Source organism: Streptomyces sp. Y2F8-2 (genome assembly GCF_014905555.1).
GTDB classification, from domain to species: Bacteria; Actinomycetota; Actinomycetes; order Streptomycetales; family Streptomycetaceae; genus Streptomyces; species Streptomyces cynarae.
The window spans coordinates 1-56,288 of sequence record NZ_BNGS01000008.1 but is presented as its reverse complement, the minus strand read 5'-3'; the positions used below and the strand labels follow the sequence as shown (position 1 = coordinate 56,288).

The window sequence follows — 56,288 nt, the reverse complement described above, 5'->3', positions numbered from 1 at the left end:
CGGGGTCGCCACCCGTGTCAGGCCGTGTCGCGCAGAAGCTCGCGCAGACGCCGGCGGGGCCCGGGATGGGCCGTGTTGTCGTTGTGGGCGCCGGGCAGTTCGAGCAGCCCGGTGCCGAGCAGCGCACGGCCGCCCCCGTCATGCGAAGGTCGTCGCGCATCGCGACGGCTAGGATCAGGGCCATGGCCCTGACCATGAGCGACGTGGACCGGTTCGAGGCCTCCAGGTCCCGCCTGGAGGCCATCGCCTACCGCCTCCTCGGCTCCGCGAGCGAGGCCGAGGACGCCGTGCAGGAGACGTTCCTGCGCTGGCAGGCCTCCGACGTCGACCGCATCGAGGTCCCCGAGGCCTGGCTGACGAAGGTCCTCACCAACCTGTGCCTCAACCAGCTCACCTCGGCCCGCGCCCGGCGCGAGACCTACGTGGGCCAGTGGCTCCCCGAGCCGCTGCTCGCCGGGGATCCGATGCTCGGCCCGGCGGACACGGCCGAACAGCGCGAATCGGTCTCGTACGCGGTGCTCGCCCTGCTGGAGCGTCTCTCCCCGAACGAGCGGGCGGTGTACGTGCTGCGGGAGGCCTTCGACTACCCGCACCGGGAGATCGCCGAGATCCTCGACATCACCGAGGCCGCCAGCCAGCAGATCTTCCACCGCGCGAAGAAGCACGTCGCGGACGGCAGGGCCCGCAGCGAGATCGACGAGGCCGCCGCCCGGCGGATCGTCCATGAGTTCCTCGCGGCCGCCACCAGCGGCCGGACGGAGCCGCTCGTGCGGCTGCTCACCCAGGACGCCGTCTCGATCGGCGACGGCGGCGGGAAGGTCCCGGCCCGCGCCAAGGCGTTCGAAGGCGCCCTGGCGGTCGCGAAGTTCATGCGCGGCCTGTTCAAACCGAGCAAGGCCAAGCAGGCCCTGGTCGGCGGCTCACCCGAGGTGTACGCCACGACCGCCAACGGCGACCCCGCCCTCGTGGCGGTCGTCGACGGCCGGGTCGTCGGCGTCATGTGCCTGGAGATCACCGCCGAGGGCATCGCCGCCTTCCGCAACCAGGTCAACCCCGACAAGCTCGAACGCGCGACCCGGCGATGGGCGGCCGCCGACCACGGCGAACCCCTGCTCAGCGCCTTCTGACTCTTCCGACCCCGATGTGAGGTGCTTCACATCGCGTTCCTGTCAGGAAACGGCGGGCCGCCCGGTTCAAGGGGCGAACCCGCCACGACAGCAGCGCTCGAGACAGGAGCAAGGAAGATGCAGCACCGCATCGTCGTCCTCGGAGCCGGATACGCCGGAGCCATCGCCGCCGGGCGCCTCGCCAAGCGGCTGCGCCGTGAAGACGTCGCCATCACCCTCGTCAACGCCGAGCCCGACTTCGTCGAGCGCGTCCGGATGCACCAGCTCGCGGTCGGCCAGGACCTCGAACGCCGGGCGCTCCGCGAGATCTTCGCGGGCACCGGCGTCGAACTGAAGCTCGCGAAGGTCACCGGCGTCGACGTCGACCGCAGGACCGTGACCGTCGTCGACGCGAACGGCACCGAGGGGCGGATGGAGGAGCTGGCGTACGACACCCTCGTGTACGCCCTCGGCAGCGGCTGGAACGACCAGGGCGTCCCCGGCACCGCCGAGCACGCCCACGAGATCGCCAGTCGTCCCGGAGCGCTCCGGCTGCGCGAGCGCCTGGCCCGCCTGGACGCCGGACAGCCCGTGGTCGTGGTCGGCGGCGGACTCACCGGCCTGGAGGCCGCGGCCGAGATCGCCGAGGCCCGCCCGGACCTCGATGTCGCCCTCGCCGCCCGCGGCGGCCTCGGCGACTGGCTCTCGCCCAAGGGCCGCCGGCACCTGCGGCAGGTCTTCGGCAAGCTCGGCGTCACCGTGCACGAACACGCCGACGTCACCGCCGTCGAGGCCGACCGCGTCACCACCGCCGACGGCACGTCCGTCCCCGCCGCGGTCACCGTGTGGACCACCGGCTTCGCCGTCCACCCGATCGCGAAGGCCACCACCCTGGAAGTCACCGACACGGGCCGGATCGTGGTCGACCGAACCATGCGCTCGGTCTCGCACCCCGACGTGTACGCCGTCGGCGACGCGGCCATGGCGATGGGCCCCGGCGACAAGCCGCTGCGGATGTCGTGCGCCTCGGGCACCCCCATGGCGTGGCAGGCCGCCGACGCCATCGCCGCGCGCCTGACCGGCGGGAAGCTCCCGAACGCACCGCTGCGCTACTTCAACCAGTGCATCTCGCTGGGCCGCAGGGAAGGCCTGATCCAGTACGTCACCGCCGACGACCGCGCCGTCCGGGCGGCCCTGACAGGACGGCTCGCCGCCCTCTACAAGGAGCTGGTCTGCAAGGGCGCGGCCTGGAGCATCGCCAACCCGACGCTCGGGGTACCGACCCGGACCCGCCGCGTAGTGCAGGAGCCTGCCCGGACGGGCCCGGCGGTCGGGACCCCGGCCTGACGCGCCCCGCGGAGCGGGCGTCCTCGAGGCGAGGGCGCCCGCTCCGTCGCCCTGGACGACGCGTTCGAGGGTGATCTCCGCCCGCCCGCTATCGGCAGCTGATCTTTCCGTGCTAGGTTGCGCCCCTTGATCGTGAAGGTTGTGTGGGGGCCTTTCATGAAGCTGGCGCGATTCTCGCCGCCAACCGCCGCAGCTCTGCTCCTCGGACTGACGACCGTCCTCGGTCCCGGCACGGTCGACTCGTACGCGGCCTCGGACGTACCGCTGCCGATTGCGCACTTCGCGCACATGGTGGTGGACGCCCCGCACGGACACCTGTTCATCAGCGGCGGCTCCGGCACCGACGGCATTCTCGTCACCGACCTCGACGGTGGGAACCCGACGATGATCGGCGGTGAGCCGGGCGCCACCGGTCTCGCCCTCTCCGACGACGGATCCGCACTGTACGCGGCTCTGCCCGACCAGGACGTGATCGCGGCGATCAGCACGGAGAGCCTGACCGAGTCCGCTAGGTACGGCACGGGCGCGGGCACCCGTCCGGACTCGCTGGCCGTCGCCGGGGGCACCCTCTGGTTCGGGTACGGCACGGCGGGCGCCGGCGGCATCGGATCCGTCGACGGGGCCGGAACCGTCACGGTGCGGCAGGATTCCGGCAGTTGGCCGGCAGCGCCGATGCTGACGACGACCCCGACGCCCTCCGGCGTCCTCGCGGCCGCCGCGCAGACGGGCGACACCTCCGCCGTCGTCACGTACCGGGCCGAGGGCGGTGCGCTGACCCGGCAGGCCGCGAAGGCGCTGCCCGTCCCCGACCTGAGCGACTTCGCGGTCACGGCGGACGGGCAGCATCTGGCGGTCTCGTCCTGGCTGCGCGCGAGCAGCAACCGGTACCGGGTCTCGGACCTGGCGGTCGACGGGCAGTTCGCCACGCCGGTGGCCGCCGACGCCGTCGCCGTGGCCCCGGACGGCACTCTGGCCGGCTGCGGCTGCAATGGCGCCTTCGAGGCATTTCCGGAAACAGGCGCGGGCTACTACCGCGAGTACTACTTCGACGACCCGCTGCGCCTGGCCCCGGACGGCCTCGCCTGGGCACCGGACGGGAGCCGGCTCTACGCCGTGGGCGTGGACGCCGCCGGAGGCACCCCGACGCTCCGGACAGCCCGTGACCCCGAAACCGCCTGGGTCCGTCTCTACGGCAGCTCGACCACCACCCCGCTCGCCCCCGGCGAGGCCTACACGTTCCGGACGGACTTCGACTCGCCGCTCAGCCTCAGTGCCGGGGAGTCCATGATTCCGGGCACCGTACGGATGACCCGCTACGACGACGCCGATCCGGACGGCCTGCTCATCCCGGACCCGACAAGCACCCCGGCACACATACCGGTCGACTTCTTCGGCTCCTACTCCGTCGCCGGCACCGCTCCTGCCACCGGCTCCCTGAGCTTCCGCGTCGACTACTCGGGAGGCGGCCACTACGCCCCGGCGAGCCGGACCTTCGACATCCCGGTGGCGAAGTACGCGCCCACCATGGCGCTGACCGCTCCCTCCGCTGCGAACCGTGCCGCAGCGATGAGCGTCACCGGTCGGCTCACCTGGCCGCACGCGCATGTGACGACCGGCGCGGTCCACGTCGTCAAGACCGACCAGGCGCACCCCTCCGGCTATGCGGTGGGCACCGTGCCCGTCGCCGCTGACGGCGGTTTCGTCTTCCACGACACCCCGCAGGTCGGCGGCGCGAACACCTACGCCTTCACCTACGACGGCGGCACGTCCTACCTCCCGGTCGCGGCGTCGGCGAAGGTGCAGGTGTCTCGGGCCACTCCGGGCCTGAGTGTGGCGACCGACGCGAAGTCGTACCACTCCGGCGCGACCGTCAAGGTGACCGCGCACCTGGGGACGACGTACAACTCCCGTGTCGTGACGCTGTACGCCCAGCCCGCGGGCGCGTCGCGGACGCAGCTCAAGAGCGGCAAGGTCGACGCATACGGCAACCTCGTGGCGTACTACAGGATCAGCCGCAACACCGTCTTCAGCGCGGCCTTCGCGGGCGACTACCGCTATGCGCCGCGCACGGTGACGACCGGTACGACCGTCACGCCGACGGTCCGGACGCAGATGCAGTGGCCGACCGGGACCACCCGCATCGGAACCACCACCTACCAGGTCTTCTACAAGTCCGAAGTCAACATGGGCTTCAACCTCCTGGTCACTCCCCGCCAGTCGGGCGGTCACATGACGGTGTACCTCGAGCACTACTACTCGGGGGCCTGGCATCAGGTCACCGCGCAGGACTGCGGGGGCGTGTACGCCGACGGCTGGTACGGCTACGTCCGGGCTCTGAAGCTCTTCACGAGCAACGACCACTACCGCATCCGCGGCCACTACACGCCACCGGCCAAGGGCGCACAGACCGGCAGCGTGTGGAGCCAGTGGACGTACCTCACGGTCCACCCCGGGTGAGCCCGAAGCGCTCGGGGCCGCCCGGCGCCCGCAGTTGAGCCGAGGCCGCGCGACACGCTCGGCCGGGAAACCCCGGCCGAGCGCGGGTTCGAGCGGAGCCCGTGGCGCGAGGCGGACGGGACTCAGTCAGAGGTGATGTCGACCGTGACCGTGCCATAGGCACTGGTGTGCCGCGCGTCGCCTCCGTACTGCACGGTGTACTGGACGTCGCCCTTGGCCCTCGGCCGGTCCGTGTAGCTGAACGTGCCGTCCGCGGCGACGGTCGCGGACCCGATCAGCGTGCCCTCGCCCGCGGTGGGGTCGTCGAGCCGCCAGATGTCCACGGTGGTCCCCGCGCCGAATCCCACGGGCGCCTGGAGCTTTCCGGTGAGGGTGAGGTTCTGGTTCCGGGGTGAGGAGGCGGGTGCCTGCACGGTGACGGTGGTGGCGACCTGCGGGAAGTCCAGGACCTGCAGCGTCAGGGACGAGGAGCCGCTGTCCTCGGTGACCGCGAACACCCTGCTGCCGTCCGGAGCCCAGGCCAGACCGGCGGACTGAAGGGTGTTGGTGGCGTACGGGGACGACGCAGGGAAGTCCCAGGTCTTGAAGGCCGTGGAGTCGTCCTGCGCGAACAGGTGGACGTCGGGCGAGGAGGCGCCGTCGATGCCCGCCGCGATGGTGCCGTCGGGGGCGACGGCAACGGCGTTGGGGTAGTGGCTGGTGGTGTAGCGGCCGTCGTCCGCCAGGTTGGCCGTGCGGAACGCCTGGTGGTAGTAGGGCGAGGCGCAGGCGACGACCACCCGCGCGCCGTCCGGCGTCAAGGCGAGGTCCTGCAGGCTCGTGCACCCGTCCGTTCCCGGGTCGACACGCTTGGCCTGTACGTCGGCCTGGCCGGTGCTCACGTCGTACACCGCCAGGGTGGCGGCGTTGCCGTCGGATTCGGCGGCGACGAGGGTGTCCGGGTCCTGCGGCGTGGCAGCCAGGCGCGGCGAGCCGCGGAACGTGTCGAGGCCCTGGCCCCGTGCGACGACCGGCTGTGCACCGCTCAGGTCCAGGGAACCGAGGGCGCCGTTCCAGGTGTCGGTGCTGTAGCCGAACCAGATCTTTCCTCCGGCCGGCGCGAGGGAGGTCGGGCCAGCGTAGGCGCCCGCGCCGGTTCCGGTGTCGTACCGGGCGGTCTCCTGCAAGGTGGCGGTGTCGATCGCGGCGATCGCGCCGGCGTCGCGGAGTGCCACGTACAGCGTTCGGGAGTCGCTGGAAAGCGCCATGCCCCAGGCACCGGCCTCACCGCCGATCTGCTTCACGACCTGGCCCGAGTAGTCCGTCACCAGAACGCTGCCACCGAACGGATCACTGAGAAAGACCTGCTGATGAGCCGCGTCGACAGCCATGTCCCGATACGAGCTGATCGGCAGTGGGGCGCTGGTGTCCGCGGCGGCGGCGGTCGTTCCGAGGCCGAGGAGCGAGAGGCTCATGGCAGCGGAGAGCGCTGCTCTTTCTGCGAACTGTCTTATGCGCATGTGGTCGGTCGCTTCCTTCGGTAGGACGTCGGCAAGTGAGCTCGCGGAAGGCGCGACGAGCGGAGCGGTCCGGCGCTCCGCTCGTCACCGCCCCTGTCAAGATCGACAGGCGGCCACTCATCAAGCGCAAAGGCCCGGCCGGACGTCACACACGGTGGACCACGCCATGACCGGCCGCCCGCCGTAGGCGAAGACCGCCAGGCCCGCCCGACGGTCTGGAGCCGCCCTACGTCCCTTTGGACCTCGCCGGCACGCACCGCCACGCGAGCCCTGCGGCGGTCAGGTAGGCGAGCGCGCCGATGGCCGTGCTGGTGCGCAGCCCGGTGCCGTAGCCGGTGGCTGTGGCGAGCAGGCTGCCGCCGAGCGCGACGCCGGTGGCGCTGCCGATCTGGCGGGCGGTGTTGAACAGGGCGGAGGCGGCCCCTGAGTACGCCGGGGGTGCGGCACCCATCACGGTGGCGGTGGAGCCGGTGAGGGCGAAGGAGGTACCGAACCCCGCGGCCATCATCGGGGTCACCAGCAGCGGGTAGGCGGGGTCGTCTCCGGCAGCGGCCCAGCCGGCGAGCCCCAGGGCGGCCAGGAGCATGCCGGAGATCACCAGCGGACGATCGCCGGTGCGGCGGGTCAGCCGCCCGGACAGGACGGAGGCGAACATGGTCATCGCCACCGCCGGGAACAGCGCCAGCCCGGTGCCGAGCGCGCTGAAGCCGCGCCGGTGCTGGAATTCCAGGCTGGCGGTGAACACCATGCCGTAGAAGCCGAAGTTGAACAGCAGGCCGATGGCGGCTCCGCCGCTCATCGCACGAGAGCGCAGCAGGCTCGGCGGCAGGGCAGGGGACCGGGCCAGCCGCTCCCGCACCGCGAACGCCACGACGGCCGACACGGCCAGGCCCACCCCGGCCAGAACAGCCGGATCGGACCAGCCCCGTCGTCCCGCCTCGTTGAGCGCCGCGGTCAGCAGCGCCACCGCCGCCACGACCGCGCACTGCGCCGGCCAGTCCAGCGCCCGGGCGGTACGCCGGGACGAGCGCGCCACGTACCGCAGCGTCAGCACGAGGCAGACCACACCGACGGGCAGGTTGATGAGGAACACCCAGCGCCAACCCACCGTGGAGACGAGCAGCCCGCCCAGCAGCGGCCCGGCAGAGGCCGCGATGCCGGCCATCGAACCCCACAGCCCGAAGGCCCGCGAGCGTGCGGCGGGCGCCGGGTAGGCCTGCTGGAGCAGGGCCAGGGAACCGGGCACGATCAGCGCCGCGCCGAGCCCCTCCACCAGCCGCGACGCGACCAGGAAAGGGGCGCTCGGCGCGAGCGCGCACGCGGCCGAGGACACGGTGAACACCGCCACGCCCCAGCAGAAGACCCGGCGGTTGCCCAGCCGGTCGCCCAGCGCGCCACCGGTCAGCAGGAAACCGGCGAAGACCAGCGTGTATCCATCGGTGATCCACTGGATGCCGGTGAGCGAGGCCGCCAGCTCCCGGCCGATCACCGGCACGGCGACGTTGATGACCGTCACGTCCAGGATCACCATGAAATACCCGGCGCACACCGCCAGCAGCGGTGCCCAAGCCCGTCGTTCGGGCTCAGGGGCGGACTCGGGGGAGGGCACGGACCCACCGCCGCCGGCCGACTCCGCGAACGCCACGGCCCCAACTCCATCCCGTCCGCAGAGCACTGCGCCAAAAGTCACAGTAAGGGACATATGCTCCACATCGCCATAGCCGGGCTGCTCACATCGCCTCCGGCGACATCAGAGGTGAACCAGTGGCGGCTGACGGTGTGGAGCACGGGCCGAGCACTGTCCACCCACCGTCAAGGGCGCCGTCGCCCGGGCCGACGACGTCTGGGTGCACGACCCCGATGCCGCCCGTGCCCTGACACGGCGGGAAGGTCCTGCACACCGGAAGGCCCCGGCTCCGCGCAGAAGAAGCACAAGCACGGCGAGAACCGAACTCACACTCTCGCGCCTCGAGGGGCGAGGGTTAGGCTCGTGCTGATCATTTTTACTCGTGAGGGGGTTCCGAGGTATGAGCGGAAGAGTGACGGCGGTCAGCAGTAACGGCGAGTATTCGTTCACCAAGCCGAATCGGGACAGCATCAGACTGCTCGCCGGGCTCGGTGTGGAAGGGGACGTGCACGCCGGTGTGACGGTCAAGCACCGCTCGCGCGTCGCGCAGGATCCCACGCAGCCGAATCTGCGCCAGGTCCACCTCATGCACGAGGAGCTCTTCGCCGAGGTCGGTGAAGAAGGCTTCGAGCTGGGGCCGGGCGAACTCGGCGAGAACATCACCACGCGCGGCATCGATCTGCTCGGTCTGCCGGTCGGCACATTGCTGCGCATCGGTGACTCCGCGGTCCTGGAGGTCACCGGCCTTCGCAATCCCTGCCTGCAGATCGACACCTTCCAGGACGGGCTGCTGAAGCAGGTCGTCGGCCGCGACGAGGCGGGGAACATCGTGCGCAAGGCCGGAATCATGAGCATCGTGAGGGAGGGTGGCGTGGTGCGCCCCGGTGACACGATCGAAGCGGAACTTCCCAGCGGTCCGCACCGGCCCCTGGACCGGGTCTGACCGGCCTGCCGGGCGAGCCGGACATGCCGCCGAGAGGGGCGCGGCCTCCGGGCCCCGGACCACGCCCCCACCGTGGCCTGGTCCCGTGCGCTCCGGTTTCCGGAGACACCTCTCCGCGACGACTTGCCGGACCGTCGAGCGCAGGACCGACCGTCCTTCGAACCACCCGTGGCCGGCCCGCACCGCTCCGATAGTATGTTCGAAACTCGCGACGAATACCCACTGTTCGTCCGTCGCCGAAAGACCATGCCGTCCAGCAGCATGAACAATCTCATGTGACCGACATCTAGCAAACGGCTGACTGATTGAGACCTATAAAAGCGCGGCTGCTTTCGCGAATAGACGACAGAACCGCCTTCTCCGTGTGGCGTCAACCACGGGCGATGCTCTGGGCCACAGCGGGTGTGGCGACCCTCGGACTGCTCGTCACGCTGGAGATCGTCGCCCGTCGCTACGGCCTGCCGGGGCCGATGGCCAGCCAGGTGCGAGAGCTGATATATCCGCCCAAATCAGGCTTCTTGTTGTACGCCAGTATGGCGTTGATGATGGTGGTGCTCACTTGGCGGCAACGGTTCATCGCGGCCGGTGCCGCGATCGGCATCGACGCCGCCTTCTTGCTGGTGCGGTGGGCGGTCGGTGCCAGGATGACCGGCGGACACCCCTTCGGCAACGGCGCCTTGTGGGTCATGTCGGGCTGTGCGGTCATCGCTGTCACGCGCCGCACCGGCCGGGAACGTGTCCTGATGCTGAAGGGCGTCGGGCTGGGCCTGCTGCTGGTGGCAGGCCGCAAGACCGGCGATACCTGGCTGCTCATCACGTCGAAGTCCCGCCCGGCGGTGTTCGACCAGTACGTGGCCACCGCCGATCACGCGTTGGGTAATCCGTCCTGGCTGGTAGGCCGGATGGTCACGGCCACCGGCCCCATCGGCGCCCATGTTCTCAATTACGTCTACGCTCAACTCGCGGTCGCCGCGGTCGTCGTCGCGCTGTACCAGCTGCGTCATGTGGCGGTCGAGCGCCGCTTCCCGAGCCACCACCTGGTGCGCACTTTTCTGGTGATCGGCCTCCTCGGGCCCGCCATCTACATGATCTTCCCGGTCGTCGGACCGCTCTATGCCTACGGCACCGGCAACGAGCACTGGGCGTGGGCCGACCTGTGGCCGGCGACGCCGCCCACCGTGCACTGGGCGGTGGCCGATGTGTGGCCGGACACGCCGCCGCCGATCAGCACCCCGCACCAGATGCCGTTCGACCAGATCACGCCACGCAACTGCATGCCCAGCCTGCACACGGCGTGGGCCACCGCGATCTTCGTTCACTCCCGGAAGGGCCCACGGATTCTGCGTTTCGCGGGCACGTTCTGGCTGATCGCCACGCTCGGCGCGACGCTCGGGTTCGGCTTCCACTATGGTGCGGATCTTGTTGCGGGCGTGGTGTTCGCGCTCACGATCGAGGCGGCTCTGCGCTCGGTCGACCACGGCTGGGACCGGTCAGCGATCCAGTTGGTCGCTCACGGTGCAGCGGTCTTCGCCGCACTCCTGCTGTCGTACCGCTATCTGCCGGTGGAGATGGCCGAACATCCATGGGTGTTCGGACCCCTTCTCATTCTGGCGATGACCTCAGTGGTCTACGGCTACGTACGGACCACCACCCTGTGGAAACCGAAGGCCGTACCGCCGCGGCAACCGGAACCGCAGCCCGAAGCGGTCTGAGTCATGGTGCTTCAGGCCGTGGGCCGAGTGCTCCCCGAGCGGGACCGGCTGCGGGTGTGGGGGCGGACACACCGAATGCGACGCCCGCCGCACGAGACGGCGACGCGCGAGACGGAGTGATCGCGCGGGCAAGGTATCTTCCTCCCGCGGCACGTCGAGCTTCTCTCCGTGCCGCGTCAGGGAGGGAATGAATGCGCGTATCACTGCGCCGGCGCCTGGCCACGCTGGCCACGACGCTGGGGCTCACCTCGCTCGGGCTCCTCGGTGCGGCCACGACGCCCGCACAGGCCGCGATCAGCGACTGCCCGGCGGGCTATTTCTGCGCCTGGAAGACCGACGACGGCACGGGCGCCATGTTCAAGACGAACACGGACAAGGCGACGCTGGGAACCTGGGACAACACGTTCCAGTCCGTGGTGAACCGAACGTCCAAGTACGCGTGCCTGCACGACGATCCGAACTACGGCAAGACCGGCGGCGTCACCTCGTGGGCCCCCGACCCCGCGGGGACCGAGTGGGGGGGCTCGCAACGTACCGTCAGCTCGGTGAGCTTCGTCGCCACCGAGCGGGAGTGCTGGTTGCCGGCCTACCCGGAGTGGTACGCGTCGACCACGCCCCAGGCGGCGGGCTTCGGTGATCTGAACGCCGACCGCAAGGCCGACGTCCTCGTCCGGGACAAGGCGGGCCGACTGTGGTTCCTGCGCGGCGACGGCACCGGGCAGCCGGTCGGCAACGGCGGCTGGAACGCCATGAACGCCCTCGCCCGGCACGGCGACTTCAGCGGTGACGGCCGAGAGGACGTGATCGCCCGCGAGGCGTCCACCGGGAAGCTGTGGCTGTACCCGGGCGCCGGCACCGGCAGCCTCGGTGCGCGCAAGCTCATGGGCAACGGCGGCTGGAACGCCATGAGCCGGATCGTCGCGTACGGCGACCTCTCCGGCGACGGCCGCTCGGACGTGCTGGCCGTCGAGAAGGACACGGGCAAGCTGTGGCTGTACCCCGGCACCGGCAGCGGCACCCTCGGTGCGCGCAAGCTCATCGGCAACGGCGGCTGGAACGCCATGAACGCCCTGGTCGGGGCGGGTGACATGAGCGGTGACGGCCGTGCGGACCTGATCGCCCGCCAGGCGTCCACCGGGCAGCTGTGGCTGTACCCGGGCAGGGCCGGGGCCCTCGGGTCCCGTGTGCTGATCGGCAGCGGCGGCTGGAACGTCATGGACACGTTCCTGGGCCTGGGCGATGTCTCCAGCGACGGCCGCGCCGACCTCGTCACCACCACCAAGAGCAGCTATGTCGGCGAGAGCTGCCGAGGGGTCGGCTGCCAGCTCGTGTACCAGGGCCGCGGCAACGGCATGCTGGACTCGCGCGCCGAGACGGCGAACGACTGGTTCGGCCTGAACGGCTTCTTCTGACCGAGGGAAAGGGCCTCCGCTCCCGGACGGAGGCCCTTTCGCCTGCCCAGGACCGGGCAGCGCCGGCCCGACCTCAGCTGCATGCGCCTGCGACGAGCTGATCAGCCGCAACCTGTGCCGGACCGGACCACGGGAGCCGGCGAGGAGTCCGCCGCCGAGCGAAGGATCGCCACCGGCGGTTTCGAAGGACTGTCGTGGCCGGTGGCGATGCCGCGCCATTGCTTGAGGCCGTTGAAGCAGCGTTCCACGACGGTGCGGTGTCCGTGGACCTTCATGGTGAAGGCCAGGGGTCGTCCGCTGCGGTGTCGCAGCGGAGACGGTTGCGGGTCTGGTCGGCCCGCTCGGCGATGGTGTCCCCGCGGCAGAGCCTTGGCCAGTGGCGCTCCCCGGGCATCGGCGCGCCTGTAGTGCGCCGATGCCCGGGTCGCCGCCGGAGATCTGTTTACGAGTTGGCCTTCACGAACTTTCGGGTACCGAGGGTGAGCGAGCCCGTGACCAGCACGACGGCGACGATGGCACTGCCCAGCACCGAGCCGGTCGTATAGCGGCCGAGGAAGAGGTCGCGCATACCGTCGACGATGTACCGGAATGGGCTGAGGTGGGAGAGCACGGAGAGCCAGTCCGGCGCAAACGTCATCGGCAGCAGGATGCCGGAGAGCAGCATCAGTGGCAGGACCACGGTATTGATCACCGGAGCGAAGAGGTACTCCGTCGGCAGACTCAGTGCCAGCAGGTACGACAGCGACGCCAGACTGATCGCCAGGGCCAGGACGAGCAGGAACCCGGCCACCACACCCAGCACGGGGGCCCGCAGCCCGAACGCCACGGAGACCAGGGTCAGCAGTAATGCCTGGAAGAGCATCACCACCGCGTCCCGCATGACCCTGCCGAGCAGCAGCGCCAGCCGGCTGACCGGTGTCACCCGCATGCGCTCGATCACCCCGGCGCGCATGTCCGGGATCAGGTTGAATCCGGCGTACCCGGCTCCGAACAGGCCGAGCTGGACGAGCAGTCCCGGCACGTACTCCTGCCATGCGTTGTGCCCGGGCGTGTCGGGCAGCGCCTTCTCCAGCATCGGGCCGAACAGCAGCAGGTACAGCACCGGCTGAACCATGCCGATGACGACGCTCATCTTGCTCTTCAGCGTGGTGTCCATGTTCCGCCGGAAGATGAGCAGCGAGTCGTTGATGATCTGCACGACGGGTCCTCTCAGGCGTTCAGGGGCTGCGGGGCGGCCGCGTCCAGCGAACGGCCGGTGATGGACAGGAAGACGTCGTCCAGCGTGGGGCGGACCACCTGGACGGACGTCGGCTCGACGCCGGCGCGGTCGAGCGTGCGCAGGAACTCCAGCAGCACGCGGTCGTTGTTCTCCACGGTCAACCGAACGGTCTCGCCGTCGACCCGGACGTCCCGGACGGCGGGGTGCTCGGCGAGCGCGGCACCGGCCCGGTCCGCTCCGGAGGCGACCTCCACGGTGACGACGTCGTGAGCCAGTTGCCGCTTGAGGTTGGCCGGGCTGTCCTCGGCGACGATCTGGCCACGGTCGATGATCAGCACCCGGTCGCAGAGCGCGTCGGCCTCGTCCAGGTAATGCGTGCTCAGGAACACGGTCGTTCCGTGGGTGTCCCGCACGTCGCGGACGTGTTCCCACAGCATGCTCCGGCTCTGTGGATCGAGCGCGGCACTGGGCTCGTCGAGGAAGAGCACCTCGGGCCTGTGGACCAGGCCGAGGGCGATGTCCAGCCGACGGCGCTGACCGCCGGAGAGCGTGATGGTGGGGCGTTCCGCCAGCTGTGACAGGTTCAGCTCCTCGAGCAGCTGGTTCGCGCGGCGTACCGCGTCGGCCTGGGACATGTGGTACAGCCGTCCCTGGAAGACCAGTTCGCTGCGCACTGAGGCCGCAGGCGAGGTGCCGCCGGACTGCGCGACGTAGCCGATCTTGCGGCGGACCCCCTGCGGATCGGCGAGCAGATCGCATCCGGCCACCCGAGCCCTGCCGGAGGTGGGCTGGAGCAGTGTGGTGAGCATCCGCAGCGTGGTGGTCTTACCAGCGCCGTTCTGCCCCAGGAAGCCGACGATCTCGCCGGGCGCCACATGGAAGCTCACCTCGGCGACGGCCTGTACGCCGCCTTTTTTGTTCTTGAACGTCTTGGACAGGCCATCCACTTGGATCATGTCCATGGTTACTCCTCCTCCGTCTGGTCTGCCTGCACGGCGCGCTCGGCGTCGGCGGCGGGTCCGGTCTCGGCGATGTCGGCCACGTCCTTCTCGAACTGCTCGAGCCAGCGCAGTTCGGCGTCCAGCTGCATCTCCCGGCGGCGGAACATCGCGGCGTCGAACGCGGTGATCACACCCTGCTCGGTCAGGCGCCGGCACTCGGCGGCCACGCCGTCCCGGCCGCGCGCGAGGGCTTCGCGGCGCTCGGCAAGCAGCGCCAGCATTCCCGCCCGGTCTCCGAGCCGGCCGAAGAGCAGGGCGACTCCGAGCGGGTCGGGGCCGAAGTGCAGCTGGGCGATCGCCTTCTCCCGGAGGGCATGCAGCTCGGTCCGCCCGTCCTCGGTGATCCGGTAGATGGTCCGGACCGGGCGGCGGCCGACCTGCTCGGTACGCACGGCCTCGACGAGGCCGTGCGTCTCCATCGTGCGCAGCTCGCGATGCAGGGCACCGATGCTGACGCCACCCCATGTCTGGACGTTGCTGCGCTCGGCCTGTCTGCGGATTTCGTGTCCGTGCTGCGGGCCGCGGCTCTCGAGCAGGCCCAGCACCACGAGGCGGGATAGATTCATGTTGCTAAGTGCACTACATTAGATTCATGTTGTCAATCGACTCCGCCTAGGAGGCTCACTCAGGAGGGTGTCCCGGTCGGCCGGGGGATGCGGCGTCGCGGAGGCCGAGGCGTCGGTCGACCCCGGTTCGAGGAGGCGTCGAGCCGCGGGTGCCACGCTGGGCGCGCCTGTCCGGGTACGGGGCGCCAGGCGCTTTCGGGAGCCGGCGGCCCGGCCAACCGCACTCAACCAGGGAAGTGAGAGATGGCGGCCACCGTTGATCCAGCACCCGAGGTCCCGCCCCTGATCTGGGCCGATTCCGAGCCGGATGAGGCTCATCTGGCGCCGCCACTGACCCGCGCCGAGATCACCGCGGCATTGCTGAGGATCGCCGACACCGAGGGGCTTGCCGCGGTGTCGGTCGAGCGCCTGGCGACGGAACTCGGCAGCGCCGGTCCCTCGCTGCGGCACCACGTCCGGCGCCACGGGGATCTGGACGACCTGCTGCTCGACGGCGTGTTCGCCGAGCTGATCCCCTCGCGGCACGGCCCCGAGGAGTGGCGGGCGGATCTGCGCGCGAGTGCCTACCAGTTGCGCGAGGCCATCCGGCGCCATCCGTGGTTCGCCCGGCTGACTTTCCGCCGCCCGCTGTTCGGCCCCCGGGCGCTGAGTTGGCTGGACCACACCATGGCGGTGCTGGAGCGGGCCGGGCTGGACATCACCGTCGCGTCGGCCTATGCCGCCATCGTCACCGGCCATGTGATGGGGACGGCGATGTGCGAGGCCGAGGAGGCGGAGATGGAGCGCGTGAGGGCCGGCACCAGGGGCACCCATGAGAGGCACTTCGACGTGGCGACTTTTCTGGAGGGCATCGTCGCGGGTGGCCGGTACCCCTCCTTCGCCCGGTTCCTACAGGCTGGGGCGCGCCATCTGACCGCGGACGAGAGCTTCGAGATCAGCCTCGACGCCCTGCTGGACGGGCTGGCTCTGCGGGTGGAGCGGGCCTGAGGGGCGAAGCCGAAGGACCCGGCCGCGCGGCGGCCGGGTCCTTCGGCTTCTGGCCGACCATTATCGGCCTGTTTCAATGCGAGTAAAAACGAGGTCAAGCATGTTTATTCGTCATGAGAGTTTCGAATGGGTAAGTGTCAATTCTGCTGGGTTGCCCTATCGGCAATGACGTTGCGGCGATTCATTGTTTCAGGTATCGCTTGAGTGCTCCTTGAGGGATGGTTGATTCTTATCATTTCATGAAGTCCTTGATCTCTGTCTGTGTCTGGTATAGCGTCTTTGGTGGACGGGGGAGTCTCCTTGCAGGCGAGCTGTGCTGCCTTTGGCTGATGCTCGGGCTGTACCCCAGTCAATAAGGACCGAAATCGTCAGAGATGGTCTCAGTTGATGGAGGGGCTTGGTATGTCCATGGAATCCGAGGGTGTGGCGGAGATCGCCATGTCCGTCCTTGGGCCGTTGAAGTTGAGCGTGAATGGCATCGATGTCACTCCTACCGCACCGAAGCAGATGCAGGTGCTTGCGCTTATGGCCCTCAATGAAGGGCAGGTCGTGACGGCGTCGAGTTTCGTCGATGAATTGTGGGCGGAACGGCCGCCGAGGAGTGCAAAAACGACTCTGCAGACCTATATCCTGCATCTCCGAAAGCTTATTTCGAAAGCGTTCAAAGATGAGTCGACGCCGGTGCGGGATATTCTCTTGACCCGGCAGGGCGGATATCTCCTGCAGTTACCGATGGATCCCTTCGACCTCCGCCAGTTCAATGAACTGTCGACCGAGGGGAGAATCGCTCTCTCGCAGGGAGACCCGCAGCGTGGTTCCCGCCTTCTGCGCAGGGCGTTGGAGTTCTGGCGAGGGCCCGCCCTCGTGGATGTGCCGATGGGCTCCATCCTGGAGCCGAAGGTGCGCGGGCTCCAGGCCCAGCAGCAGATCGTGCTGGAATGCAGGATCGAGGCCGATTTGCAGTTGGGCAGGTACGACGACGCCATCTGCGATTTGGTCACGCTGACCGCTCAGCAACCCCTGAACGAGAACATACATGAGCAGTTCATGCGGGCTCTTCACCTCGCAGGGCGCCGCTCGGAGGCTCTCGGCATATTCCATCGGCTCCGGAAGAACCTGATGGACGAGCTTGGGCTGGAGCCGACGCAGAAGGTGCAGCGGACCCAGCATCTGATCCTCAACTCCGCATCGTCACGTGAGGACGACGCCAGACAGGGCCGGCGGGGCACCTGGGCGCTGAACCCGCGACCGGGGGCCAGTGCCGCCTGACGGGCCGAGCCGTCGACCAGGCGGCGACCCGAGCTGAATCAGGCACCTGCCCCGGGGCCGCCCTCCGGGAAGCTGTTCCTGCGCTGCTGCGCGGACCTCATCGCAGTTCCGGCCGCTCTTGAGGCGCTGTCAAGAGCCCTTGGAGACGCTCGGATCCACTCGTGTTCCACGCAGGCGAGGAGGATCCCATGACCAGCGGACAGCCGGTGCGGCTCTACTGTTTCGCGCATGCCGGGGCGGGGGTCTCGGCCTTCCACGGCTGGGCGGCAAGTGTCGGGCCCGGCGTGGTGCCGATCCCGGTGCTGTTGCCCGGCCGCGACGGACGCCGCTGCGAACCCCGGGCCACCACCCGTGAGGCGCTGCTCGCCGATGTGATGCGCCTGTTCACCGGTGACCCGACGGCCCCGTTCGTCCTGTACGGGCACAGTCTCGGCGCTCTCGTCGCCTACACCGTCGCCCGGGCCCTGCACGAGGCCGGACGGCCCGGCCCGGCGTTGGTGGCGGTCGGCGCCTGCTCGCCCCCGCACACGCCGCCCGAACCGGCGTACGCCCTCGGCGTGCCGGATGCCGAACTGCTGCGCACGCTGGACCAGATGGGCGTCGTGCCGCTCGGAACCCCCGGCACCGAACCCGGCGGCATGTGGGACCGTGCGGTGAAGTCAGTGCTGCGGGACGATCTGGCGCTCGCCCGCGCACTGCGCGCCGCGGCGTGCACACCGTCGCCGGCCGGACCGCTTACCACGCCACTGCTCGTCGTCACTGCGGACGACGACCCGATGGTGCCACCGGCAGCCGCGGAGGGTTGGCGCGGCTGGAGCGAGGGACCCACGCGCCTGAGGACGGTCTCGGGTGGCCACTTCTTCGTGCGCGGCCAGGAGCTTCCCCGGCTGCTCGGGCAGGAGTGCCGCGCGGTGCGCCGGGAAGGGCGAGTGACTCACACCGGGCATTGAACGCGCGGAGGCCGGCGCGCGGCCGGACACACGGTTCGGGAGATCCGTTGGGCACGCGAGGGGTGCGGGAGCCGAGAGCTTGGCTCCGGCCGCGGTTCATTCGTTCTTCGAGCGTTCCTTGTCCGCACCGGTGCACGCTCCTTCCCGGACCCGGGCCCCTGGCCGGCCCGGTCGCCGAGCGTCACCGAATTTCCGGCCACCGACCGTCTGGAGTGACATGTCGCGCCATCTCTTCACCTCGGAATCCGTCACCGAGGGGCACCCCGACAAGATCGCCGACCGGATCAGCGACACCATCCTCGACGCCCTGCTGCACGAGGACCCCCTGTCCCGCGTCGCCGTGGAGACCCTGATCACGACCGGTCAGGTGCACATCGCCGGTGAGGTCACCACCAGCGCGTACGTGCCCATCGCCCAGCTCGTGCGGGACGCCGTGCTCGCCATCGGTTACGACTCCTCCGCCAAGGGCTTCGACGGCGCATCCTGCGGCATCTCCGTCTCCATCGGCGCGCAGTCCCCGGACATCGCCCGGGGCGTCGACACCGCCTACGAACAGCGGGTCGAGGGCGAGCGCCACGAACTCGACCGGCAGGGCGCGGGCGACCAGGGCTTGATGTTCGGCTACGCGACCGACGAGACCCCCAATCTGATGCCCCTGCCCATCGAGCTGGCCCACCGGCTCTCCCGCCGCCTGACCGATGTGCGCAAGGACGGTACCGTTCCGTACCTCCGGCCGGACGGCAAGACCCAGGTCACCATCGAGTACCGGGACGGCCGTCCGGTCCGCTTGGACACCGTCGTCGTCTCCGCCCAGCACGCGCCCGGTATCGATCTGGACGGTCTGCTCGTCCCCGACATCCACGAGCACGTGGTCGACAGCGTTCTGGGCCGGCTCGCCGAGGACGGCATCAAACTGGACACCGAGGGCCACCGCCTGCTGGTCAACCCGACCGGCCGCTTCGAGATCGGCGGCCCGATGGGCGACGCCGGCCTGACCGGCCGCAAGATCATCATCGACACCTACGGCGGCATGGCCCGCCACGGTGGCGGCGCCTTCTCCGGCAAGGACCCCTCCAAGGTGGACCGCTCGGCCGCCTACGCGATGCGCTGGGTCGCCAAGAACGTCGTCGCCGCGAGCCTCGCTTCCCGCTGCGAGGTCCAGGTCGCGTACGCGATCGGCAAGGCCGAGCCGGTCGGGTTGTTCGTCGAGACCTTCGGCACCGAGACGGTCCCGGTGAACCAGATCCAGCAGGCCATCACCGAGGTCTTCGACCTCCGCCCGGCCGCCGTCATCCGCGACCTGGACCTGCTCCGCCCGATCTACGCCCAGACCGCCGCCTACGGTCACTTCGGCCGCGAACTCCCCGACTTCACCTGGGAGCGCACCGACCGCGCCCAGCCCCTCAGGCACGCCGCAGGCGTCTGAGACCGCCGCTGAAACCGACGCACCGACAGGAGTGCGCATGCGCATAGCCGTGACAGGCTCCATCGCGACCGACCATCTGATGGTGTTCCCCGGCCGCTTCGCGGACCAGTTGCTCCCCGAGCAGCTGGCACACCTCTCGCTCTCCTTCCTCGTCGACCGGCTCGACGTGCGACGCGGCGGAGTTGCGGCCAACATCGCTTACGGGCTCGGCGTCCTCGGTCTGCGCCCGGCCTTGGTCGGGGCGGTGGGCAACGACTTCGCCGAATACGAGATCTGGTTGAAGGAACACGGCGTCGACACCACGGGAGTGCGGGTCGCGGCCGGTCGGCAGACCGCGCGCTTCGTCTGCATCACGGATGAGGACGCCAACCAGATCGCCGCGTTCCACGCAGGCGCGATGACCGAGGCCGCCGAGATCGACCTGCGCCACCTGATCTCTGCGGGCATCGGTCCCGACCTGGTCCTCGTCTCGCCCAACGACCCTGCCGCCATGCTGCGCCACACCAGCGACTGCCGCGCGTTGGGCATCCCCTTCGCTGCAGACCCCTCACAGCAGCTCGCCCGGCTGGACGCGGACCAGGCGCGCGACCTGATCGCCGGTGCCACATGGCTGTTCACCAACGAATACGAATCCGCCCTCCTCCAGGAGCGCATCGGCCGCGACCGGGACGAGATCCTCGCGACCACCGGAACCTGGGTCACGACCCTCGGCGAACGGGGTGCCCGCATCGACCGAGTCGGGCAGCCACCCCTCATCGTCCCCGCGGTTCCGGACACGGCTGTGGCCGATCCGACCGGAGTGGGGGACGCCTTTCGTGCGGGCTTCCTCGCCGCCGTCGGTCGGCGGCTTCCCCTCGAGACCGCGGCGCAGCTGGGCTGCGCACTCGCCTCCGTGGCGCTGCGTACGGTCGGTTCGCAGACCTACGAGACCGACTGGGCAGCCCTGCTCGGCATCGTGCACGGGGTCTATGGGCCACAAGCGGCCGGACGGCTTGCGAACGCGCTGGAGGTGCCGTAGTGACCGCCGACAGCCGGGCCCGTGTGTCCGCGCTGGTGCCCACCTGCTCGACCTGTGCGTCGACTGCGTGGGCCGTGACGGAGTCGCCGACATGGAGGAGCTGGCCGGTCGTTTCGCCACCGCCTCCACGCTGCCCATCGTGCTGGACTCCACCGAGGTCGACGTCCTGCGGGCCGGGTGGGAGAAGCTCGGCGGCCGTGCGGTGATCAACTCGGTGAACTACGAGGACGGTGACGGCCCCGAGTCCCGTTTCGTGAAGGTCACCCGGCTCGCCAGGGAGCACGGGGCGGCGCTGATCGCGCTGACCATCGACGAGGAGGGCCAGGCCCGCACCGCCGAGAAGAAGGTGGAGATCGCCGAGCGGCTGAGCGCCGAACCGGGCGACGGCCTGTCCGTGCAGTTGGCGGAGGCGCTCGCAGAGTACTGGCACGCGCGCGTGCGCGCCGAGCTGGGCTTCGACGGCGAGGACCCCACCGACATGGAAGACATGTTCGCCCTGAAGTACCGCGGCGCCCGCTTCTCCCTCGGCTACGGCGCCTGCCCCGACCTGGAGGACCGCGCGAAGATCGCCCAGCTCCTGGAGCCGGAACGGATCGGCGTCCACCTCTCCGAAGAGTTCCGGCTGCACCCGGAACAGTCCACGGACGCCATCGTGATCCACCACCCCGAGGCCAAGTACTTCAACGCGGGAGGCCGTGGGTGACTGTCACCCTCCGTGAGGTCATCGGGCACGGCACGCCCGTCTTCTCCTTCGAGTTCTTCCCACCGAAAAACGAGCCGGGAACCCGCGCGCTGTGGAAGGCGATTCGCCAGGTGGAGTCCTACTCGCCGAGCTTCGTGTCCGTCACCTACGGTGCGGGTGGATCGTCGCGAGAGCGCACCGTGGAGGTCATCGACAGGATCATCACCGACACCACACTGCGCCCCGTGGCCCATCTGACCGCGGTCGGCCACTCGGTGGCGGAGCTGCGCCGCATCATCGGACGATACGCGGATGTCGGCGTCAGGGACGTGCTCGTACTCCGTGGCGACCCGCCGGGGCACCCGGGTGGTCCCTGGGTGCCGCATCCGCAGGGGCTCCGTCATGCAAGCGAACTCGTCGCCCTGGTCCGAGAGTCGGGTGACTTCAGCATCGGTGTCGCGGCCTTTCCCGAGCGGCACCCGCGGTCGCCGGACTGGGAGAGCGACATCCGGCACTTCGTCGCCAAGTGCCAGGCCGGTGCCGACTACGCCATCACCCAGATGTTCTTCGACGTCGACGACTACCTGCGGCTGCGCGACCGGGTGGCGGCAGCGGGCTGCGGCACTCCCGTCATCCCCGAGATCATGCCCGCCACGGACGTGCGCCAGATCCGCCGCTTCGCGGAGCTCAGCAGCGCAACGTTTCCCGAAGCGCTGGCCCGTCGGCTGGAGAAGGCCCGGGACAATCCGGCCGAGGGGCATCGCATCGGCGTCGAGTACGCCACCGCCATGGCCACACGGCTCCTTGCCGAGGGCGCTCCCGGGTTGCACTACATCACGCTGAACCGTCCCCAAGCCGTTCTCGACATCCATCGCAGCCTTCCGACGTCAAGGAGCTTCAGTGTCCGCTGACTTTCCGGCTTTCAAGGTCGCCGACCTTTCTCTGGCCGAGTTCGGCCGCAAGGAGATCACCCTTGCCGAGCACGAGATGCCCGGCCTGATGGCGATCCGTAAGGAGTACGCCGAGGCGCAGCCCCTGGCCGGCGCCCGTATCACCGGCTCCCTGCACATGACCGTCCAGACCGCCGTCCTCATCGAGACCCTCGCCGCTCTCGGCGCGCGGGTCCGCTGGGCGTCCTGCAACATCTTCTCCACCCAGGACCTGCGCTGCGGACGCCCAGTCCGTGAAGGTACGGATCCACGGGTCCCCGGCGCTGCCGGCCGACACCTGGGTGGCCGTCACGGGCACCTGGCACCCCGGCGGGACGCTGGGCACACGGTCGGCGCCGGCCGCGCTGGACGCCGGTACCGTCGAGCGGGTGGACAAGCCGGTGAACGCGTACACGGACGACCTGCCGCTGACGCCGTCCCGCTGACGGCGTGCCGCTGAGGGGGTGCCGCTGGCGGCGTGACTGTGACGGTGTGCCGCCGAGGCGGGGAGTCCGTCGCGCTCGCCGTACACCTGGGTGAACCAACGCCCAAGCGCTGCCCATGACTTCACAACCCGGTGCATTCGCCCGGACAAACCTTCAACCAAGCTTCTCCCGGTCCCGCAAAGGGGTCTACCCGCATAGACGCTCCGGTGCTGTCATGCTCACGACCGCCTGGAATCGTGCCGGGCACCCCCACCGGGAGACTCCCCATGTCCCGAATACCGCGCCCCCTGGTGACCACCCTGTCCACCCTCGCCCTCGCCGCCGCGGGCCTGACCGTCACCACCGGCAGCGCGCACGCGCAGTCGTGCAGCCAGGACTACCTGCCCCTCCCCGACCCCAGCTGCCAGCCCGGCGCCCTCAACCCGGACGTCACGCAGGACACCATCGACTCCACGATCTGTGTCTCCGGCTGGACCGCGACCGTGCGGCCGTCGAGCTCGTACACCACCGCGCTGAAGAAGAAGCAGATCGTCGAGTACGGCTACAGCGACACCAGCACCTCGGACTACGAGGAAGACCACTTCGTGCCGCTCGAACTCGGCGGCGCGCCCAGGAGCGAGCTGAACCTCTGGCCCGAACCGCATTACGGCGACGAGACCTCGGCCGACAAGGATGTCGTCGAGAACAAGCTCAAGAAGGCCGTCTGCGCGGGCGACGTCAGCCTGGAGGACGCCCAGAACGCGATCATCACGGACTGGACGACCGCGCTCTCCAGCCTCGGCCTGAGCTGAGCCCCGGGCCTGTCAGGGCCTCTAGGCCATCCAGAAGAACACGGCCGTCATGCGCCTGTCCTCCAGGTCGCCGCCCCAGTAACCCGTGGCGCTGTGCATGAGGTTGGCCTTGTACAGGAGCAGCCGGTTGTAGCGCTGTGGCACGCGGACGTCCTCGGTGAACGCGTCCGGCGAGACGTACCGCGTGCCCAGCGCCTCGACCAGGTTCGTGTGCGGCGCCTGCACCATGTTGCCGCCGAGGACGCCGCCCGGCAGGCTCTGCCGGTAGAAGCTCGTGCCGCAGTCCTTGGGGATGTTCGGGCTGAGGTAGAGCACGGCGGCGTACCGGCACAGGGCGCGCGAGTCGGTGTGCGGGCGCGGTTCGCCCTCGTCCTTGCCGACGACCTGGACGCAGTTGTGGTTGAGGGTGCCGCCGCCGGGGGCGGTCTCCTGCCAGAGCTTCGCGGCGCCGGTCTCCTTGCGCACCAGCCGCTCGATCCGGGCGAGTTCGGCCGGTTCGAGACCGGGCATGGTGCGCATCCCCGGCCAGCTCTCCTGCGTGTACGGGTGTCCCTTGACCCAGTCGTCCTTGGCGAGACAGCGGGCCCGGACCTCGTCCACGTTCGGCAGCACGTCGTCGAGGATCCAGTAGTCGCGGCCACGGGTGGGCTTGCGGTACGGCAGGACGGGCAGACGCGGGGGTTGTGGGGGCATGCCGGTGAACCTACAGTTCGCCCCCACCGTCGTTTCTTTTCGTTCGGTCAAGCCTTCGTCAACTCAACTGGCATGATCGGCAGGCAAGTTGAGCCGGGCGTCACGGCGTCGGCGCGGCCGGGCTCGATCGGCCCGTCTCCTGCGGTGTCTCCGCCGAACTGCTGTCCGGGCTGAACACCGACATGCCCACGTACATCGCCGTGAGGAACAGCAGCGCCGCGGCGATCAGCCCGACCGCGCGCGGCCGTCCGGCGACGAACGTGCGCAGCGAGGGCCGCGCGCGCCGGTTGCCCGACGACGACCGCGGGCGGGCGGCGCGGTGGCCGGGCAGCGCGGACGGGAGTTTGTACGTCGTCGCCGGGCCCTCCGTCCGGGGCGGGACCGGCGACTGAGGGGCCGGGACCGGGATCGGTGCCGCTGCCGGGACCGGTGCCGCGGCCGGAAGCGGTTCCGGGCGGCCCCGCCAGGCGCCCGTGGCGAACCAGTCGGCGGCCTGCCGTGCCGTGGGCCGGTCCTCGGGCCGCTTGGCGAGCAGGCTCAGCAGATAGTTCTCGAAAGCGGGCGGGAGGGCGGCACCCAGCTCGCGCGGGGGTACGGGCGTCGCGTCCAGGTGCTGGTGCAGGATCGCGATCGGGCTGTCGGCGCGGAACGGAGGCCGTCCGGTGAGGAGTTGGTAGAGGACGCAGCCGAGCGAGTACACGTCGCTGGCCGGTCCCGCGGGCTTGCCCAGGGCGCGCTCGGGCGCGATGTACAGGCTCGTACCGACGATCTGCCCGGTCGCGGTGAGCGCTCCCGACGGGTCGTCCATGAAGCGGGCGATGCCGAAGTCGCCGATCTTCAGGGTGCCGCCCGCGTCGAGGAGCAGGTTGCCGGGCTTGATGTCGCGGTGCACGATGCCCTGTTCGTGCGCCACTGCGAGCCCGGCCGCCGCCTGGGCCGCGATGGCCGCGACCTGTTCGGCGGGCAACGGCCCGTCGTCGGCGAGCACCCGGGCGAGGCTGTCGCCCTCCACCAGCTCCATCACCAGGAACAGCCGCCCCTCGTGCTCCCCGAAGTCGAGCACACCGACCACGTGCGGGTGGTGGAGCCGGCCCGCGGTCTGTGCCTCGAGGCGGAAACGGGAGTCCGCGGTGGGGTCGGCGTTCCGGTCGAGCAGCACCTTGACGGCGACGGGACGGCCGAGCATCTGGTCGTACGCCCGCCAGACCTCTCCCATCGCGCCACGTCCGATGGTGGTGTTCAGCTGGTACCGGCCCGCGATCAGCACCTGTTGTTTCATCCTCATGCCGGGAGACGAATGCCGTGCGACGACTCGACCGCCGCCGGACAGGATTCCGCCAGGGCGGGTGGGGGTGGGGTGCCGCAGCGGATCACAGCCTACTGGCACGGACACACGATTCGATCACGGTCTCCCCCATCCGGTGACCACCGGGTGACGGTCCGGCCGCGCAATCCTCGCGTGTCCGACACTCCTGGCCGACCGGACCCCGGTGGGAGCGGGACCGAACGCCGGGGCGCCGGGCCCGGGTTCGTGAGCGCATCCCGTGGACACGCCGAAACCGCCCGCCCGCGGGATCGCGGGGGGCGGCGAGTGGCCGTGGTGGCGTTCGCCTGCGGTCAGCCGAGGCAGACGACGAGCAGGCAGACCTGCGACGGCGAGGTGGCCGCCGGGGACGGAGCGGTCTGCGAGGTGCCCGGGTCCGTGCCGCCGCCGGTGCCGGTGGTCGGGGAGGACGGCTGCTGGGACGTCCCCGTGGACGACGAGGAGGACGAGGAGTCCGTTCCCGACCGGGAGGGGGAGTTCGCCGTCGTGTGACCGGTGCCCGACGTACCCGTGCCCGCCGCACCTGTCGTGCCCGCCGTGTGCGTCGTACGGGTGGAGGTGGCCGTGTGCGGCTGAGCGGCCGACGGCGTGGCATGGGCCGAGACCGGCGAGGACAGTCGGGCCGGGTCGGCCGCGGGGGACTGCGCAGTGGGGGTGTGCGCTGCCCGGGGCGCGCCGGAGCCCGGGGTGCCGGAGCGGGGCGGCGCCGGACTGCTGTACAGCGACGTCGGTTCCTCCGCACCGCCGAGGGCCGACGCCTCCGGAGCCGGGGCCGCCTGGGCGCGGTCGGCGGTGTGCCGGTCCATCGAGGCCACGGTCAGACCGCCTCCGACGAGGGCGACGGCGGTCGCCACCAGGGCCTTGCGCTGGGTCTTCTTCCAGCGCGCCAGCCGGCGCCGCCGCGCGGCACGCCCTTCCGTGCGGCGCGTCGGGCCCGTGGGGTCGGCGGGCGGACCGGCGTGCGGGGCCTCGTCGACGTCCGGAGCCGCGAACTCCCATGCCGCCGTGGCCGCCGTCGCCTCCATGACCGGCGTCGCCGTGGTGGCCGGGCCCGGGACGGTGTGGCCGTCGGCGGTGACCGGGGCGATGTCGGGGGCGTAGGCACCGCATCCGGGGCACACCAGGGCGCCGTTGAGATGCCGACGACACGAGGAGCAGTAGTCCATTGCGGTCTTCCTGTGTGGGCTGGCCGCCGCCCCGACGGGCCGCGTTCGCACTTGGAATCGAACGGGTTGCCACGCTAACGGGGTTATCGAAAGACCGTGTGCAGACTGTGTGGGGCTCGTGAGGGGATTCTCCGGGGGCCTTGCAGGGGTGCCTCCCGCGCCTTGCGGCCCAGGGGGCGGTGGTGGTGAGACTGACGGTTGCGCCGGCACACTCCCGAACACCGACTGACCTGCGGGCTCAGCGTTCGAACGGCCAGGGGACCGCCGCTCTCGCGGGCCTCCCGCGACTCGACCACGCGGACCGGCATGGGGATCCGCCTGCCGACGCCCCGGGCCGTGCACGTCTGCGTCGCGCCGACCGAGTGGCCGTGACTACCTCGGCCGTATCGACGGGCTGAGCGACGGTGCGGTGCCGGCCGCGGTCCGGCTCGCCGACGGCTCGGGACGTGCCGCGGTCGGTGTCGCCGACGGTTCCCGGGTGGCGGCCGGCGGGCGGCTCGGGGTGCGGGAACCGCCGGCACGGGGAGGCGTGGTGGGGCGCCGGGTGACGCTCCGGGGCGGCGCCGACGGCGAGGGCGACGCCGACGGGCCGGCGGGCGCCGGACGACCGCTCGGGGGCGGGGGCGCGAGGGGGACCGACGGGGGCGCCGGTGTCTCGGGCGTCGTCAGGTGGAGCGGCAGGGCGACGAGGACGGCGACGGCGGCGGTCAGGCCGGCCCCGGCCGCGGCGCGGAGCAGCCGGCGGCGGGCCGCGGCGCGGCGGATCGCGCGGAAGCGGCCGGGGGGCGGGCCGAGATGGTCCGAGGGGGGCCGCAGGATCACCGCGAGGGGGTCGTCGGGTTCCAGCTCCGGACCGTCGTCAGAGCGTGTGGTCAAGGCTTCTCCTCAGGTGGACGCGGAGCAGTTCCCGGGCCGCGTGCAGGTCGGCCTTGACGGTTCCTTCCTTGCGTCCGGTCAGCACGGACACCTCCCGGATCGGCATGTCAGCGTAGTAGTGCAGCAGGATCGGGACGCGCAGTCGCTCCGGCAGCGACTGCACGAGCAGGCGCACCGAGGGGTCGGCCTGTTCGGGGTGGGGGCGGACGGCGGCCTCCGTGGTGGCACGGTGCACGGCTCTGCGCTCGCGCTCCAGCTTGCGCCAGTGGTCCCGGACGAGGTTGGCCGCGGTGACGTAGAGGAAGCCGCGGGGCTCGTCCACGGAGGTCCAGCGGGCCCAGAGCCGGGTGAACGCCTCCGAGGCGATCTCGTGGGCCGTCCCGTCGTCGTCGACGAGACGGCGGCACCAGCCGGCGAGGCGTGGATAGACGGCGGCGAACAGCTCGGACGCCGCCCTCTCACGGGACCGTTTCAACGCTCTCCATGGTCGTGGGGCAGTCGTGGGGTAGGACCCCGGGCCATCGGCGTACGTTCCGAAGGCCCGGGATCGGTAAGGGCGGTTCAGGGCGTGGACGTGGTGAGCGCCGCGAAGACGATCACGTTGTCGAGGTATCCGTCGCCGGTACGGGGACCCCCGCAGGTGATCAGCCGCAACTCCGGGCGGTTCACGTTCCCGTAGACCTCCTCCGTCGGGAAGTCCGCCTTGGCGACCGTCCGTACGGCGCTGACCGTGAACACGGCCGCCGTTCCGTTCTCCAGGCGCACCACGATCCGGTCGCCCCGGTGCAGCTCCGCGAGGTGACGGAAGACCCCGTCCCCGTAGCTGCCGACCGTGACATGGCCGAGGATGACCGACGGCCCGACCTGGCCCGGTGTCGGCGAGTGCCAGTACCAGCCCGCCCGGTCGTGTGCGGTGACCGGCGGCACCTGCACACTGCCGTCCTGCGCCAGCCCCAGCCGCATGACCGGGGTGTCGACCCCGATGGCCGGGATCCGCAGCCTGACGGGGGCCGAACGCTCCAGCGCCGGTGCCGGTTTCGCGGAGGCCGACGCGGGCGGTGGCGTACTGCCGGGACGGACGGTTCCTGGAAGGGTGGCGGAGGACCGGCCGGCCTCGTGGCCGCCGCAGCCCGCGAGCAGCGCGGCCGTCGCCGAGATGGCGAAGGCGCGCCTGGAGATCCGGGTCATGCCCCGGTCGCCCGCCGGCGGCGTACGACGTGGAGGGCAGCGCCACCGCCGACCAGCACCAGGCCGGCGCCCGCGCCGATCAGCCCGGGGGACACGGACCGGGAGGTCCCCGCCGTCACACCGGTGTCGGGCGCGCCGCTGGGGACGACCGAGACCTGGCCGCGCGCCCTCGTCGGCGCGGCACTCGGAACCGCGCTCGCGGCGGTCGGCGCAGCGGTCCGTTCCGGGGCGGCGGTCGGCGCCGCGGTCCGCTCCGGGGCGGTGGACGGGGAGGCGGTGGCCGCGGGAACGGTCGGGGAGGGGGACGCCCCGTGGGCGAACGCGGGCACGGTGCCCGCCAGCACGGCGGTGCACGCAAGTGCCATGGCGCTGAGGACAGTTCGGCGCATCGAATCGCTCTCTTTCGTCGGTCCGCCCGGGTACTGCGGCGGGCTGAATCACGGATCGAGCGGAGAGACGAGGCGGCGCGAGGACGGGTTGTAAAGAGATGGCAAAGCCGTCGGAGGGTGGCCCGGGACACGCCCACGAGGACGCGGCGGACGTCCTGCGCGACGAGGGCGAGGCGTACGCGAACAAGCTGCGCCAGGCGGGCGTTCCGGTGACCGCGGTCCGCTACCAGGGCGTCATCCACGACTTCGTCATGCTGAACGCCCTGCGTGGGACCCACGCCGCCGAGGCCGCGATCCGGCAGGCCGTCGCCGCCCTGCGGACGGCGCTTGCCGCCTGATCGGTCCGCTATCGCCGCCGCGCGGGTTCCCCGCCGGGCTCCGCGGCGCCGACCTCCTGAGCGTCCTCGGCGGCGATGCGGTCCAGCCACTCGCCGAGCAGGGTGCGCTCCCCGAAGGTCAGGGACCGCACCCCGTCGCGCATCAAGGACTTCAGGGCGACGGCGTGCACGGCGGCGTGGTGGGCGCCGGCACTCGGCCGGGCAGCGGTGTCGTCGGCCGGGGCGAGCACGGAGTCCAGCACGGCTTCCCGGACGTTGTCGGACAGACCTTCGTAGTCGGACAGCCTGCCGTCGGCCTGCGCGGCGATCAGCGTGAGCGTCACCCCCATGCCCGAGGAGTGGATCATCGTGGCGGCGGCCTCGACGCCCGTCCGAAGCCGGCCGGCCTTGGCCACCCGTTCGACGATGCGCAGCAGCACCTGGTGGGCGTCACCCGTGACCGCGAACTGCTGGCCGGGCCGCGGTTCGGTGTACAGCAGCCGGTAGAGCGCGGGATTGGCCAGTCCGAAGGCCACGTGCATGTCCCAGCCGCTCCGCAGCTGCGCCACGGGATCACCGTCCGTGTCCTGGGCCTGCTTCGCGGCCAGGTAGGACGCGTATCCGCGCCGGGCCACCTCGTCGAGCAGTCCCTGCATGTCACCGAAGTGCCGGTAGATCGTCTGCGCCTGCACTCCGGCGGCCGCGCTGACCGCACGGGTGGACACGGCCTCCCGTCCGCCTTCGGCGAGCAGGGCTGCCGCGGCCTGCAGGATCCGCTCGCGGGGCTGCGCTGTCGTCGTGTCGACCGTTGCCATACATCGACGATAACACTTGCGGTGCATCGATGATGTGTTAGCGTTGATGTGTCAGACCGGTGATCGGCGATATGACGATCGGGTGATCCACTGCCCGACGCCCTCGTCGCTCGCGAACCGACGCTTCCGAAGCCCCCCACGCCCGCGAACCGGGGTGTTCGCCCCGAGACCGAGGAGAACCGCCATGACCGTCGCGACCCGCAAGCTCGGTGCGTACGGACCGGAGGTGTCCGCCATCGGCCTGGGGGCCATGGGCATGTCCGACCTGTACGGGCCCGCCGACGACGCCGAGAGCGTCGCCACCCTGCACGCCGCGATCGACGCGGGTCTGAACCTCATCGACACCGCGGACTTCTACGGATCGGGCGCCAACGAGATGCTCATCGCCCGGGCGCTGAAGGAACGCAGGCGCGACGAGGTCGTCCTGAGCGTCAAGTTCGGCTCCCGCCGCACCCCCGACGGCGCCTTCCAGCCCGTGCCGTACGACGTCTCCCCGGCCGCGGTCAAGGACCGCCTCGCCTACTCCCTGCGGCGGCTGAACACCGACTACATCGACATCTACCGTCCCGCCCGCCTCAACCCGGACATCCCTGTCGAGGAGACCGTCGGCGCGCTCGCGGAGATGCAGCAGGCCGGCTTCATCCGGCACATCGGTCTGTCGGAGGTCGGTGCGGACACCATCCGCCGCGCCGCGGCCGTCGCACCGGTCAGCGACGTACAGATCGAGTACTCGCTGCTCTCCCGCGGCCCGGAGGCGTCCGTCATTCCGGCGCTGCGCGAGCTCGGCATCGGGCTGACCGCCTACGGCGTGCTCTCCCGGGGCCTGCTCAGCGGCCACTGGAGCGCCGCGCGGAACCTGGGCGCCGACGACTTCCGCGCCCACAGCCCACGCTTCCAGGGCGAGAACCTCGAGGCCAACCTCCGCCTGGTCGAGGCACTGGGACGCGTGGCGGAGCGCCTGGGCGCCACCACCGGTCAGGTCGCCATCGCCTGGGTGGCCGCCCAGGGCCAGGACATCGTCCCCCTGATCGGTGCCCGCCGGAGGGAGCGCCTGACCGAATCCCTCGGCGCCGCCGGCCTCGACCTGGACGCCGATGCCCTCGCCGAGATCGAGGCGGCGGTCCCCGCCGGTTCCGCCGCCGGGGAGCGCTACGCGGCCCCCCTCATGGCCACGCTCGACAGCGAACGCTGACCCACCCACCCGTAACCCACAGCCACGAAGGACGGAACACCATGACCGACAACACCACCACCACGCCCCGCGTCGCCCTGGTCACCGGCGGCTCCGGCGGCATCGGCCGCGCCGTCGTCGAGCGCCTCGCCAGGGACGGCATCGCCGTCGGCGTGCACTACGCCGGCAACAAGGCCCGCGCCGACGACACGGTCGCCGCGGTCACCGCGGCGGGCGGCCGGGCGATCGCGGTCGGCGGCGACATCGCCGACGAGCACGCCATGGCGGAGGCGTTCGACACCGTGGAGAGGGAGTTCGGCGGCATCGACGTCGTCGTCAACACGGCGGGCATCATGCTGCTGTCACCGATCGCCACGCTCGACCTGGACGACCTGGACCGGATGCACCGCACCAACATCCGCGGCACCTTCGTGGTCTCCCAGCAGGCGGCCCGCCGGGTGCGCGCCGGTGGCGCGATCATCAACTTCTCGACCTCGGTCACCCGCCTGCAGTTCCCGAACTACGGCGCCTACGCGGCGAGCAAGGGCGCGGTCGAGGCCATGACCCTGGTCCTGGCCCGCGAACTGCGGGGCAAGGACGTCACCGTCAACGCGGTGGCCCCCGGCCCCACCGCCACGCCCCTGTTCCTGGAGGGCAAGGACCAGGCCGCGATCGACAACCTGTCCAAGGCAGCTCCCCTGGAGCGCCTGGGCACGCCGGAGGACATCGCCGAGGCGGTCGCGTTCCTCGCCGGCCCGGCGCGCTGGATCAACGGCCAGGTCCTGTACGCCAACGGCGGCGTGGCCTGACCCGGCCACCTCCCCTCCCTGACGCCCTCCCGTCCCGAAGCCCTCCCCCACCCGACCGCGAAGCCATCTCTCGAGGAGAGAACTCCCATGAAGAACATCGTCGTGATCACCGGTGCCTCCAGCGGCTTCGGCGCCCTGACCGCCCGCGCCCTCGCCGACTCCGGCCACACCGTCTACGCCGGCATGCGCCAGACCGGCACCCGCAACGCGCCGCAGGTCGAAGCCGCCGCCGACTACAGCGCCCGGCACGGCGTCGACCTGCGCGCCATCGAACTCGACGTCAACTCCCAGGCGTCCGTGGACGCCGCCATCGACCGGGTCGTCACCGAGCACGGCCGCATCGACGTCCTGATCCACAACGCCGGGCACATGGTCACCGGACCGGCCGAGGCGTTCACCCCCGAGCAGCTCGCCGAGCTGTACGACGTGAACGTCCTCTCCACCCAGCGCGTCAACCGGGCGGTCCTGCCCCACCTGCGGAAGGCGGGCCGGGGCCTGGTGATCTGGGTGTCCAGCTCGAGCGTCAAGGGCGGCACCCCGCCGTACCTCGCCCCCTACTTCGCCGCCAAGGCCGCCATGGACTCCCTGGCCGTGAGCTACGCCGCCGAGCTCGCGCGCTGGGGGGTGGAGACCTCCATCGTGGTTCCCGGCTCGTTCACCAGCGGCACCCATCACTTCGCCCACTCCGGCCACCCCGCCGACAGCGCCACCGAGGCGGAGTACGAGACGAAGTACCCCGGCCTCATGGAACAGGTCGCCCAGAAGCTGGCCGCGCTGGCCCCCGAGGACGCGGACGCCTCGATGGTCTCCGACGAGATCGCCCGCATCGTCGCGCTCCCCGCCGGACAGCGGCCGTACCGCGTCCACATCGACCCCGCCGACGACGGCTCGGAAGAGGTCTCCGACGTCGCCGACCGCATCCGGCGCGAGTTCCTCATCCGTGTCGACCTCGCCGACCTGCTCACCGCGCACCCGGCGCTCGCGCCCGAGGCACCCGGCGCGGTCGTGGCGTGGCCCCCGGCTCGCAACTGACCACGAACCCCAGGCCCTGGCCCGGGGTTTGTCAGACGTTGTCGGGGAGAGCGAGCCACTCCTTCCAGGTGAGGTCGCGCCCTATGTAGCGCGGCTCGCGGAAGGGCCAGGCGTCGGCGATCCACTGCGGGACGAACGCGTCCAGGGTGCGTTCGAGGTCGGTGCCGACCTGGTCGTCCACCACCCACCAGGAGACCTCGGCATCGGCGCCGGTCTTCTCCGGCGGGTCGATGTACACACAGCCCAGCAGGGCGGTGCCGGCCTCGTCGAAGAGCGCGTAGTTGAAGGCCTTGTGCTCGGCGATCTCCCGCTCGTGGTGCAGCAGGTCGTCGCGGTCCTGGTCGTACGTCAGGGTGGCGGGAGGCCAGCCCCATGCCTCGCCGAAGATGGACCACAGCCGTTCCCGCGATCCCATGACCGCCGGGTAGTCGAGGTCCGTGTCGGCGGCGGAGATGGGGCGCAGGTGATGGCCACCGGGGAGTGGCACGCGGACGGGGTGGACGAAGTCATCGGGAAGCCAGTTCATGGACGGGGAGGCTAACTGCCGCTCCGTCACGACGCACCTTCCTCGCCGTCCTGTCGAGCGCCCCCACCTCGACGCCGGGGTCGCCACCCGTGTCAGGCCGTGTCGCGCAGAAGCTCGCGCAGACGCCGGCGGGGCCCGGGATGGGCCGTGTTGTCGTTGTGGGCGCCGGGCAGTTCGAGCAGCCCGGTGCCGAGCAGCGCACGGCCGCCCCCGTCATGCGAAGGTCGTCGCGCATCGCGACGGCTAGGATCAGGGCCATGGCCCTGACCATGAGCGACGTGGACCGGTTCGAGGCCTCCAGGTCCCGCCTGGAGGCCATCGCCTACCGCCTCCTCGGCTCCGCGAGCGAGGCCGAGGACGCCGTGCAGGAGACGTTCCTGCGCTGGCAGGCCTCCGACGTCGACCGCATCGAGGTCCCCGAGGCCTGGCTGACGAAGGTCCTCACCAACCTGTGCCTCAACCAGCTCACCTCGGCCCGCGCCCGGCGCGAGACCTACGTGGGCCAGTGGCTCCCCGAGCCGCTGCTCGCCGGGGATCCGATGCTCGGCCCGGCGGACACGGCCGAACAGCGCGAATCGGTCTCGTACGCGGTGCTCGCCCTGCTGGAGCGTCTCTCCCCGAACGAGCGGGCGGTGTACGTGCTGCGGGAGGCCTTCGACTACCCGCACCGGGAGATCGCCGAGATCCTCGACATCACCGAGGCCGCCAGCCAGCAGATCTTCCACCGCGCGAAGAAGCACGTCGCGGACGGCAGGGCCCGCAGCGAGATCGACGAGGCCGCCGCCCGGCGGATCGTCCATGAGTTCCTCGCGGCCGCCACCAGCGGCCGGACGGAGCCGCTCGTGCGGCTGCTCACCCAGGACGCCGTCTCGATCGGCGACGGCGGCGGGAAGGTCCCGGCCCGCGCCAAGGCGTTCGAAGGCGCCCTGGCGGTCGCGAAGTTCATGCGCGGCCTGTTCAAACCGAGCAAGGCCAAGCAGGCCCTGGTCGGCGGCTCACCCGAGGTGTACGCCACGACCGCCAACGGCGACCCCGCCCTCGTGGCGGTCGTCGACGGCCGGGTCGTCGGCGTCATGTGCCTGGAGATCACCGCCGAGGGCATCGCCGCCTTCCGCAACCAGGTCAACCCCGACAAGCTCGAACGCGCGACCCGGCGATGGGCGGCCGCCGACCACGGCGAACCCCTGCTCAGCGCCTTCTGACTCTTCCGACCCCGATGTGAGGTGCTTCACATCGCGTTCCTGTCAGGAAACGGCGGGCCGCCCGGTTCAAGGGGCGAACCCGCCACGACAGCAGCGCTCGAGACAGGAGCAAGGAAGATGCAGCACCGCATCGTCGTCCTCGGAGCCGGATACGCCGGAGCCATCGCCGCCGGGCGCCTCGCCAAGCGGCTGCGCCGTGAAGACGTCGCCATCACCCTCGTCAACGCCGAGCCCGACTTCGTCGAGCGCGTCCGGATGCACCAGCTCGCGGTCGGCCAGGACCTCGAACGCCGGGCGCTCCGCGAGATCTTCGCGGGCACCGGCGTCGAACTGAAGCTCGCGAAGGTCACCGGCGTCGACGTCGACCGCAGGACCGTGACCGTCGTCGACGCGAACGGCACCGAGGGGCGGATGGAGGAGCTGGCGTACGACACCCTCGTGTACGCCCTCGGCAGCGGCTGGAACGACCAGGGCGTCCCCGGCACCGCCGAGCACGCCCACGAGATCGCCAGTCGTCCCGGAGCGCTCCGGCTGCGCGAGCGCCTGGCCCGCCTGGACGCCGGACAGCCCGTGGTCGTGGTCGGCGGCGGACTCACCGGCCTGGAGGCCGCGGCCGAGATCGCCGAGGCCCGCCCGGACCTCGATGTCGCCCTCGCCGCCCGCGGCGGCCTCGGCGACTGGCTCTCGCCCAAGGGCCGCCGGCACCTGCGGCAGGTCTTCGGCAAGCTCGGCGTCACCGTGCACGAACACGCCGACGTCACCGCCGTCGAGGCCGACCGCGTCACCACCGCCGACGGCACGTCCGTCCCCGCCGCGGTCACCGTGTGGACCACCGGCTTCGCCGTCCACCCGATCGCGAAGGCCACCACCCTGGAAGTCACCGACACGGGCCGGATCGTGGTCGACCGAACCATGCGCTCGGTCTCGCACCCCGACGTGTACGCCGTCGGCGACGCGGCCATGGCGATGGGCCCCGGCGACAAGCCGCTGCGGATGTCGTGCGCCTCGGGCACCCCCATGGCGTGGCAGGCCGCCGACGCCATCGCCGCGCGCCTGACCGGCGGGAAGCTCCCGAACGCACCGCTGCGCTACTTCAACCAGTGCATCTCGCTGGGCCGCAGGGAAGGCCTGATCCAGTACGTCACCGCCGACGACCGCGCCGTCCGGGCGGCCCTGACAGGACGGCTCGCCGCCCTCTACAAGGAGCTGGTCTGCAAGGGCGCGGCCTGGAGCATCGCCAACCCGACGCTCGGGGTACCGACCCGGACCCGCCGCGTAGTGCAGGAGCCTGCCCGGACGGGCCCGGCGGTCGGGACCCCGGCCTGACGCGCCCCGCGGAGCGGGCGTCCTCGAGGCGAGGGCGCCCGCTCCGTCGCCCTGGACGACGCGTTCGAGGGTGATCTCCGCCCGCCCGCTATCGGCAGCTGATCTTTCCGTGCTAGGTTGCGCCCCTTGATCGTGAAGGTTGTGTGGGGGCCTTTCATGAAGCTGGCGCGATTCTCGCCGCCAACCGCCGCAGCTCTGCTCCTCGGACTGACGACCGTCCTCGGTCCCGGCACGGTCGACTCGTACGCGGCCTCGGACGTACCGCTGCCGATTGCGCACTTCGCGCACATGGTGGTGGACGCCCCGCACGGACACCTGTTCATCAGCGGCGGCTCCGGCACCGACGGCATTCTCGTCACCGACCTCGACGGTGGGAACCCGACGATGATCGGCGGTGAGCCGGGCGCCACCGGTCTCGCCCTCTCCGACGACGGATCCGCACTGTACGCGGCTCTGCCCGACCAGGACGTGATCGCGGCGATCAGCACGGAGAGCCTGACCGAGTCCGCTAGGTACGGCACGGGCGCGGGCACCCGTCCGGACTCGCTGGCCGTCGCCGGGGGCACCCTCTGGTTCGGGTACGGCACGGCGGGCGCCGGCGGCATCGGATCCGTCGACGGGGCCGGAACCGTCACGGTGCGGCAGGATTCCGGCAGTTGGCCGGCAGCGCCGATGCTGACGACGACCCCGACGCCCTCCGGCGTCCTCGCGGCCGCCGCGCAGACGGGCGACACCTCCGCCGTCGTCACGTACCGGGCCGAGGGCGGTGCGCTGACCCGGCAGGCCGCGAAGGCGCTGCCCGTCCCCGACCTGAGCGACTTCGCGGTCACGGCGGACGGGCAGCATCTGGCGGTCTCGTCCTGGCTGCGCGCGAGCAGCAACCGGTACCGGGTCTCGGACCTGGCGGTCGACGGGCAGTTCGCCACGCCGGTGGCCGCCGACGCCGTCGCCGTGGCCCCGGACGGCACTCTGGCCGGCTGCGGCTGCAATGGCGCCTTCGAGGCATTTCCGGAAACAGGCGCGGGCTACTACCGCGAGTACTACTTCGACGACCCGCTGCGCCTGGCCCCGGACGGCCTCGCCTGGGCACCGGACGGGAGCCGGCTCTACGCCGTGGGCGTGGACGCCGCCGGAGGCACCCCGACGCTCCGGACAGCCCGTGACCCCGAAACCGCCTGGGTCCGTCTCTACGGCAGCTCGACCACCACCCCGCTCGCCCCCGGCGAGGCCTACACGTTCCGGACGGACTTCGACTCGCCGCTCAGCCTCAGTGCCGGGGAGTCCATGATTCCGGGCACCGTACGGATGACCCGCTACGACGACGCCGATCCGGACGGCCTGCTCATCCCGGACCCGACAAGCACCCCGGCACACATACCGGTCGACTTCTTCGGCTCCTACTCCGTCGCCGGCACCGCTCCTGCCACCGGCTCCCTGAGCTTCCGCGTCGACTACTCGGGAGGCGGCCACTACGCCCCGGCGAGCCGGACCTTCGACATCCCGGTGGCGAAGTACGCGCCCACCATGGCGCTGACCGCTCCCTCCGCTGCGAACCGTGCCGCAGCGATGAGCGTCACCGGTCGGCTCACCTGGCCGCACGCGCATGTGACGACCGGCGCGGTCCACGTCGTCAAGACCGACCAGGCGCACCCCTCCGGCTATGCGGTGGGCACCGTGCCCGTCGCCGCTGACGGCGGTTTCGTCTTCCACGACACCCCGCAGGTCGGCGGCGCGAACACCTACGCCTTCACCTACGACGGCGGCACGTCCTACCTCCCGGTCGCGGCGTCGGCGAAGGTGCAGGTGTCTCGGGCCACTCCGGGCCTGAGTGTGGCGACCGACGCGAAGTCGTACCACTCCGGCGCGACCGTCAAGGTGACCGCGCACCTGGGGACGACGTACAACTCCCGTGTCGTGACGCTGTACGCCCAGCCCGCGGGCGCGTCGCGGACGCAGCTCAAGAGCGGCAAGGTCGACGCATACGGCAACCTCGTGGCGTACTACAGGATCAGCCGCAACACCGTCTTCAGCGCGGCCTTCGCGGGCGACTACCGCTATGCGCCGCGCACGGTGACGACCGGTACGACCGTCACGCCGACGGTCCGGACGCAGATGCAGTGGCCGACCGGGACCACCCGCATCGGAACCACCACCTACCAGGTCTTCTACAAGTCCGAAGTCAACATGGGCTTCAACCTCCTGGTCACTCCCCGCCAGTCGGGCGGTCACATGACGGTGTACCTCGAGCACTACTACTCGGGGGCCTGGCATCAGGTCACCGCGCAGGACTGCGGGGGCGTGTACGCCGACGGCTGGTACGGCTACGTCCGGGCTCTGAAGCTCTTCACGAGCAACGACCACTACCGCATCCGCGGCCACTACACGCCACCGGCCAAGGGCGCACAGACCGGCAGCGTGTGGAGCCAGTGGACGTACCTCACGGTCCACCCCGGGTGAGCCCGAAGCGCTCGGGGCCGCCCGGCGCCCGCAGTTGAGCCGAGGCCGCGCGACACGCTCGGCCGGGAAACCCCGGCCGAGCGCGGGTTCGAGCGGAGCCCGTGGCGCGAGGCGGACGGGACTCAGTCAGAGGTGATGTCGACCGTGACCGTGCCATAGGCACTGGTGTGCCGCGCGTCGCCTCCGTACTGCACGGTGTACTGGACGTCGCCCTTGGCCCTCGGCCGGTCCGTGTAGCTGAACGTGCCGTCCGCGGCGACGGTCGCGGACCCGATCAGCGTGCCCTCGCCCGCGGTGGGGTCGTCGAGCCGCCAGATGTCCACGGTGGTCCCCGCGCCGAATCCCACGGGCGCCTGGAGCTTTCCGGTGAGGGTGAGGTTCTGGTTCCGGGGTGAGGAGGCGGGTGCCTGCACGGTGACGGTGGTGGCGACCTGCGGGAAGTCCAGGACCTGCAGCGTCAGGGACGAGGAGCCGCTGTCCTCGGTGACCGCGAACACCCTGCTGCCGTCCGGAGCCCAGGCCAGACCGGCGGACTGAAGGGTGTTGGTGGCGTACGGGGACGACGCAGGGAAGTCCCAGGTCTTGAAGGCCGTGGAGTCGTCCTGCGCGAACAGGTGGACGTCGGGCGAGGAGGCGCCGTCGATGCCCGCCGCGATGGTGCCGTCGGGGGCGACGGCAACGGCGTTGGGGTAGTGGCTGGTGGTGTAGCGGCCGTCGTCCGCCAGGTTGGCCGTGCGGAACGCCTGGTGGTAGTAGGGCGAGGCGCAGGCGACGACCACCCGCGCGCCGTCCGGCGTCAAGGCGAGGTCCTGCAGGCTCGTGCACCCGTCCGTTCCCGGGTCGACACGCTTGGCCTGTACGTCGGCCTGGCCGGTGCTCACGTCGTACACCGCCAGGGTGGCGGCGTTGCCGTCGGATTCGGCGGCGACGAGGGTGTCCGGGTCCTGCGGCGTGGCAGCCAGGCGCGGCGAGCCGCGGAACGTGTCGAGGCCCTGGCCCCGTGCGACGACCGGCTGTGCACCGCTCAGGTCCAGGGAACCGAGGGCGCCGTTCCAGGTGTCGGTGCTGTAGCCGAACCAGATCTTTCCTCCGGCCGGCGCGAGGGAGGTCGGGCCAGCGTAGGCGCCCGCGCCGGTTCCGGTGTCGTACCGGGCGGTCTCCTGCAAGGTGGCGGTGTCGATCGCGGCGATCGCGCCGGCGTCGCGGAGTGCCACGTACAGCGTTCGGGAGTCGCTGGAAAGCGCCATGCCCCAGGCACCGGCCTCACCGCCGATCTGCTTCACGACCTGGCCCGAGTAGTCCGTCACCAGAACGCTGCCACCGAACGGATCACTGAGAAAGACCTGCTGATGAGCCGCGTCGACAGCCATGTCCCGATACGAGCTGATCGGCAGTGGGGCGCTGGTGTCCGCGGCGGCGGCGGTCGTTCCGAGGCCGAGGAGCGAGAGGCTCATGGCAGCGGAGAGCGCTGCTCTTTCTGCGAACTGTCTTATGCGCATGTGGTCGGTCGCTTCCTTCGGTAGGACGTCGGCAAGTGAGCTCGCGGAAGGCGCGACGAGCGGAGCGGTCCGGCGCTCCGCTCGTCACCGCCCCTGTCAAGATCGACAGGCGGCCACTCATCAAGCGCAAAGGCCCGGCCGGACGTCACACACGGTGGACCACGCCATGACCGGCCGCCCGCCGTAGGCGAAGACCGCCAGGCCCGCCCGACGGTCTGGAGCCGCCCTACGTCCCTTTGGACCTCGCCGGCACGCACCGCCACGCGAGCCCTGCGGCGGTCAGGTAGGCGAGCGCGCCGATGGCCGTGCTGGTGCGCAGCCCGGTGCCGTAGCCGGTGGCTGTGGCGAGCAGGCTGCCGCCGAGCGCGACGCCGGTGGCGCTGCCGATCTGGCGGGCGGTGTTGAACAGGGCGGAGGCGGCCCCTGAGTACGCCGGGGGTGCGGCACCCATCACGGTGGCGGTGGAGCCGGTGAGGGCGAAGGAGGTACCGAACCCCGCGGCCATCATCGGGGTCACCAGCAGCGGGTAGGCGGGGTCGTCTCCGGCAGCGGCCCAGCCGGCGAGCCCCAGGGCGGCCAGGAGCATGCCGGAGATCACCAGCGGACGATCGCCGGTGCGGCGGGTCAGCCGCCCGGACAGGACGGAGGCGAACATGGTCATCGCCACCGCCGGGAACAGCGCCAGCCCGGTGCCGAGCGCGCTGAAGCCGCGCCGGTGCTGGAATTCCAGGCTGGCGGTGAACACCATGCCGTAGAAGCCGAAGTTGAACAGCAGGCCGATGGCGGCTCCGCCGCTCATCGCACGAGAGCGCAGCAGGCTCGGCGGCAGGGCAGGGGACCGGGCCAGCCGCTCCCGCACCGCGAACGCCACGACGGCCGACACGGCCAGGCCCACCCCGGCCAGAACAGCCGGATCGGACCAGCCCCGTCGTCCCGCCTCGTTGAGCGCCGCGGTCAGCAGCGCCACCGCCGCCACGACCGCGCACTGCGCCGGCCAGTCCAGCGCCCGGGCGGTACGCCGGGACGAGCGCGCCACGTACCGCAGCGTCAGCACGAGGCAGACCACACCGACGGGCAGGTTGATGAGGAACACCCAGCGCCAACCCACCGTGGAGACGAGCAGCCCGCCCAGCAGCGGCCCGGCAGAGGCCGCGATGCCGGCCATCGAACCCCACAGCCCGAAGGCCCGCGAGCGTGCGGCGGGCGCCGGGTAGGCCTGCTGGAGCAGGGCCAGGGAACCGGGCACGATCAGCGCCGCGCCGAGCCCCTCCACCAGCCGCGACGCGACCAGGAAAGGGGCGCTCGGCGCGAGCGCGCACGCGGCCGAGGACACGGTGAACACCGCCACGCCCCAGCAGAAGACCCGGCGGTTGCCCAGCCGGTCGCCCAGCGCGCCACCGGTCAGCAGGAAACCGGCGAAGACCAGCGTGTATCCATCGGTGATCCACTGGATGCCGGTGAGCGAGGCCGCCAGCTCCCGGCCGATCACCGGCACGGCGACGTTGATGACCGTCACGTCCAGGATCACCATGAAATACCCGGCGCACACCGCCAGCAGCGGTGCCCAAGCCCGTCGTTCGGGCTCAGGGGCGGACTCGGGGGAGGGCACGGACCCACCGCCGCCGGCCGACTCCGCGAACGCCACGGCCCCAACTCCATCCCGTCCGCAGAGCACTGCGCCAAAAGTCACAGTAAGGGACATATGCTCCACATCGCCATAGCCGGGCTGCTCACATCGCCTCCGGCGACATCAGAGGTGAACCAGTGGCGGCTGACGGTGTGGAGCACGGGCCGAGCACTGTCCACCCACCGTCAAGGGCGCCGTCGCCCGGGCCGACGACGTCTGGGTGCACGACCCCGATGCCGCCCGTGCCCTGACACGGCGGGAAGGTCCTGCACACCGGAAGGCCCCGGCTCCGCGCAGAAGAAGCACAAGCACGGCGAGAACCGAACTCACACTCTCGCGCCTCGAGGGGCGAGGGTTAGGCTCGTGCTGATCATTTTTACTCGTGAGGGGGTTCCGAGGTATGAGCGGAAGAGTGACGGCGGTCAGCAGTAACGGCGAGTATTCGTTCACCAAGCCGAATCGGGACAGCATCAGACTGCTCGCCGGGCTCGGTGTGGAAGGGGACGTGCACGCCGGTGTGACGGTCAAGCACCGCTCGCGCGTCGCGCAGGATCCCACGCAGCCGAATCTGCGCCAGGTCCACCTCATGCACGAGGAGCTCTTCGCCGAGGTCGGTGAAGAAGGCTTCGAGCTGGGGCCGGGCGAACTCGGCGAGAACATCACCACGCGCGGCATCGATCTGCTCGGTCTGCCGGTCGGCACATTGCTGCGCATCGGTGACTCCGCGGTCCTGGAGGTCACCGGCCTTCGCAATCCCTGCCTGCAGATCGACACCTTCCAGGACGGGCTGCTGAAGCAGGTCGTCGGCCGCGACGAGGCGGGGAACATCGTGCGCAAGGCCGGAATCATGAGCATCGTGAGGGAGGGTGGCGTGGTGCGCCCCGGTGACACGATCGAAGCGGAACTTCCCAGCGGTCCGCACCGGCCCCTGGACCGGGTCTGACCGGCCTGCCGGGCGAGCCGGACATGCCGCCGAGAGGGGCGCGGCCTCCGGGCCCCGGACCACGCCCCCACCGTGGCCTGGTCCCGTGCGCTCCGGTTTCCGGAGACACCTCTCCGCGACGACTTGCCGGACCGTCGAGCGCAGGACCGACCGTCCTTCGAACCACCCGTGGCCGGCCCGCACCGCTCCGATAGTATGTTCGAAACTCGCGACGAATACCCACTGTTCGTCCGTCGCCGAAAGACCATGCCGTCCAGCAGCATGAACAATCTCATGTGACCGACATCTAGCAAACGGCTGACTGATTGAGACCTATAAAAGCGCGGCTGCTTTCGCGAATAGACGACAGAACCGCCTTCTCCGTGTGGCGTCAACCACGGGCGATGCTCTGGGCCACAGCGGGTGTGGCGACCCTCGGACTGCTCGTCACGCTGGAGATCGTCGCCCGTCGCTACGGCCTGCCGGGGCCGATGGCCAGCCAGGTGCGAGAGCTGATATATCCGCCCAAATCAGGCTTCTTGTTGTACGCCAGTATGGCGTTGATGATGGTGGTGCTCACTTGGCGGCAACGGTTCATCGCGGCCGGTGCCGCGATCGGCATCGACGCCGCCTTCTTGCTGGTGCGGTGGGCGGTCGGTGCCAGGATGACCGGCGGACACCCCTTCGGCAACGGCGCCTTGTGGGTCATGTCGGGCTGTGCGGTCATCGCTGTCACGCGCCGCACCGGCCGGGAACGTGTCCTGATGCTGAAGGGCGTCGGGCTGGGCCTGCTGCTGGTGGCAGGCCGCAAGACCGGCGATACCTGGCTGCTCATCACGTCGAAGTCCCGCCCGGCGGTGTTCGACCAGTACGTGGCCACCGCCGATCACGCGTTGGGTAATCCGTCCTGGCTGGTAGGCCGGATGGTCACGGCCACCGGCCCCATCGGCGCCCATGTTCTCAATTACGTCTACGCTCAACTCGCGGTCGCCGCGGTCGTCGTCGCGCTGTACCAGCTGCGTCATGTGGCGGTCGAGCGCCGCTTCCCGAGCCACCACCTGGTGCGCACTTTTCTGGTGATCGGCCTCCTCGGGCCCGCCATCTACATGATCTTCCCGGTCGTCGGACCGCTCTATGCCTACGGCACCGGCAACGAGCACTGGGCGTGGGCCGACCTGTGGCCGGCGACGCCGCCCACCGTGCACTGGGCGGTGGCCGATGTGTGGCCGGACACGCCGCCGCCGATCAGCACCCCGCACCAGATGCCGTTCGACCAGATCACGCCACGCAACTGCATGCCCAGCCTGCACACGGCGTGGGCCACCGCGATCTTCGTTCACTCCCGGAAGGGCCCACGGATTCTGCGTTTCGCGGGCACGTTCTGGCTGATCGCCACGCTCGGCGCGACGCTCGGGTTCGGCTTCCACTATGGTGCGGATCTTGTTGCGGGCGTGGTGTTCGCGCTCACGATCGAGGCGGCTCTGCGCTCGGTCGACCACGGCTGGGACCGGTCAGCGATCCAGTTGGTCGCTCACGGTGCAGCGGTCTTCGCCGCACTCCTGCTGTCGTACCGCTATCTGCCGGTGGAGATGGCCGAACATCCATGGGTGTTCGGACCCCTTCTCATTCTGGCGATGACCTCAGTGGTCTACGGCTACGTACGGACCACCACCCTGTGGAAACCGAAGGCCGTACCGCCGCGGCAACCGGAACCGCAGCCCGAAGCGGTCTGAGTCATGGTGCTTCAGGCCGTGGGCCGAGTGCTCCCCGAGCGGGACCGGCTGCGGGTGTGGGGGCGGACACACCGAATGCGACGCCCGCCGCACGAGACGGCGACGCGCGAGACGGAGTGATCGCGCGGGCAAGGTATCTTCCTCCCGCGGCACGTCGAGCTTCTCTCCGTGCCGCGTCAGGGAGGGAATGAATGCGCGTATCACTGCGCCGGCGCCTGGCCACGCTGGCCACGACGCTGGGGCTCACCTCGCTCGGGCTCCTCGGTGCGGCCACGACGCCCGCACAGGCCGCGATCAGCGACTGCCCGGCGGGCTATTTCTGCGCCTGGAAGACCGACGACGGCACGGGCGCCATGTTCAAGACGAACACGGACAAGGCGACGCTGGGAACCTGGGACAACACGTTCCAGTCCGTGGTGAACCGAACGTCCAAGTACGCGTGCCTGCACGACGATCCGAACTACGGCAAGACCGGCGGCGTCACCTCGTGGGCCCCCGACCCCGCGGGGACCGAGTGGGGGGGCTCGCAACGTACCGTCAGCTCGGTGAGCTTCGTCGCCACCGAGCGGGAGTGCTGGTTGCCGGCCTACCCGGAGTGGTACGCGTCGACCACGCCCCAGGCGGCGGGCTTCGGTGATCTGAACGCCGACCGCAAGGCCGACGTCCTCGTCCGGGACAAGGCGGGCCGACTGTGGTTCCTGCGCGGCGACGGCACCGGGCAGCCGGTCGGCAACGGCGGCTGGAACGCCATGAACGCCCTCGCCCGGCACGGCGACTTCAGCGGTGACGGCCGAGAGGACGTGATCGCCCGCGAGGCGTCCACCGGGAAGCTGTGGCTGTACCCGGGCGCCGGCACCGGCAGCCTCGGTGCGCGCAAGCTCATGGGCAACGGCGGCTGGAACGCCATGAGCCGGATCGTCGCGTACGGCGACCTCTCCGGCGACGGCCGCTCGGACGTGCTGGCCGTCGAGAAGGACACGGGCAAGCTGTGGCTGTACCCCGGCACCGGCAGCGGCACCCTCGGTGCGCGCAAGCTCATCGGCAACGGCGGCTGGAACGCCATGAACGCCCTGGTCGGGGCGGGTGACATGAGCGGTGACGGCCGTGCGGACCTGATCGCCCGCCAGGCGTCCACCGGGCAGCTGTGGCTGTACCCGGGCAGGGCCGGGGCCCTCGGGTCCCGTGTGCTGATCGGCAGCGGCGGCTGGAACGTCATGGACACGTTCCTGGGCCTGGGCGATGTCTCCAGCGACGGCCGCGCCGACCTCGTCACCACCACCAAGAGCAGCTATGTCGGCGAGAGCTGCCGAGGGGTCGGCTGCCAGCTCGTGTACCAGGGCCGCGGCAACGGCATGCTGGACTCGCGCGCCGAGACGGCGAACGACTGGTTCGGCCTGAACGGCTTCTTCTGACCGAGGGAAAGGGCCTCCGCTCCCGGACGGAGGCCCTTTCGCCTGCCCAGGACCGGGCAGCGCCGGCCCGACCTCAGCTGCATGCGCCTGCGACGAGCTGATCAGCCGCAACCTGTGCCGGACCGGACCACGGGAGCCGGCGAGGAGTCCGCCGCCGAGCGAAGGATCGCCACCGGCGGTTTCGAAGGACTGTCGTGGCCGGTGGCGATGCCGCGCCATTGCTTGAGGCCGTTGAAGCAGCGTTCCACGACGGTGCGGTGTCCGTGGACCTTCATGGTGAAGGCCAGGGGTCGTCCGCTGCGGTGTCGCAGCGGAGACGGTTGCGGGTCTGGTCGGCCCGCTCGGCGATGGTGTCCCCGCGGCAGAGCCTTGGCCAGTGGCGCTCCCCGGGCATCGGCGCGCCTGTAGTGCGCCGATGCCCGGGTCGCCGCCGGAGATCTGTTTACGAGTTGGCCTTCACGAACTTTCGGGTACCGAGGGTGAGCGAGCCCGTGACCAGCACGACGGCGACGATGGCACTGCCCAGCACCGAGCCGGTCGTATAGCGGCCGAGGAAGAGGTCGCGCATACCGTCGACGATGTACCGGAATGGGCTGAGGTGGGAGAGCACGGAGAGCCAGTCCGGCGCAAACGTCATCGGCAGCAGGATGCCGGAGAGCAGCATCAGTGGCAGGACCACGGTATTGATCACCGGAGCGAAGAGGTACTCCGTCGGCAGACTCAGTGCCAGCAGGTACGACAGCGACGCCAGACTGATCGCCAGGGCCAGGACGAGCAGGAACCCGGCCACCACACCCAGCACGGGGGCCCGCAGCCCGAACGCCACGGAGACCAGGGTCAGCAGTAATGCCTGGAAGAGCATCACCACCGCGTCCCGCATGACCCTGCCGAGCAGCAGCGCCAGCCGGCTGACCGGTGTCACCCGCATGCGCTCGATCACCCCGGCGCGCATGTCCGGGATCAGGTTGAATCCGGCGTACCCGGCTCCGAACAGGCCGAGCTGGACGAGCAGTCCCGGCACGTACTCCTGCCATGCGTTGTGCCCGGGCGTGTCGGGCAGCGCCTTCTCCAGCATCGGGCCGAACAGCAGCAGGTACAGCACCGGCTGAACCATGCCGATGACGACGCTCATCTTGCTCTTCAGCGTGGTGTCCATGTTCCGCCGGAAGATGAGCAGCGAGTCGTTGATGATCTGCACGACGGGTCCTCTCAGGCGTTCAGGGGCTGCGGGGCGGCCGCGTCCAGCGAACGGCCGGTGATGGACAGGAAGACGTCGTCCAGCGTGGGGCGGACCACCTGGACGGACGTCGGCTCGACGCCGGCGCGGTCGAGCGTGCGCAGGAACTCCAGCAGCACGCGGTCGTTGTTCTCCACGGTCAACCGAACGGTCTCGCCGTCGACCCGGACGTCCCGGACGGCGGGGTGCTCGGCGAGCGCGGCACCGGCCCGGTCCGCTCCGGAGGCGACCTCCACGGTGACGACGTCGTGAGCCAGTTGCCGCTTGAGGTTGGCCGGGCTGTCCTCGGCGACGATCTGGCCACGGTCGATGATCAGCACCCGGTCGCAGAGCGCGTCGGCCTCGTCCAGGTAATGCGTGCTCAGGAACACGGTCGTTCCGTGGGTGTCCCGCACGTCGCGGACGTGTTCCCACAGCATGCTCCGGCTCTGTGGATCGAGCGCGGCACTGGGCTCGTCGAGGAAGAGCACCTCGGGCCTGTGGACCAGGCCGAGGGCGATGTCCAGCCGACGGCGCTGACCGCCGGAGAGCGTGATGGTGGGGCGTTCCGCCAGCTGTGACAGGTTCAGCTCCTCGAGCAGCTGGTTCGCGCGGCGTACCGCGTCGGCCTGGGACATGTGGTACAGCCGTCCCTGGAAGACCAGTTCGCTGCGCACTGAGGCCGCAGGCGAGGTGCCGCCGGACTGCGCGACGTAGCCGATCTTGCGGCGGACCCCCTGCGGATCGGCGAGCAGATCGCATCCGGCCACCCGAGCCCTGCCGGAGGTGGGCTGGAGCAGTGTGGTGAGCATCCGCAGCGTGGTGGTCTTACCAGCGCCGTTCTGCCCCAGGAAGCCGACGATCTCGCCGGGCGCCACATGGAAGCTCACCTCGGCGACGGCCTGTACGCCGCCTTTTTTGTTCTTGAACGTCTTGGACAGGCCATCCACTTGGATCATGTCCATGGTTACTCCTCCTCCGTCTGGTCTGCCTGCACGGCGCGCTCGGCGTCGGCGGCGGGTCCGGTCTCGGCGATGTCGGCCACGTCCTTCTCGAACTGCTCGAGCCAGCGCAGTTCGGCGTCCAGCTGCATCTCCCGGCGGCGGAACATCGCGGCGTCGAACGCGGTGATCACACCCTGCTCGGTCAGGCGCCGGCACTCGGCGGCCACGCCGTCCCGGCCGCGCGCGAGGGCTTCGCGGCGCTCGGCAAGCAGCGCCAGCATTCCCGCCCGGTCTCCGAGCCGGCCGAAGAGCAGGGCGACTCCGAGCGGGTCGGGGCCGAAGTGCAGCTGGGCGATCGCCTTCTCCCGGAGGGCATGCAGCTCGGTCCGCCCGTCCTCGGTGATCCGGTAGATGGTCCGGACCGGGCGGCGGCCGACCTGCTCGGTACGCACGGCCTCGACGAGGCCGTGCGTCTCCATCGTGCGCAGCTCGCGATGCAGGGCACCGATGCTGACGCCACCCCATGTCTGGACGTTGCTGCGCTCGGCCTGTCTGCGGATTTCGTGTCCGTGCTGCGGGCCGCGGCTCTCGAGCAGGCCCAGCACCACGAGGCGGGATAGATTCATGTTGCTAAGTGCACTACATTAGATTCATGTTGTCAATCGACTCCGCCTAGGAGGCTCACTCAGGAGGGTGTCCCGGTCGGCCGGGGGATGCGGCGTCGCGGAGGCCGAGGCGTCGGTCGACCCCGGTTCGAGGAGGCGTCGAGCCGCGGGTGCCACGCTGGGCGCGCCTGTCCGGGTACGGGGCGCCAGGCGCTTTCGGGAGCCGGCGGCCCGGCCAACCGCACTCAACCAGGGAAGTGAGAGATGGCGGCCACCGTTGATCCAGCACCCGAGGTCCCGCCCCTGATCTGGGCCGATTCCGAGCCGGATGAGGCTCATCTGGCGCCGCCACTGACCCGCGCCGAGATCACCGCGGCATTGCTGAGGATCGCCGACACCGAGGGGCTTGCCGCGGTGTCGGTCGAGCGCCTGGCGACGGAACTCGGCAGCGCCGGTCCCTCGCTGCGGCACCACGTCCGGCGCCACGGGGATCTGGACGACCTGCTGCTCGACGGCGTGTTCGCCGAGCTGATCCCCTCGCGGCACGGCCCCGAGGAGTGGCGGGCGGATCTGCGCGCGAGTGCCTACCAGTTGCGCGAGGCCATCCGGCGCCATCCGTGGTTCGCCCGGCTGACTTTCCGCCGCCCGCTGTTCGGCCCCCGGGCGCTGAGTTGGCTGGACCACACCATGGCGGTGCTGGAGCGGGCCGGGCTGGACATCACCGTCGCGTCGGCCTATGCCGCCATCGTCACCGGCCATGTGATGGGGACGGCGATGTGCGAGGCCGAGGAGGCGGAGATGGAGCGCGTGAGGGCCGGCACCAGGGGCACCCATGAGAGGCACTTCGACGTGGCGACTTTTCTGGAGGGCATCGTCGCGGGTGGCCGGTACCCCTCCTTCGCCCGGTTCCTACAGGCTGGGGCGCGCCATCTGACCGCGGACGAGAGCTTCGAGATCAGCCTCGACGCCCTGCTGGACGGGCTGGCTCTGCGGGTGGAGCGGGCCTGAGGGGCGAAGCCGAAGGACCCGGCCGCGCGGCGGCCGGGTCCTTCGGCTTCTGGCCGACCATTATCGGCCTGTTTCAATGCGAGTAAAAACGAGGTCAAGCATGTTTATTCGTCATGAGAGTTTCGAATGGGTAAGTGTCAATTCTGCTGGGTTGCCCTATCGGCAATGACGTTGCGGCGATTCATTGTTTCAGGTATCGCTTGAGTGCTCCTTGAGGGATGGTTGATTCTTATCATTTCATGAAGTCCTTGATCTCTGTCTGTGTCTGGTATAGCGTCTTTGGTGGACGGGGGAGTCTCCTTGCAGGCGAGCTGTGCTGCCTTTGGCTGATGCTCGGGCTGTACCCCAGTCAATAAGGACCGAAATCGTCAGAGATGGTCTCAGTTGATGGAGGGGCTTGGTATGTCCATGGAATCCGAGGGTGTGGCGGAGATCGCCATGTCCGTCCTTGGGCCGTTGAAGTTGAGCGTGAATGGCATCGATGTCACTCCTACCGCACCGAAGCAGATGCAGGTGCTTGCGCTTATGGCCCTCAATGAAGGGCAGGTCGTGACGGCGTCGAGTTTCGTCGATGAATTGTGGGCGGAACGGCCGCCGAGGAGTGCAAAAACGACTCTGCAGACCTATATCCTGCATCTCCGAAAGCTTATTTCGAAAGCGTTCAAAGATGAGTCGACGCCGGTGCGGGATATTCTCTTGACCCGGCAGGGCGGATATCTCCTGCAGTTACCGATGGATCCCTTCGACCTCCGCCAGTTCAATGAACTGTCGACCGAGGGGAGAATCGCTCTCTCGCAGGGAGACCCGCAGCGTGGTTCCCGCCTTCTGCGCAGGGCGTTGGAGTTCTGGCGAGGGCCCGCCCTCGTGGATGTGCCGATGGGCTCCATCCTGGAGCCGAAGGTGCGCGGGCTCCAGGCCCAGCAGCAGATCGTGCTGGAATGCAGGATCGAGGCCGATTTGCAGTTGGGCAGGTACGACGACGCCATCTGCGATTTGGTCACGCTGACCGCTCAGCAACCCCTGAACGAGAACATACATGAGCAGTTCATGCGGGCTCTTCACCTCGCAGGGCGCCGCTCGGAGGCTCTCGGCATATTCCATCGGCTCCGGAAGAACCTGATGGACGAGCTTGGGCTGGAGCCGACGCAGAAGGTGCAGCGGACCCAGCATCTGATCCTCAACTCCGCATCGTCACGTGAGGACGACGCCAGACAGGGCCGGCGGGGCACCTGGGCGCTGAACCCGCGACCGGGGGCCAGTGCCGCCTGACGGGCCGAGCCGTCGACCAGGCGGCGACCCGAGCTGAATCAGGCACCTGCCCCGGGGCCGCCCTCCGGGAAGCTGTTCCTGCGCTGCTGCGCGGACCTCATCGCAGTTCCGGCCGCTCTTGAGGCGCTGTCAAGAGCCCTTGGAGACGCTCGGATCCACTCGTGTTCCACGCAGGCGAGGAGGATCCCATGACCAGCGGACAGCCGGTGCGGCTCTACTGTTTCGCGCATGCCGGGGCGGGGGTCTCGGCCTTCCACGGCTGGGCGGCAAGTGTCGGGCCCGGCGTGGTGCCGATCCCGGTGCTGTTGCCCGGCCGCGACGGACGCCGCTGCGAACCCCGGGCCACCACCCGTGAGGCGCTGCTCGCCGATGTGATGCGCCTGTTCACCGGTGACCCGACGGCCCCGTTCGTCCTGTACGGGCACAGTCTCGGCGCTCTCGTCGCCTACACCGTCGCCCGGGCCCTGCACGAGGCCGGACGGCCCGGCCCGGCGTTGGTGGCGGTCGGCGCCTGCTCGCCCCCGCACACGCCGCCCGAACCGGCGTACGCCCTCGGCGTGCCGGATGCCGAACTGCTGCGCACGCTGGACCAGATGGGCGTCGTGCCGCTCGGAACCCCCGGCACCGAACCCGGCGGCATGTGGGACCGTGCGGTGAAGTCAGTGCTGCGGGACGATCTGGCGCTCGCCCGCGCACTGCGCGCCGCGGCGTGCACACCGTCGCCGGCCGGACCGCTTACCACGCCACTGCTCGTCGTCACTGCGGACGACGACCCGATGGTGCCACCGGCAGCCGCGGAGGGTTGGCGCGGCTGGAGCGAGGGACCCACGCGCCTGAGGACGGTCTCGGGTGGCCACTTCTTCGTGCGCGGCCAGGAGCTTCCCCGGCTGCTCGGGCAGGAGTGCCGCGCGGTGCGCCGGGAAGGGCGAGTGACTCACACCGGGCATTGAACGCGCGGAGGCCGGCGCGCGGCCGGACACACGGTTCGGGAGATCCGTTGGGCACGCGAGGGGTGCGGGAGCCGAGAGCTTGGCTCCGGCCGCGGTTCATTCGTTCTTCGAGCGTTCCTTGTCCGCACCGGTGCACGCTCCTTCCCGGACCCGGGCCCCTGGCCGGCCCGGTCGCCGAGCGTCACCGAATTTCCGGCCACCGACCGTCTGGAGTGACATGTCGCGCCATCTCTTCACCTCGGAATCCGTCACCGAGGGGCACCCCGACAAGATCGCCGACCGGATCAGCGACACCATCCTCGACGCCCTGCTGCACGAGGACCCCCTGTCCCGCGTCGCCGTGGAGACCCTGATCACGACCGGTCAGGTGCACATCGCCGGTGAGGTCACCACCAGCGCGTACGTGCCCATCGCCCAGCTCGTGCGGGACGCCGTGCTCGCCATCGGTTACGACTCCTCCGCCAAGGGCTTCGACGGCGCATCCTGCGGCATCTCCGTCTCCATCGGCGCGCAGTCCCCGGACATCGCCCGGGGCGTCGACACCGCCTACGAACAGCGGGTCGAGGGCGAGCGCCACGAACTCGACCGGCAGGGCGCGGGCGACCAGGGCTTGATGTTCGGCTACGCGACCGACGAGACCCCCAATCTGATGCCCCTGCCCATCGAGCTGGCCCACCGGCTCTCCCGCCGCCTGACCGATGTGCGCAAGGACGGTACCGTTCCGTACCTCCGGCCGGACGGCAAGACCCAGGTCACCATCGAGTACCGGGACGGCCGTCCGGTCCGCTTGGACACCGTCGTCGTCTCCGCCCAGCACGCGCCCGGTATCGATCTGGACGGTCTGCTCGTCCCCGACATCCACGAGCACGTGGTCGACAGCGTTCTGGGCCGGCTCGCCGAGGACGGCATCAAACTGGACACCGAGGGCCACCGCCTGCTGGTCAACCCGACCGGCCGCTTCGAGATCGGCGGCCCGATGGGCGACGCCGGCCTGACCGGCCGCAAGATCATCATCGACACCTACGGCGGCATGGCCCGCCACGGTGGCGGCGCCTTCTCCGGCAAGGACCCCTCCAAGGTGGACCGCTCGGCCGCCTACGCGATGCGCTGGGTCGCCAAGAACGTCGTCGCCGCGAGCCTCGCTTCCCGCTGCGAGGTCCAGGTCGCGTACGCGATCGGCAAGGCCGAGCCGGTCGGGTTGTTCGTCGAGACCTTCGGCACCGAGACGGTCCCGGTGAACCAGATCCAGCAGGCCATCACCGAGGTCTTCGACCTCCGCCCGGCCGCCGTCATCCGCGACCTGGACCTGCTCCGCCCGATCTACGCCCAGACCGCCGCCTACGGTCACTTCGGCCGCGAACTCCCCGACTTCACCTGGGAGCGCACCGACCGCGCCCAGCCCCTCAGGCACGCCGCAGGCGTCTGAGACCGCCGCTGAAACCGACGCACCGACAGGAGTGCGCATGCGCATAGCCGTGACAGGCTCCATCGCGACCGACCATCTGATGGTGTTCCCCGGCCGCTTCGCGGACCAGTTGCTCCCCGAGCAGCTGGCACACCTCTCGCTCTCCTTCCTCGTCGACCGGCTCGACGTGCGACGCGGCGGAGTTGCGGCCAACATCGCTTACGGGCTCGGCGTCCTCGGTCTGCGCCCGGCCTTGGTCGGGGCGGTGGGCAACGACTTCGCCGAATACGAGATCTGGTTGAAGGAACACGGCGTCGACACCACGGGAGTGCGGGTCGCGGCCGGTCGGCAGACCGCGCGCTTCGTCTGCATCACGGATGAGGACGCCAACCAGATCGCCGCGTTCCACGCAGGCGCGATGACCGAGGCCGCCGAGATCGACCTGCGCCACCTGATCTCTGCGGGCATCGGTCCCGACCTGGTCCTCGTCTCGCCCAACGACCCTGCCGCCATGCTGCGCCACACCAGCGACTGCCGCGCGTTGGGCATCCCCTTCGCTGCAGACCCCTCACAGCAGCTCGCCCGGCTGGACGCGGACCAGGCGCGCGACCTGATCGCCGGTGCCACATGGCTGTTCACCAACGAATACGAATCCGCCCTCCTCCAGGAGCGCATCGGCCGCGACCGGGACGAGATCCTCGCGACCACCGGAACCTGGGTCACGACCCTCGGCGAACGGGGTGCCCGCATCGACCGAGTCGGGCAGCCACCCCTCATCGTCCCCGCGGTTCCGGACACGGCTGTGGCCGATCCGACCGGAGTGGGGGACGCCTTTCGTGCGGGCTTCCTCGCCGCCGTCGGTCGGCGGCTTCCCCTCGAGACCGCGGCGCAGCTGGGCTGCGCACTCGCCTCCGTGGCGCTGCGTACGGTCGGTTCGCAGACCTACGAGACCGACTGGGCAGCCCTGCTCGGCATCGTGCACGGGGTCTATGGGCCACAAGCGGCCGGACGGCTTGCGAACGCGCTGGAGGTGCCGTAGTGACCGCCGACAGCCGGGCCCGTGTGTCCGCGCTGGTGCCCACCTGCTCGACCTGTGCGTCGACTGCGTGGGCCGTGACGGAGTCGCCGACATGGAGGAGCTGGCCGGTCGTTTCGCCACCGCCTCCACGCTGCCCATCGTGCTGGACTCCACCGAGGTCGACGTCCTGCGGGCCGGGTGGGAGAAGCTCGGCGGCCGTGCGGTGATCAACTCGGTGAACTACGAGGACGGTGACGGCCCCGAGTCCCGTTTCGTGAAGGTCACCCGGCTCGCCAGGGAGCACGGGGCGGCGCTGATCGCGCTGACCATCGACGAGGAGGGCCAGGCCCGCACCGCCGAGAAGAAGGTGGAGATCGCCGAGCGGCTGAGCGCCGAACCGGGCGACGGCCTGTCCGTGCAGTTGGCGGAGGCGCTCGCAGAGTACTGGCACGCGCGCGTGCGCGCCGAGCTGGGCTTCGACGGCGAGGACCCCACCGACATGGAAGACATGTTCGCCCTGAAGTACCGCGGCGCCCGCTTCTCCCTCGGCTACGGCGCCTGCCCCGACCTGGAGGACCGCGCGAAGATCGCCCAGCTCCTGGAGCCGGAACGGATCGGCGTCCACCTCTCCGAAGAGTTCCGGCTGCACCCGGAACAGTCCACGGACGCCATCGTGATCCACCACCCCGAGGCCAAGTACTTCAACGCGGGAGGCCGTGGGTGACTGTCACCCTCCGTGAGGTCATCGGGCACGGCACGCCCGTCTTCTCCTTCGAGTTCTTCCCACCGAAAAACGAGCCGGGAACCCGCGCGCTGTGGAAGGCGATTCGCCAGGTGGAGTCCTACTCGCCGAGCTTCGTGTCCGTCACCTACGGTGCGGGTGGATCGTCGCGAGAGCGCACCGTGGAGGTCATCGACAGGATCATCACCGACACCACACTGCGCCCCGTGGCCCATCTGACCGCGGTCGGCCACTCGGTGGCGGAGCTGCGCCGCATCATCGGACGATACGCGGATGTCGGCGTCAGGGACGTGCTCGTACTCCGTGGCGACCCGCCGGGGCACCCGGGTGGTCCCTGGGTGCCGCATCCGCAGGGGCTCCGTCATGCAAGCGAACTCGTCGCCCTGGTCCGAGAGTCGGGTGACTTCAGCATCGGTGTCGCGGCCTTTCCCGAGCGGCACCCGCGGTCGCCGGACTGGGAGAGCGACATCCGGCACTTCGTCGCCAAGTGCCAGGCCGGTGCCGACTACGCCATCACCCAGATGTTCTTCGACGTCGACGACTACCTGCGGCTGCGCGACCGGGTGGCGGCAGCGGGCTGCGGCACTCCCGTCATCCCCGAGATCATGCCCGCCACGGACGTGCGCCAGATCCGCCGCTTCGCGGAGCTCAGCAGCGCAACGTTTCCCGAAGCGCTGGCCCGTCGGCTGGAGAAGGCCCGGGACAATCCGGCCGAGGGGCATCGCATCGGCGTCGAGTACGCCACCGCCATGGCCACACGGCTCCTTGCCGAGGGCGCTCCCGGGTTGCACTACATCACGCTGAACCGTCCCCAAGCCGTTCTCGACATCCATCGCAGCCTTCCGACGTCAAGGAGCTTCAGTGTCCGCTGACTTTCCGGCTTTCAAGGTCGCCGACCTTTCTCTGGCCGAGTTCGGCCGCAAGGAGATCACCCTTGCCGAGCACGAGATGCCCGGCCTGATGGCGATCCGTAAGGAGTACGCCGAGGCGCAGCCCCTGGCCGGCGCCCGTATCACCGGCTCCCTGCACATGACCGTCCAGACCGCCGTCCTCATCGAGACCCTCGCCGCTCTCGGCGCGCGGGTCCGCTGGGCGTCCTGCAACATCTTCTCCACCCAGGACCACGCGGCCGCCGCCATCGCCGTCGGGCCGGACGGCACGCCCGACAACCCGCGGGGCATCCCCGTCTTCGCGTGGAAGGGTGAGACGCTCGAGGAGTACTGGTGGTGCACGGAGCAGGCGCTGACCTGGCCGGACAGT

48 protein-coding genes and 9 pseudogenes are annotated in these 56,288 nt (G+C 70.4%); 36 read left to right on the top strand and 21 right to left on the bottom strand.

Annotated features, from left to right (window positions below; genetic code table 11):
• The first annotated feature begins 182 nt into the window (after positions 1 to 182).
• The 3 genes from SY2F82_RS25740 to SY2F82_RS25730 all read left to right on the top strand — a co-directional run bounded on the left by SY2F82_RS25740 (position 183) and on the right by SY2F82_RS25730 (position 4,910).
• Positions 183 to 1,127 (top strand): RNA polymerase sigma-70 factor, encoded by a 945-nt coding sequence (locus SY2F82_RS25740; protein WP_200421536.1) that lies wholly within the window; start codon positions 183 to 185, stop codon positions 1,125 to 1,127.
• A gap of 117 nt (positions 1,128 to 1,244) precedes the next feature.
• Positions 1,245 to 2,453, top strand: a complete 1,209-nt coding sequence (locus SY2F82_RS25735) for an NAD(P)/FAD-dependent oxidoreductase (RefSeq protein ID WP_200421535.1) — start codon at positions 1,245 to 1,247, stop codon at positions 2,451 to 2,453.
• Between the two features lie 156 nt (positions 2,454 to 2,609).
• Complete coding sequence (locus tag SY2F82_RS25730) at positions 2,610 to 4,910, top strand: hypothetical protein (RefSeq protein WP_200421534.1); 2,301 nt, start codon at positions 2,610 to 2,612, stop codon at positions 4,908 to 4,910.
• Between the two features lie 122 nt (positions 4,911 to 5,032).
• On the opposite strand, the gene SY2F82_RS25725 is transcribed toward SY2F82_RS25730, so the two are convergent.
• Positions 5,033 to 6,364: a hypothetical protein gene (locus SY2F82_RS25725; RefSeq protein WP_236041786.1), complete on the bottom strand. Its 1,332-nt coding sequence runs from the start codon at positions 6,362 to 6,364 to the stop codon at positions 5,033 to 5,035.
• A 271-nt stretch (positions 6,365 to 6,635) separates the two neighbouring features.
• Positions 6,636 to 8,054, bottom strand: coding sequence for an MFS transporter (locus SY2F82_RS25720; protein WP_236041785.1), 1,419 nt, complete (start codon positions 8,052 to 8,054; stop codon positions 6,636 to 6,638).
• 382 nt (positions 8,055 to 8,436) lie between these two features.
• On the opposite strand from SY2F82_RS25720, the gene SY2F82_RS25715 reads away from it, so the two are divergent.
• From SY2F82_RS25715 to SY2F82_RS25705, 3 genes are all read left to right on the top strand, one after another.
• Positions 8,437 to 8,979, top strand: coding sequence for an MOSC domain-containing protein (locus SY2F82_RS25715; RefSeq protein WP_200421531.1), 543 nt, complete (start codon positions 8,437 to 8,439; stop codon positions 8,977 to 8,979).
• Between the two features lie 383 nt (positions 8,980 to 9,362).
• Complete coding sequence (locus SY2F82_RS25710) at positions 9,363 to 10,691, top strand: DUF5933 domain-containing protein (protein WP_200421530.1); 1,329 nt, start codon at positions 9,363 to 9,365, stop codon at positions 10,689 to 10,691.
• Positions 10,692 to 10,882: 191 nt separating this feature from the next.
• Entirely contained in the window at positions 10,883 to 12,103 is a 1,221-nt protein-coding gene (locus SY2F82_RS25705) for an FG-GAP-like repeat-containing protein (protein ID WP_200421529.1), read from the top strand.
• A gap of 191 nt (positions 12,104 to 12,294) precedes the next feature.
• On the opposite strand, the pseudogene SY2F82_RS39115 reads toward SY2F82_RS25705, so the two are convergent.
• The 4 genes and pseudogenes from SY2F82_RS39115 to SY2F82_RS25690 form a co-directional block, all read right to left on the bottom strand.
• Positions 12,295 to 12,452 (bottom strand): annotated as a pseudogene (locus SY2F82_RS39115) (IS5/IS1182 family transposase); the annotation flags it as partial.
• Between the two features lie 93 nt (positions 12,453 to 12,545).
• The gene (locus SY2F82_RS25700) at positions 12,546 to 13,301 is read right to left on the bottom strand and encodes an ABC transporter permease (protein WP_268980406.1); all 756 of its coding nucleotides are present in this window, start codon (positions 13,299 to 13,301) and stop codon (positions 12,546 to 12,548) included.
• 11 nt (positions 13,302 to 13,312) lie between these two features.
• A complete protein-coding gene (locus tag SY2F82_RS25695) occupies positions 13,313 to 14,278 on the bottom strand; it encodes an ATP-binding cassette domain-containing protein (protein WP_308437789.1) in 966 nt (321 codons plus the stop codon).
• Positions 14,279 to 14,286: 8 nt separating this feature from the next.
• Complete coding sequence (locus SY2F82_RS25690; protein ID WP_200421527.1) at positions 14,287 to 14,889, bottom strand: PadR family transcriptional regulator; 603 nt, start codon at positions 14,887 to 14,889, stop codon at positions 14,287 to 14,289.
• A 243-nt stretch (positions 14,890 to 15,132) separates the two neighbouring features.
• Between SY2F82_RS25690 and SY2F82_RS25685 the strand changes: the two genes are divergently transcribed.
• From SY2F82_RS25685 to SY2F82_RS25635, 11 genes and pseudogenes are all read left to right on the top strand, one after another.
• Positions 15,133 to 15,876 carry a TetR/AcrR family transcriptional regulator gene (locus tag SY2F82_RS25685; RefSeq protein WP_200421526.1) on the top strand — a complete coding sequence of 248 codons (744 nt, stop codon included), beginning with the start codon at positions 15,133 to 15,135 and terminating at the stop codon, positions 15,874 to 15,876.
• Between the two features lie 402 nt (positions 15,877 to 16,278).
• Positions 16,279 to 17,145: an AfsR/SARP family transcriptional regulator gene (locus SY2F82_RS25680; protein ID WP_200421525.1), complete on the top strand. Its 867-nt coding sequence runs from the start codon at positions 16,279 to 16,281 to the stop codon at positions 17,143 to 17,145.
• 188 nt (positions 17,146 to 17,333) lie between these two features.
• Entirely contained in the window at positions 17,334 to 18,095 is a 762-nt protein-coding gene (locus SY2F82_RS25675; protein WP_200421524.1) for a thioesterase II family protein, read from the top strand.
• 217 nt (positions 18,096 to 18,312) lie between these two features.
• Positions 18,313 to 19,521 carry a methionine adenosyltransferase gene (gene metK / locus SY2F82_RS25670; RefSeq protein WP_200421523.1) on the top strand — a complete coding sequence of 403 codons (1,209 nt, stop codon included), beginning with the start codon at positions 18,313 to 18,315 and terminating at the stop codon, positions 19,519 to 19,521.
• A 37-nt stretch (positions 19,522 to 19,558) separates the two neighbouring features.
• Positions 19,559 to 20,539 (top strand): carbohydrate kinase family protein, encoded by a 981-nt coding sequence (locus tag SY2F82_RS25665; RefSeq protein ID WP_200421522.1) that lies wholly within the window; start codon positions 19,559 to 19,561, stop codon positions 20,537 to 20,539.
• Positions 20,540 to 20,564: 25 nt separating this feature from the next.
• Positions 20,565 to 20,906, top strand: a pseudogene (locus tag SY2F82_RS25660) (dihydropteroate synthase); the annotation flags it as partial.
• 18 nt (positions 20,907 to 20,924) lie between these two features.
• Positions 20,925 to 21,242: pseudogene (locus SY2F82_RS25655) on the top strand (vitamin B12 dependent-methionine synthase activation domain-containing protein); the annotation flags it as partial.
• Positions 21,239 to 22,132, top strand: a complete 894-nt coding sequence (gene metF, locus SY2F82_RS25650) for a methylenetetrahydrofolate reductase [NAD(P)H] (RefSeq protein ID WP_200421521.1) — start codon at positions 21,239 to 21,241, stop codon at positions 22,130 to 22,132. The pseudogene SY2F82_RS25655 and the gene metF (SY2F82_RS25650), both read left to right, overlap by 4 nt.
• Positions 22,122 to 22,382: pseudogene (locus SY2F82_RS25645) on the top strand (adenosylhomocysteinase); the annotation flags it as partial. The gene metF (SY2F82_RS25650) and the pseudogene SY2F82_RS25645, both read left to right, overlap by 11 nt.
• 1 nt (position 22,383) lies before the next feature.
• Positions 22,384 to 22,596: pseudogene (locus tag SY2F82_RS25640) on the top strand (TIGR03943 family protein); the annotation flags it as partial.
• 266 nt (positions 22,597 to 22,862) lie between these two features.
• A complete protein-coding gene (locus SY2F82_RS25635) occupies positions 22,863 to 23,387 on the top strand; it encodes a hypothetical protein (protein ID WP_200421548.1) in 525 nt (174 codons plus the stop codon).
• 21 nt (positions 23,388 to 23,408) lie between these two features.
• On the opposite strand, the gene SY2F82_RS25630 is transcribed toward SY2F82_RS25635, so the two are convergent.
• From SY2F82_RS25630 to SY2F82_RS25600, 7 genes are all read right to left on the bottom strand, one after another.
• Positions 23,409 to 24,080 (bottom strand): DUF6445 family protein, encoded by a 672-nt coding sequence (locus SY2F82_RS25630; protein ID WP_200421547.1) that lies wholly within the window; start codon positions 24,078 to 24,080, stop codon positions 23,409 to 23,411.
• Between the two features lie 100 nt (positions 24,081 to 24,180).
• Entirely contained in the window at positions 24,181 to 25,347 is a 1,167-nt protein-coding gene (locus tag SY2F82_RS25625) for a serine/threonine-protein kinase (RefSeq protein ID WP_200421815.1), read from the bottom strand.
• Positions 25,348 to 25,697: 350 nt separating this feature from the next.
• A complete protein-coding gene (locus SY2F82_RS25620; RefSeq protein WP_200421546.1) occupies positions 25,698 to 26,570 on the bottom strand; it encodes a hypothetical protein in 873 nt (290 codons plus the stop codon).
• A 372-nt stretch (positions 26,571 to 26,942) separates the two neighbouring features.
• Entirely contained in the window at positions 26,943 to 27,446 is a 504-nt protein-coding gene (locus SY2F82_RS25615; RefSeq protein ID WP_200421545.1) for a hypothetical protein, read from the bottom strand.
• The gene (locus SY2F82_RS25610; RefSeq protein ID WP_200421544.1) at positions 27,430 to 27,921 is read right to left on the bottom strand and encodes an RNA polymerase sigma factor; all 492 of its coding nucleotides are present in this window, start codon (positions 27,919 to 27,921) and stop codon (positions 27,430 to 27,432) included. The genes SY2F82_RS25615 and SY2F82_RS25610 overlap by 17 nt, the downstream gene beginning before the upstream one ends.
• An 86-nt stretch (positions 27,922 to 28,007) precedes the next feature.
• Positions 28,008 to 28,634, bottom strand: coding sequence for a class F sortase (locus SY2F82_RS25605; RefSeq protein WP_200421543.1), 627 nt, complete (start codon positions 28,632 to 28,634; stop codon positions 28,008 to 28,010).
• Positions 28,631 to 29,023 carry a Tat pathway signal sequence domain protein gene (locus SY2F82_RS25600; protein ID WP_200421542.1) on the bottom strand — a complete coding sequence of 131 codons (393 nt, stop codon included), beginning with the start codon at positions 29,021 to 29,023 and terminating at the stop codon, positions 28,631 to 28,633. The genes SY2F82_RS25605 and SY2F82_RS25600 overlap by 4 nt, the downstream gene beginning before the upstream one ends.
• Before the next feature lie 143 nt (positions 29,024 to 29,166).
• On the opposite strand from SY2F82_RS25600, the pseudogene SY2F82_RS25595 reads away from it, so the two are divergent.
• Positions 29,167 to 29,361: pseudogene (locus SY2F82_RS25595) on the top strand (alpha/beta hydrolase); the annotation flags it as partial.
• A gap of 8 nt (positions 29,362 to 29,369) precedes the next feature.
• On the opposite strand, the gene SY2F82_RS25590 reads toward SY2F82_RS25595, so the two are convergent.
• The gene (locus SY2F82_RS25590; protein ID WP_200421541.1) at positions 29,370 to 30,155 is read right to left on the bottom strand and encodes a TetR/AcrR family transcriptional regulator; all 786 of its coding nucleotides are present in this window, start codon (positions 30,153 to 30,155) and stop codon (positions 29,370 to 29,372) included.
• Between the two features lie 184 nt (positions 30,156 to 30,339).
• On the opposite strand from SY2F82_RS25590, the gene SY2F82_RS25585 reads away from it, so the two are divergent.
• The 3 genes from SY2F82_RS25585 (at position 30,340) to SY2F82_RS25575 (ending at position 33,167) form a co-directional block, all read left to right on the top strand.
• Entirely contained in the window at positions 30,340 to 31,347 is a 1,008-nt protein-coding gene (locus SY2F82_RS25585) for an aldo/keto reductase (protein ID WP_200421540.1), read from the top strand.
• Positions 31,348 to 31,388: 41 nt separating this feature from the next.
• Entirely contained in the window at positions 31,389 to 32,135 is a 747-nt protein-coding gene (locus SY2F82_RS25580; RefSeq protein ID WP_200421539.1) for an SDR family oxidoreductase, read from the top strand.
• An 87-nt stretch (positions 32,136 to 32,222) separates the two neighbouring features.
• Positions 32,223 to 33,167, top strand: a complete 945-nt coding sequence (locus SY2F82_RS25575) for an SDR family oxidoreductase (protein WP_200421538.1) — start codon at positions 32,223 to 32,225, stop codon at positions 33,165 to 33,167.
• Between the two features lie 31 nt (positions 33,168 to 33,198).
• Here the strand turns inward: SY2F82_RS25575 and SY2F82_RS25570 are convergent, their stop codons facing one another.
• A complete protein-coding gene (locus SY2F82_RS25570) occupies positions 33,199 to 33,693 on the bottom strand; it encodes an N-acetyltransferase (protein ID WP_200421537.1) in 495 nt (164 codons plus the stop codon).
• A gap of 257 nt (positions 33,694 to 33,950) precedes the next feature.
• Between SY2F82_RS25570 and SY2F82_RS25565 the strand changes: the two genes are divergently transcribed.
• The 3 genes from SY2F82_RS25565 (at position 33,951) to SY2F82_RS25555 (ending at position 38,678) form a co-directional block, all read left to right on the top strand.
• Entirely contained in the window at positions 33,951 to 34,895 is a 945-nt protein-coding gene (locus tag SY2F82_RS25565) for an RNA polymerase sigma-70 factor (protein WP_200421536.1), read from the top strand.
• 117 nt (positions 34,896 to 35,012) lie between these two features.
• Positions 35,013 to 36,221 carry an NAD(P)/FAD-dependent oxidoreductase gene (locus SY2F82_RS25560; protein WP_200421535.1) on the top strand — a complete coding sequence of 403 codons (1,209 nt, stop codon included), beginning with the start codon at positions 35,013 to 35,015 and terminating at the stop codon, positions 36,219 to 36,221.
• A 156-nt stretch (positions 36,222 to 36,377) separates the two neighbouring features.
• Positions 36,378 to 38,678, top strand: a complete 2,301-nt coding sequence (locus SY2F82_RS25555; protein ID WP_200421534.1) for a hypothetical protein — start codon at positions 36,378 to 36,380, stop codon at positions 38,676 to 38,678.
• Between the two features lie 122 nt (positions 38,679 to 38,800).
• Here SY2F82_RS25555 and SY2F82_RS25550 read toward each other — a convergent pair whose 3' ends face one another.
• Both SY2F82_RS25550 and SY2F82_RS25545 read right to left on the bottom strand, forming a co-directional pair.
• Positions 38,801 to 40,132 carry a hypothetical protein gene (locus tag SY2F82_RS25550; protein WP_236041786.1) on the bottom strand — a complete coding sequence of 444 codons (1,332 nt, stop codon included), beginning with the start codon at positions 40,130 to 40,132 and terminating at the stop codon, positions 38,801 to 38,803.
• Positions 40,133 to 40,403: 271 nt separating this feature from the next.
• Entirely contained in the window at positions 40,404 to 41,822 is a 1,419-nt protein-coding gene (locus SY2F82_RS25545; RefSeq protein ID WP_236041785.1) for an MFS transporter, read from the bottom strand.
• 382 nt (positions 41,823 to 42,204) lie between these two features.
• On the opposite strand from SY2F82_RS25545, the gene SY2F82_RS25540 reads away from it, so the two are divergent.
• From SY2F82_RS25540 to SY2F82_RS25530, 3 genes are all read left to right on the top strand, one after another.
• Positions 42,205 to 42,747, top strand: coding sequence for an MOSC domain-containing protein (locus SY2F82_RS25540; protein ID WP_200421531.1), 543 nt, complete (start codon positions 42,205 to 42,207; stop codon positions 42,745 to 42,747).
• A gap of 383 nt (positions 42,748 to 43,130) precedes the next feature.
• Positions 43,131 to 44,459: a DUF5933 domain-containing protein gene (locus SY2F82_RS25535; protein WP_200421530.1), complete on the top strand. Its 1,329-nt coding sequence runs from the start codon at positions 43,131 to 43,133 to the stop codon at positions 44,457 to 44,459.
• 191 nt (positions 44,460 to 44,650) lie between these two features.
• Positions 44,651 to 45,871 (top strand): FG-GAP-like repeat-containing protein, encoded by a 1,221-nt coding sequence (locus SY2F82_RS25530; RefSeq protein ID WP_200421529.1) that lies wholly within the window; start codon positions 44,651 to 44,653, stop codon positions 45,869 to 45,871.
• Between the two features lie 191 nt (positions 45,872 to 46,062).
• On the opposite strand, the pseudogene SY2F82_RS39105 reads toward SY2F82_RS25530, so the two are convergent.
• The 4 genes and pseudogenes from SY2F82_RS39105 to SY2F82_RS25515 form a co-directional block, all read right to left on the bottom strand.
• Positions 46,063 to 46,220, bottom strand: a pseudogene (locus SY2F82_RS39105) (IS5/IS1182 family transposase); the annotation flags it as partial.
• A gap of 93 nt (positions 46,221 to 46,313) precedes the next feature.
• Positions 46,314 to 47,069 (bottom strand): ABC transporter permease, encoded by a 756-nt coding sequence (locus SY2F82_RS25525; RefSeq protein WP_268980406.1) that lies wholly within the window; start codon positions 47,067 to 47,069, stop codon positions 46,314 to 46,316.
• A gap of 11 nt (positions 47,070 to 47,080) precedes the next feature.
• On the bottom strand, positions 47,081 to 48,046 hold the full coding sequence (locus SY2F82_RS25520) for an ATP-binding cassette domain-containing protein (protein WP_308437789.1): 966 nt from the start codon (positions 48,044 to 48,046) through the stop codon (positions 47,081 to 47,083).
• An 8-nt stretch (positions 48,047 to 48,054) separates the two neighbouring features.
• The gene (locus SY2F82_RS25515; protein WP_200421527.1) at positions 48,055 to 48,657 is read right to left on the bottom strand and encodes a PadR family transcriptional regulator; all 603 of its coding nucleotides are present in this window, start codon (positions 48,655 to 48,657) and stop codon (positions 48,055 to 48,057) included.
• Positions 48,658 to 48,900: 243 nt separating this feature from the next.
• Between SY2F82_RS25515 and SY2F82_RS25510 the strand changes: the two genes are divergently transcribed.
• The 9 genes and pseudogenes from SY2F82_RS25510 to SY2F82_RS25470 all read left to right on the top strand — a co-directional run.
• Entirely contained in the window at positions 48,901 to 49,644 is a 744-nt protein-coding gene (locus tag SY2F82_RS25510) for a TetR/AcrR family transcriptional regulator (protein WP_200421526.1), read from the top strand.
• Between the two features lie 402 nt (positions 49,645 to 50,046).
• Positions 50,047 to 50,913 (top strand): AfsR/SARP family transcriptional regulator, encoded by an 867-nt coding sequence (locus tag SY2F82_RS25505; protein WP_200421525.1) that lies wholly within the window; start codon positions 50,047 to 50,049, stop codon positions 50,911 to 50,913.
• 188 nt (positions 50,914 to 51,101) lie between these two features.
• Positions 51,102 to 51,863 carry a thioesterase II family protein gene (locus tag SY2F82_RS25500; protein ID WP_200421524.1) on the top strand — a complete coding sequence of 254 codons (762 nt, stop codon included), beginning with the start codon at positions 51,102 to 51,104 and terminating at the stop codon, positions 51,861 to 51,863.
• A 217-nt stretch (positions 51,864 to 52,080) separates the two neighbouring features.
• The gene (gene metK / locus SY2F82_RS25495) at positions 52,081 to 53,289 is read left to right on the top strand and encodes a methionine adenosyltransferase (protein WP_200421523.1); all 1,209 of its coding nucleotides are present in this window, start codon (positions 52,081 to 52,083) and stop codon (positions 53,287 to 53,289) included.
• Positions 53,290 to 53,326: 37 nt separating this feature from the next.
• Positions 53,327 to 54,307: a carbohydrate kinase family protein gene (locus tag SY2F82_RS25490; RefSeq protein WP_200421522.1), complete on the top strand. Its 981-nt coding sequence runs from the start codon at positions 53,327 to 53,329 to the stop codon at positions 54,305 to 54,307.
• A gap of 25 nt (positions 54,308 to 54,332) precedes the next feature.
• A pseudogene (locus tag SY2F82_RS25485) lies at positions 54,333 to 54,674 on the top strand (dihydropteroate synthase); the annotation flags it as partial.
• Between the two features lie 18 nt (positions 54,675 to 54,692).
• A pseudogene (locus tag SY2F82_RS25480) lies at positions 54,693 to 55,010 on the top strand (vitamin B12 dependent-methionine synthase activation domain-containing protein); the annotation flags it as partial.
• A complete protein-coding gene (gene metF / locus SY2F82_RS25475) occupies positions 55,007 to 55,900 on the top strand; it encodes a methylenetetrahydrofolate reductase [NAD(P)H] (protein ID WP_200421521.1) in 894 nt (297 codons plus the stop codon). The pseudogene SY2F82_RS25480 and the gene metF (SY2F82_RS25475), both read left to right, overlap by 4 nt.
• The coding region (locus SY2F82_RS25470) for an adenosylhomocysteinase (protein ID WP_200421520.1) at positions 55,890 to 56,288 on the top strand (399 nt) is incomplete at its 3' end. The genes metF (SY2F82_RS25475) and SY2F82_RS25470, both read left to right, overlap by 11 nt.

Excerpts from the sequence above, each read along its gene's own strand:
- SY2F82_RS25675 (WP_200421524.1), top strand. The coding sequence starts at position 17,334 with ATGACCAGCGGACAGCCGGTGCGGCTCTACTGTTTCGCGCATGCCGGG.
- SY2F82_RS25550 (WP_236041786.1), bottom strand. The coding sequence starts at position 40,132 with ATGAGCCTCTCGCTCCTCGGCCTCGGAACGACCGCCGCCGCCGCGGAC.
- SY2F82_RS25585 (WP_200421540.1), top strand. The coding sequence starts at position 30,340 with ATGACCGTCGCGACCCGCAAGCTCGGTGCGTACGGACCGGAGGTGTCC.
- SY2F82_RS25590 (WP_200421541.1), bottom strand. The coding sequence starts at position 30,155 with ATGGCAACGGTCGACACGACGACAGCGCAGCCCCGCGAGCGGATCCTG.
- SY2F82_RS25715 (WP_200421531.1), top strand. The coding sequence starts at position 8,437 with ATGAGCGGAAGAGTGACGGCGGTCAGCAGTAACGGCGAGTATTCGTTC.
- SY2F82_RS25685 (WP_200421526.1), top strand. The coding sequence starts at position 15,133 with ATGGCGGCCACCGTTGATCCAGCACCCGAGGTCCCGCCCCTGATCTGG.
- SY2F82_RS25560 (WP_200421535.1), top strand. The coding sequence starts at position 35,013 with ATGCAGCACCGCATCGTCGTCCTCGGAGCCGGATACGCCGGAGCCATC.
- SY2F82_RS25580 (WP_200421539.1), top strand. The coding sequence starts at position 31,389 with ATGACCGACAACACCACCACCACGCCCCGCGTCGCCCTGGTCACCGGC.
- SY2F82_RS25710 (WP_200421530.1), top strand. The coding sequence starts at position 9,363 with ATGCTCTGGGCCACAGCGGGTGTGGCGACCCTCGGACTGCTCGTCACG.
- SY2F82_RS25635 (WP_200421548.1), top strand. The coding sequence starts at position 22,863 with ATGTCCCGAATACCGCGCCCCCTGGTGACCACCCTGTCCACCCTCGCC.
- SY2F82_RS25665 (WP_200421522.1), top strand. The coding sequence starts at position 19,559 with ATGCGCATAGCCGTGACAGGCTCCATCGCGACCGACCATCTGATGGTG.
- SY2F82_RS25540 (WP_200421531.1), top strand. The coding sequence starts at position 42,205 with ATGAGCGGAAGAGTGACGGCGGTCAGCAGTAACGGCGAGTATTCGTTC.
- SY2F82_RS25510 (WP_200421526.1), top strand. The coding sequence starts at position 48,901 with ATGGCGGCCACCGTTGATCCAGCACCCGAGGTCCCGCCCCTGATCTGG.
- metK (WP_200421523.1), top strand. The coding sequence starts at position 18,313 with ATGTCGCGCCATCTCTTCACCTCGGAATCCGTCACCGAGGGGCACCCC.
- SY2F82_RS25535 (WP_200421530.1), top strand. The coding sequence starts at position 43,131 with ATGCTCTGGGCCACAGCGGGTGTGGCGACCCTCGGACTGCTCGTCACG.
- SY2F82_RS25575 (WP_200421538.1), top strand. The coding sequence starts at position 32,223 with ATGAAGAACATCGTCGTGATCACCGGTGCCTCCAGCGGCTTCGGCGCC.
- metK (WP_200421523.1), top strand. The coding sequence starts at position 52,081 with ATGTCGCGCCATCTCTTCACCTCGGAATCCGTCACCGAGGGGCACCCC.
- SY2F82_RS25565 (WP_200421536.1), top strand. The coding sequence starts at position 33,951 with ATGGCCCTGACCATGAGCGACGTGGACCGGTTCGAGGCCTCCAGGTCC.
- SY2F82_RS25570 (WP_200421537.1), bottom strand. The coding sequence starts at position 33,693 with ATGAACTGGCTTCCCGATGACTTCGTCCACCCCGTCCGCGTGCCACTC.
- SY2F82_RS25730 (WP_200421534.1), top strand. The coding sequence starts at position 2,610 with ATGAAGCTGGCGCGATTCTCGCCGCCAACCGCCGCAGCTCTGCTCCTC.
- SY2F82_RS25620 (WP_200421546.1), bottom strand. The coding sequence starts at position 26,570 with ATGGACTACTGCTCCTCGTGTCGTCGGCATCTCAACGGCGCCCTGGTG.
- SY2F82_RS25530 (WP_200421529.1), top strand. The coding sequence starts at position 44,651 with ATGCGCGTATCACTGCGCCGGCGCCTGGCCACGCTGGCCACGACGCTG.
- SY2F82_RS25680 (WP_200421525.1), top strand. The coding sequence starts at position 16,279 with ATGTCCATGGAATCCGAGGGTGTGGCGGAGATCGCCATGTCCGTCCTT.
- SY2F82_RS25705 (WP_200421529.1), top strand. The coding sequence starts at position 10,883 with ATGCGCGTATCACTGCGCCGGCGCCTGGCCACGCTGGCCACGACGCTG.
- SY2F82_RS25740 (WP_200421536.1), top strand. The coding sequence starts at position 183 with ATGGCCCTGACCATGAGCGACGTGGACCGGTTCGAGGCCTCCAGGTCC.
- SY2F82_RS25690 (WP_200421527.1), bottom strand. The coding sequence starts at position 14,889 with ATGAATCTATCCCGCCTCGTGGTGCTGGGCCTGCTCGAGAGCCGCGGC.
- SY2F82_RS25500 (WP_200421524.1), top strand. The coding sequence starts at position 51,102 with ATGACCAGCGGACAGCCGGTGCGGCTCTACTGTTTCGCGCATGCCGGG.
- SY2F82_RS25725 (WP_236041786.1), bottom strand. The coding sequence starts at position 6,364 with ATGAGCCTCTCGCTCCTCGGCCTCGGAACGACCGCCGCCGCCGCGGAC.
- SY2F82_RS25555 (WP_200421534.1), top strand. The coding sequence starts at position 36,378 with ATGAAGCTGGCGCGATTCTCGCCGCCAACCGCCGCAGCTCTGCTCCTC.
- SY2F82_RS25520 (WP_308437789.1), bottom strand. The coding sequence starts at position 48,046 with ATGATCCAAGTGGATGGCCTGTCCAAGACGTTCAAGAACAAAAAAGGC.
- SY2F82_RS25695 (WP_308437789.1), bottom strand. The coding sequence starts at position 14,278 with ATGATCCAAGTGGATGGCCTGTCCAAGACGTTCAAGAACAAAAAAGGC.
- SY2F82_RS25600 (WP_200421542.1), bottom strand. The coding sequence starts at position 29,023 with ATGCGCCGAACTGTCCTCAGCGCCATGGCACTTGCGTGCACCGCCGTG.
- SY2F82_RS25490 (WP_200421522.1), top strand. The coding sequence starts at position 53,327 with ATGCGCATAGCCGTGACAGGCTCCATCGCGACCGACCATCTGATGGTG.
- SY2F82_RS25515 (WP_200421527.1), bottom strand. The coding sequence starts at position 48,657 with ATGAATCTATCCCGCCTCGTGGTGCTGGGCCTGCTCGAGAGCCGCGGC.
- SY2F82_RS25735 (WP_200421535.1), top strand. The coding sequence starts at position 1,245 with ATGCAGCACCGCATCGTCGTCCTCGGAGCCGGATACGCCGGAGCCATC.
- SY2F82_RS25505 (WP_200421525.1), top strand. The coding sequence starts at position 50,047 with ATGTCCATGGAATCCGAGGGTGTGGCGGAGATCGCCATGTCCGTCCTT.
- SY2F82_RS25605 (WP_200421543.1), bottom strand. The coding sequence starts at position 28,634 with ATGACCCGGATCTCCAGGCGCGCCTTCGCCATCTCGGCGACGGCCGCG.
- SY2F82_RS25630 (WP_200421547.1), bottom strand. The coding sequence starts at position 24,080 with ATGCCCCCACAACCCCCGCGTCTGCCCGTCCTGCCGTACCGCAAGCCC.